Here is a 57,242-nt window from a genome sequence, read left to right as displayed (position 1 = left end):
GTCGTAAGTTTTAAGAGCGCAGGCGAGGATGGGGAGTTCCAGCTGCTCCGCTTCAAACCCTCGGGGCAGGCCCTTGTCGTCCTTGGCGCGAGTCTCACCTTTGCGAAGAGGACTCGGATGATCTCGGTCATAATCCACGCTGACGACATAGCCGGCTGATGTGGTGTTTCCCAGGAACGTTAGAAGAGTTTCAAATACCTTTGACTCGATTAGTGCTTCGTCCTTGAAAGAAACGAAATTCTCAAATCGAATTGTCCCCGGGAACGCATCGTCTCTCGTAACGGTCATCTTGCCAACCGATGTCCTCAAGGGATACGGATCATAAAAGCTCGTAGAATCGAATCGTGGCAGCAGCGGAACCAGTATGCTCTCAGTTTTTTTCTTTGCCATAATCGTTCAGCCCTTTCTCCCAGGGATTTCCATGAGATAAGAGTCCCACCGTTGGAGCTCTTGCGCGGGGCCGTTTGGTGCCATCTGGTGACACCTCGGCCCGCAATGCCACGTCTTGCAGATGTCCAGCATCCGCTCTATTGGTTGTGTGATAATAGAACACGCGTTCGTTCGTAAATAGGAATAAGGAGGCGGCGTGGGGGAGAAGTCAATCAGGCTCGTGACGGCCCTGGTCGAGTGTCGGCCGGATGGGGAGTACGTGCCTTGGGGTATCAAATGGTACGACGGCAGGATCTTCCCCTTCGCGGAGGTCGGCTGGCACGAGACGCGATCGTGGGTGTTGGGGAAGGGGCGCGTGTGCGAGAGCTGGCGCGTGAAGATGGGGGATGGAACCCTGCGCGACATCTGCCACCACGGCAACAGCTGGTACGTGGTCCATGACATGGATGACGACAGGCCGGATGACGGGTGGTCTCCATAGCCGAGCCATCGTATCGGCAATAGTCGAATTACGACATAACGTAACTACGCAACAACGTATGAACGCTGCTTCATAACTGTGCAATAACGTAATTACGTATAAACGCAACTTTTCAATATTGAAGGGGGAGGCACCACACCTCCCCAATTTTCTTTTCAATGCAAGTGAAAACGCATTGATTAAACGTGCAGGCAGCCGTTACGCCTCGCATTTTATGACTGTCCCCGAAACGAACGGGTATAATCATCGTATTACATCGTGTTACGTTGATTGGAGCAACCATGGCCATGAGCGCGACCGCCATCAGGTTCGACGAGGGAGAGAAGGACTGGATTCAGTCCTATGCGAGCGTCCTCGGCATGTCCTTTTCTGAATTCGTGAGGAGTGCCGCCCTAGAGAAGGTCGAGGAGGCAGCCGATATCAAGGCATACAACGAGGCGTTGGTGGAAGATGACGGTACCCGTTACTCGATGGACGACGTCATGCGCATGGCCATGGAGGCCGAATGAGCTTCAGTGTCGAGTGGTCCAAGGCCGCGGCCAAGCAACTTCTCAAGATTCCGAAAAAGCAGCGGCTCATCATCCTGTCCTGGGTCCAAGAACATCTTGATGGATGCGAAGACCCACGTCTCGCACCGAACGGGAAACAGCTTCAGGGTACCGACTCCGGTTGGCGCTGGCGAGTCGGGGTCTACCGTATCCTGGGGAGGATCGAAGATGGGAAGGCCGTAATCGAGGTGGTGAGAGTCGGCCACCGCCAGGGCGTCTACAAAAACATGCCGCGGATATAACCTTCGCAGAGTCAACCCGACCGTTCGCAGCGGCACCATCACCGGTTACCACAGGCGGCGCTTTTGTCGAACCCCGCTGAATACTGGCAACACCCGAACTGCGTAATTGCGTAACTACGGCATAGTGCAATTACGTAATAGCACGGTTGCGTAATACCGTAACTTCTCAAAAGTGTAAGTATGCATAACGTAATTGTGCAGTTGTCGACTACATGCCCTGAGTGGCACCGTCGTTATAGTCCGCATTGTATGAACGATGGATGATCTCACATGAGAGCCCGAACATACGGTGGTTTTATCTGCCTAAAGAGGGTAAAATGGCTGTTGAAGACGACGCATCCCGTGTAAGCAACATGGAGCGCGGGCGGCCTAGTTTTCAGTTTTGGTTAAATGCCCGGGCTCCACCCCGGGCATTCTTATTTGCGCTTGCTGCGCAAATGCCGTCCACCGTCCGCACCGCGCGTACGCCTACGGACCTTAACTCGAACATCATACGAATCGAATAACGCAATGACGAACGTGCCGACCGTCGCAAGGGCGGCCAGCGCATCAAGGATCTTTAGCATAGGGAAGCCTCCAATCGAATTGTCGGCCGCCCGCGCACGGAATGCGCCATCCCGTCAATTCTAGACGAGCCAGCGACTGCAGAACTCAATTGTCAGATAAGCACAGTTCCAAAACGTATGGACGATGAATGAACTTCGATAGCTTCGATAGCAGACGCGAATTGATTTTTTGAAATATGGACAGACTCCTTGTCAGGAGGGTAGAATGATGCCGACGGCAGCCCAAGTTGTGAGAGCTGGGCAGAGCCGTTGCTTAATGATGTTGGGTCATCGTCTTAGCGACGGTGGCCTTTCTTTTTGGGCTTCGAGCCCTGCTTGAGTGCCTTGGAAAGGCCGACAAGGGCCGTGTGGAGCGAGACCATAGCGGTCAGGAGCTTCACGAGCTCGGTGAAATCGGTCATGGGCATCACCTCCCATCGAATGGAGGGCTCTGCCCGGCACGAGGGCTGCCGACAGCGAGGACAATTCTAGCAGAGCGACTGACCCTCCCCGGTTCTCTATGTTTCTTACAAGATTGGCGATTCAAGATGGGCAGAATCAACCGGGTGCCGTCTTTTATTGTTCATTTTCAACCAGACGCCCCCGAGGGCTAAGGCCCTTCCTTCACACGGCGCATGTTGTCAATATAGGTATTGTTGTACACTCCTGCGGCAAGCGATGTGCTAGAAAGTAAAGCACGTTATACGAGTGATTGGGAGGTGCGTCATGGCAACTGCTACCGCGACATTGAGCCTGCCCGAGGACTTAGCAATCAGGTACGACCGTTTGGCGAAATCAACGGGACGCACGAAGACTTTCTACATGACAGAAGCACTCGCTGCCGAGATTGACAGGCTTGAGTACGAGTACGGACTATTGAAGAAGGTCGAGGATTACCGGGCTGGCAGGCTTGAGACAGTGACGCTCGACGAGCTGGAGGAAAGCCTTGGCCTGGCAGATTGAGATCGACAAGGACGTCCAGCGCTCGATGAGGAAGCTGGACAAGCAGATCGCCAGGAGGATCGTGGCGAAACTTCATGAGATTTCACAGCTCGAAGACCCGAGAAGCATGGAAAGGGATTGACCGAGAACAAGTCAGGTCTCTGGCGCTATAGGGTCGGTAACTATCGGATAGTCGCCGATATCGAGGACGATGTTCTCGTCATCCTTGTTGTCGATGTTGACCACCGAAGCAAGGTCTACAGGACTCGCAGGTAGGCTGGTCGACACCGTTAACGAAACGGGGAGGGTTTTTGACCCTCCCCGTTATTTTACGCTTATCACCAAGGGTGGCTGTCGTAGGGCCTTCCGTCGGGCGGTCGTACTCCCGCGGCTCCGTTTTCTGCGGCTTTTTAGCGCGGTCCGGTTCATAGCGCACGTCCCGTTTCGAGCAGTAATACTAGGTCGAATCGCTATGGCTATAGGCGACGGGTTTCCACCGCGCGTCTACGATCGGGACGAACCCTAGGACACACCACCGATAGGCCGCGTGGTCGATGTAGCTGTCCTGCAGCTGGCGAATCTTGAGGTCAAGTGCGGCGATTTGCTCGTCGGATTGGGTGACCATCTCGGCGCGGGTATCGACCTGATCCGTGGCAGCCATGTCCACACGGCACAGGGCCGCCGCGGTCGCGGCGACGGTGGTCATAGCAACGCGACAGCGCTTGGCCTTTTCAATACGTCCGCACTGACGCTCGAACTCCGCGACCTCACGTTTCAGCTGTTCGAGGGCGGCACCATCCTGCTGCATCTCCGCGCGAAGGACCCGCAGGCGCTTTTTCCTGGCTTTGATTTCCTCATTGAGCCTAACGCGGTCGGCGTGGGCCATGGTGACAGCTTGTCCTAGCGCGTTGCCATTCCTCAAGCTGATACAATCAACAGGACGACAAGGGAGCGCACCCGAAAGCCCTAGCGCGTTGCCATCTATCAAGCTGTTACAATACATTCACCTCGATTGCGTTAAGATCGAACGCCCTAGCGCGTTGCCATCTATCAAGCTGTTACAATACTAACGTTAGTTTGCAACTAGATTCACCGGCCCTAGCGCGTTGCCATCTATCAAGCTGTTACAATGGCTATCGCTCGGTTCGCCGCACAACCAAAGCCCTAGCGCGTTGCCATCTATCAAGCTGTTACAATGCTGTCATTAGGAATACCAGCGGCATTAGAGCCCTAGCGCGTTGCCATCTATCAAGCTGTTACAATTAATATCGCCGTAATGGAAAGGTAGTGTAAGCCCTAGCGCGTTGCCATCTATCAAGCTGTTACAATCCCTGCGATTCGATTGACGCTCCCAAAAGGGCCCTAGCGCGTTGCCATCTATCAAGCTGTTACAATTCCTCAAGCCGTCCCGCCGCTTGCCGAACCGCCCTAGCGCGTTGCCATCTATCAAGCTGTTACAATCGGAATAAAAACATCTTCGCCAGGCAGAAGGCCCTAGCGCGTTGCCATCTATCAAGCTGTTACAATCTGAAATACCCCGTTAATGATACCTTGAATGCCCTAGCGCGTTGCCATCTATCAAGCTGTTACAATGGTCTAACTCGAGTGTATCGACAATGTAGGGCCCTAGCGCGTTGCCATCTATCAAGCTGTTACAATCCAAAGGCTCGTCGTTGACGACATGTTTCTGCCCTAGCGCGTTGCCATCTATCAAGCTGTTACAATAATCGTTTGCGTTGGTGTTCGAGTCATGCGGCCCTAGCGCGTTGCCATCTATCAAGCTGTTACAATTTTTGGGGGCAGAATCCTCGTACAGGTAAGGCCCTAGCGCGTTGCCATCTATCAAGCTGTTACAATATCTACTCACGAAAAAAGCCCCCTAACTGGGGGCTTTCTGTTTTCAAATTGTAAAAAAGTCGAAAATTAATCAATTTATCGTCGTTCCAGCGCTCTTTTCTGAAAAAAGGAGGGAAAAGGAGATCACCCGCAGAGTGCGAAAAGCACCCTGCGGGATATACTCCGCGAGTGACCCGTCTTTAACGGGCCCTCTTGCCCAAACGTTACTCGTTGCCATCTATCAAGCTGTAACAGATACATAAGGTAACGTTGGTGATCTTTATCATAGCCGATAGACTTAATGGGAGAACGGACGGCCCTCCTGTCATAGTTTCAACAGATAGGACCGCTTATGAAGCAAACGGTCACGATACGGAATCCCAGGCACTTGAGCCTGAGTGACAACAGGTTGATTATCCGCGAGAAGGATCCCAAATCGTGCAGTGATACAATGTTAGCCCAGATCCCGCTATCCGATATCTGGGTGGTGATTATCGACAGCCCGCAGATAACGATGACGTCCGCCCTGGTTTCCGAGATGAACGACGCAGGGATAGGCGTGATGTACTGCGGGAGGGACCATATGCCAAACGGCTTATGCCTGCCCCTCGGTGCCCACTCGCGCCATGCGGAGATCGTCGAGCACCAGCTTGCCATTCCGAAACCGCTGCGCAACCAGTTGTGGAAGAAAATTGTCGTCTCAAAGATCCTGAACCAGGCCAGGGCCCTCGAGCTTGCAGGCGGTGATGCCGCCGTCGTGGCAAAGGTCAGGGGCTATGCCGCCGAGGTGCATAGCAACGACAGGACGTACCGGGAGGCGCCCGCGGCTGCCGACTACTTCGCCGCGATGCTTCCGTATGGAACGAGAAGGAAAGGGCCCATGGCCGCCCCACTCGATTACGGCTACGCCGTTGTGAGGGCGGGTATAGCCCAGTGTGCGGTCTCACACGGCTGGCTCGTCTCGCGCGGCATTCACCATCACAGCGCCGATAACGCCTTCAACTTGGTCGATGACATGATAGAGCCCTTCCGCGCGGCTGTGGACCTCCTGGTGGTCACTGAAAATATCCTTGGCCCGCTGACGCCGGCCGACAAGGCAAAGCTGACGGCAGTGACATCGGTGCTCATGCGCATAGACGGGGCGGAATGCCCGATTCAGGTGGCGGTGGAAGTCTTCAGCGAGTCCCTGCGCCGCGCTTTCGAGTTGAGGGATGCCGACATGCTGCTGACGCCCGAGCTCATCGGGCTCGAGATGGAGTCAGTGGACAGAATGAGGGCGAGGGGAAGGATATGAGAATCATGCGCCTGCTCGTTATGTTCGATCTGCCGACAAAGACGAAGCGAGACAAGGACCGCTATATCAGGTTCAAGAGGTTTCTCGAAGACGACGGCTACATGCGCGAGCAGAACAGCATCTACACAAGGAGCCTGCTGTCGAGGTCGTCCGCGGCGGCCCACAGGGACCGCCTGCGCGATCATATCCCGCCCGCCGGCAGCGTTGTGGCCATAGAGCTGACGGAGAAACAGTACGTTGGTCGCGAGATTCTGGTCGAGACACGCCCGCAGGGGCGAACCAGGATGGATTGCACAGGCCAACTCTTCCTGGAATTCTAGCAAAGAAAAGAGGGGAGGCCGAAAGACTCCCCTCGCAACTGCTATTCCATCTGCGCGTCCACGGCCCGCTGTGCCAAGAACGACAGCCAGCAGAGACCAAGGCAGTCCTCCTGCATGATCCTGACGCCCTCGCCCCACTTCGACGGAGGCGGGAATGCCTCGGCAGAAAGAGGACCGGTTGCCTGGAGCTGTTTACCGCCGCGTTGAGAGAATAACCTGATGGCATTGACAGAGATATCAAAGCAATGGAACCTCGCGGCCTTCCCGTCGCACACGAGCACATCGCCGCGCCGGATCGTCATCCGCGGCGCGGCCTCGGGCACCGCGACCGTATCCCACAGATCAATCGCCTTCTCCTTGGAAAACGCCCTCATGGTTCGCCTCTCAGCATCACGGTGTGGGATATCGATGCAGTAGACTGGGTCGAATGACCACCTGCCGCGCTTGCCGGCCGAGGCGTCGAACACAGCCTCCAGGGCGCACATGGACCCATAGGCCCGGCAACCGCCCTGTCCGTCCTTCCACATCGTGGTGGCCTTGTTGACCTTCCTTTCGACAATCCTGCCGTCCTTGTCCCTCTTGACGGTGATGTAGAGGTCCTTGCCGGCTTCGTCGCGACCCAGATAAGGATAGACCGTGTCCTTGAGCACGCTGCCTGTGACGGTGTTCGGAAGTGTGAGCGTCGGCACGATACACGGGATCCAGGCATCTACCTGCTCCTTGAACTCCGGATAGGGAAGCGAGTCGCTGAAAAGCCGCTGACGCACGTCGGCGCGGGCATGGCCCTCGTTGACCAGCGCCACGTTCCTCACGATGCCGGGGGTGCAGCAGGCGATGACCGCGGCATCGACCGCATGGTGTCTATCGTCTTCGCGGTTCTTCTTGCCGTCTGGCCCGGTGATACCGATGTTCCAGACACTGCGCATGAGGGCGGTCGCGCCACCGGCTACGCAGAACACATGCTCATGCCCGTCCTTAGTAAAGGGCAGACACTCCCTTAGCCACTTGGCGAGCGCTACGGACATGTAGCGCGTGTCGTTGAGGTTGCGGTCAATGAAATTATCGGCGCGCTCGGCAAGGTTCTCGCAGGTAAGGTTGGCGAGTTTCTTTCGGGCGTACCGCCTGGTCTCGCACATTTTCGCCCAGCGCTCCATCCTGCCGCAGAACTCGCCCCAATCAGGCGCCGAGGCTTCACCAGAGGTCATCCACTCGTAGGGAGAGCGGTTCGACTTGTCCCTATTCGACTTGGTGAGGCAGAGTACCTTGTTTGCCTGCGAGTCGTCGCAGGTGCGCGAGACCGGCAGGATATGGTCGATCTCGGCGTATCCGTGTTCCTCGAGCATGCGCCTAAAGTCGATGCCGGCGCCCGTATACGGGTCCTTGCCGCCCTGCTCGCGGTAGAGCTTGACCAAGGCGAGGTCCCGGCCGCGCACATGGTGGTCGTCGGGAAGCCCAAGGAACTCGATGATATCCCTCTTGGCCTGTTCGTTGAGCTCGAGCCTCGCCCTGTTGCTCTCCGCAACGATCTCGCGCTCGTGCTTTGAGCGCTTGAGGTCACGGGCGACCTCGACGCGGATGACATCCGGCAGCCCATAGTGTCTTATGACGGAGTTGACCATGCGCCGCACCTGCGCCGTCGCGCGGAGCACAACGGGGTTCCTGCACGTCGGGTCGTAATCGGAGAAGGCACACAGCAGCCCGTCGGCCGACCCACCGCGCTCCTCGGCGAGCATGGCACGCGCCTGCGCGAGGCCGGAATCCTCCTCGGCCTGTCTGAGTGATGTGACGCGGGGATCCTCGAACGTGCCGCGTAGCATCTGGAGGGCTTCCGGGCTCGCGTTCGCATAGCCCGAGAACAGGCGCGCCGAATAGGGTAGGTCGATGATAGCCTCGACCTCGTCGTCGGTGAGGGCCAGCGGGGCGAGCCGCCCGGCAAGCGATGCCGCCGACGATGCGAAGGTAAGCGCCGAGCAGACCGCGTCGGCGTCGTCGATATGGTCATGCAGCCGCTCGAGCAGATCGCGATGATTCTCATAGAGCCCCGAGCAAAGCACGGCCCAGGCCGGCAGGGCGATGCAGTCGCGCTTCTCCTCCTCGGCGGGACGCCCCTTGAACGAATCGCACTCAGCGAGCCCCAGCCTGCGGCGCAGCCCCGACCATTTCAACGGCTTCACCGATCTCTTCACGTCGAAGAGCTCCCTCACGATCTCGATGCGGATGTCGCCCGGGATGGTGGACGAGGTGCCGTCGGCATGCAGGATGACCGTGTTGCAAAGCGTCTGGTGTGCACGTACCATCTCGAACGAGATTGTGGAAGTGGCCCCGCGTCTGTACGGCGCGCCGAGGTAGGTGCAGAAACCCACCTTGAGGTAGGTCGACCTGTCACGCTTACTCGTATCGGTGAGCCACGTCAGCTCGGCGATATAGCGCTCCTCAAGCGCTTTGCTGGCGATTTCGCTGCCTAGCTCGCGCTGGCGTGTGAAGATCGTGCGAACCTCGTCGACAGTCATGCCGATGTCTGCCGTATAGCTATAGTCGCCGGCCCTGTTGCGCGAGCGCGGCTGTCCGGCAAGGTATTGCCCGAAGGTCTTGCAGCCACCATCGGCGAGCGCCGCGTGATTCGCGGCAAGTGCCTTCTTGACCTTGCCGGCATCGTCCTCTTTATCGGACTTGCCGTGGTCGATATACCCGCGATGGCTCGCGAATGAGTACAGCACGCGGGCGAGCTCACGGGAGTTCAGCAGATAACCGAGAGCCTTGGATCTCAGCCTGACGACCGTACGCTCGTCGCGGCGTGCGCTAAACCACTCGCCGTCAGTATCGGCGGGAATGAGGTCAAAATCAGCTAACGCAGCCCTGATGGCCTTCTTACGCCGCCCCTCGCGCATGATGTTCCTACGGACCGAGCGGGCTCCACGCCTTACCGACGCCAGACTCTCGGGCGCCGCGGTCGCCTTCTTCTTGTCGACGACGGGCGACTTGAAGAGGTGGCTGGCCATCAGGACGATCTCATGGTTGCGGACATCGACCAGACACAGCCCAGTACTGGCCACGCCGATATCGAGACCCGCCCAGATCACCCTGTCCTTCGATCTGAACTCCTCGAGCGTCATGAGCGCCGTGGCGAAGGTTGCGGGGTCGAACCCGAGCTCTCCGATATCTGCTCCCTTGGCTTTATCCATACCGGATTCCAATCTAATCATGCGAGATTTCTTCCCACCCGCGCATATCTAAAACTCTTATACCGATTACCCCAAGCATGCGCCCGTAGAAACTGACAGTGCTACAGCGGCGTCCCAAGATGCGAAATCCCCCTGGGCACGAAAGTGAAGTCCACACGGTGGCCCGCAGGGCACCCGACATAATCGTAGCTGACCGTGGGGACATCCACCGCAGCGGCACCCGCCTTGGACTGGCTGCCTTTTTCGAAGCCAATGGGGCAGGCAAGCACGATGGACTTGCGAACAAAACTCGAAATCCCCTTGCAGGAACCGTTCAAGTTCGCTCCGTTCAATCTGGTATTCCAACTTCCACTTACACCAATATGCTAATCCTGTCCTAGCAGAGCCAATCGATTTGACCTTTTCTTCCAGGGGCTGGCATGAGATAAGAATCTCACTGCCGTAACTATCGCGCGAGACCATTTGGTGCCAGCAGGTGACATGCCTGTCCATAGCAACAGCCGAACCGCCTGATAACGGAACTTTCGAATAACGTAACTACGCGACTGCACAAAATCGGAACTACCCGATAACGTAACTGCGACATAAAGTAACTACGTAATAACGTGACAACGTAATTTTCGATTACATGTTTTACCAAGCTCATGAATTATGGAAAGCCCCTGCTCTGGACAGGGGCTTTCAGTCTGGCGAAACGTTTAATGGTGTGATGAACGCTCTCTCATTTCGAGCGATTTTGTAAGGCTTTTCGTACCGGCGACGCCATGACCCAAAAGGCCATCAAGGCCCGACCTCAGCGCCGCGACATCTGAGGGCGAGGCTCCGTCACGCAAGATCTTCGAGTCCAGTAGCGGCCTCAAGAAGCGCTCTGGCGTCTTCTCCGAGAGAATCGCGGCTGCCTCGTCGGAGATTCGGTTCGGATCGCGGGCAACGGGAATCGTCGGCATCTCCTTGGATGAGACAGGGCGCGATCCGTTATTCCTGAGCCAATATCTGAACTCGATATCGATATCTTCAGGAACCTCGACCCTAATCTCCCTGGCCTCATGGTCAACCAAGAGCGCGCCAAAAAGCGAGTCGCGCTCGTCGTTCTCAACCATCCCCTCGAGCTCGAGGATGCCCATGAGAATCGGGAGCTCCATCAGGCTTTCGTGTCCGGCACTGAAGCTCCCGATTTCCTTGGCGCCATCATAATGGCCGGGAAATTCGACTACATAACCGTTGGGCGAAAGCTCAGGCCATCCGAGTGCAAGGGCGGCCTCCACCTCATGCGAGACGTGGGCCACGGGTGAGATGCCACCGCGTGAGAAGGGCTGGATGAAAACGCCCTCGCGGCCTTTCGGATCCCTCTTGAGTTTGAAACAGGCGTCATGGGGCCGACAAGGATAGTCACTGTACTGAGGCGTGTACTGCACACTAAATAAGGTGACATAAGGCTCTCCGTAGTCATCGACAAGGTACATTTCAGCTCCTCCTAATACTCGTTCGCTTTAGCGCATCCTTTTCGTTTACCGCAATGCCGCGATCGGCCTTCTGCGCGCGCTCCGCATCGAAGGTCCTGACGAGCGCGGGCGCGTACTCCTCAGCAAGCGATGCGGCCTGCAGCTTGAACATGCGGGAGATGACACCCGCATCCTGCTTTGCCTGCTTGCCTGCGAGCGCGATGGCGGCCTCGCAGATTTCATTGGTCGTCGGCCCCCTTCCACCGAACTCCGCGAGCTCATTTCTCACGGTATCCAGCGAACCGCCGTCATTTCGGGCATAGGCGGCGATATAGGCCTGCTTGAGCGCCTCGACCAGCCTCTCGTCGACCGCAATCCCCGTCTCGGTGCCACCGCCATCCCGATAGTAGGCCGTCGTGGCCCCCTCAATCGATTCGGCGAGACTTTTCCCTACGTCCATCCCGTCTCCAATCTCATTCAACCTCAATAGGTCCAATAGCATCCAAACGATCAAAGCCTCTGGAAGCCGATTTTGCCTGTCGTTTAAAATCCATGGCCGTTCGCGCGGGGATGTTCGTCCCCGTCCTGCCCCTCAACACTGACGGGAGATTCCGTGATGGCATGGCCGCCCTCGTCCTGGCCATCATCTCCGCTTGACTCTTCCCGACCCTTTTCCAGCTCCTTCTGCTCCAGCTCGGCAAGCTCGGCCTGCAGCTTCTTGAGATTCTCCTCACCGTCCCATGGCTCGGAAACGATTCTCCTAGCATCCTCAAGCTGCTTTTCGGCGCGTTCCATGAGGACTCTTGCCCGATCTAGACCGCCCGCATCCTTCTCGATAATGCCGTCCATCTGCTGCAGCACGGTATGCGAGCCGGAAGTAGCCGATGGCAGCATATGCTTCGACCAGTGCGCGTCGACTGCGCCCTTGACCCTCAGACCAATGAAAGGGTCATAACGTAAGGTGCCGCCGCGCTCGAGCAGAGTCTGCTCCTTCTTCACGACAATCTCCAAACCGCGGAACTCTCCGATGGCCCTTATGGGACCGATGGGGCAATCGGCGGCGGCCGTCTGAACCATCTCGATCGCACTAGCACGATTTTGCGCCGAGACGCCGCCAACCGATACCCTTACGATATCGGTGCCCTTCTCGAGCTCCCTTTGCCTGTTTGCGCGCTCGAGGACATCGTGATCGCGTTCGAGCAGCTCGAATTGCCAACGACAGAGCTTGGCCGAAGGCGCAAAACGAGATTCGATCTGGCTGCGCATGCCCGCCACCATCTCGGCATGAGACTGCTTGAGCATGGACTGCGACATGATCTCGCTTCTCAGCTCCTGGATCCTCTTGATATCGGGATTGCCGGACGCCACGGCGGCAAGGTCGGAGTAGGAGATTCTAGTCTCATCGATGTCGTCCATGCTGCGTACGGACGGCTTATTCGAGAAGACCTGTCCGATAAAACGCTGCTTGTGCTCGACGGTGGAATAGAGGAAGGAATCGAACGTTCCCTGGGCGACGTACTTGTAGTCCTTCACGCTCTCGAATAGGTTTCCCTGGCGTTTGATTCGTCCCAGACGCTGCTCGAAATCGGAAGGTCTCCACGGGCAATCGAGGTTGTGGATGGCCGCGAGCCTCGTCTGGACGTTTGTGCCCGTACCCAACTTCTCGGTCGAGCCCATGAGGACGCGAACCTCGCCCGTACGCACCTTCTCGAAGAGCGTTTCCTTCTTCTCCGGGTCGTTGCCGACGTCGCTGACGCACGCAACCTGCTCGGAGGGGATTCCCGCCTCGATGAGACGTCGCCTCATATCATCCTGGATATTCCATTTTCCCGAGGCTGGGGTCGAACGGTCGCAGAAGACGAGCTGAGCGCCGCGCATGTCGGCCGTCTCCTCCCAAATTCTAAATACCTCACGTGCGCACGCCTCGCATTTGCCGCCCTCCATCGGCTCAAGCTCAGGGTGCATCAGCTTCGGGTCGAGGGCGACCTTCATGCCGTCGCCGGTGATCGCAAGCAGGTTATCGTTGTCATCGGCAGTTCCGGCGCGGACGCGCTCGCCGCGGATGCCGAGTTTTTTGACCTCTTCGACCTGCTCGGGCGTAGCGGGCACGGTGATATGGATCTCCTCGCATTCGGGAACCTTGAGGTTCACGGTCTCCTGCGTGACGATATCCGCAAAGGTTCGATAGGCACTCATGAGCTCGGGGAGGTTATGGAACTTCGTGAAGCGCTGCTTCAGCTGGAAGCCGTTGCCCTCAGGCTTAATCTCCATCGAGTCCTCTATCGTGCCGAACGTAAACGCCCAGGACGGGAACGATGACAGGCCCTGTCGCTCAAGGAGCTTAGGCGCGAGATAGCGCTGCATGTTGTACAGCTCGCCCATCGTATTGGTGACGGGCGTGCCCGTGGCGAACACGATGTTGCGTCCACGGCCGATCTCGCGAAGGTAGGTGCACTTATCGAGCAGGCTCTCGCTACGGTTGGACTTCGATGAGGTCATTCCTGAGACGACCAGGCCATACGTGGGGAGATTCTTATAGATGTGCGCCTCGTCCACAAACAGATAGTCGAAGCCAATCTCCTCGAATGAGAGCCCCTCGGTCTTCGGGGACGAATGGAGCTTCGCGAGCTTCTTATCGATTTCGTTGACTTCTTCCTGGAGCTTTTTAACCGAGAAAGTTCCGCCGTTTGCCTGCGCATCCATTTTGGCTTGCAGGAATTCTTCCTTACGGCGCTTGAGATAAACCTCCTTTCGCTCCTGCGAAAGGTCGAGCATATCAAAGCGCGAACCCGATACGATCACGGCGTCCCAGTCGCCGTTTGCCGCTCGGCCGAAGAACTCCCTCGCCGCGTCTGCGGAATCCGACTCCGTTTTACGCATGTAGAGCACCCTCGCCCCAGGATAGAGATAGGCGAAATCCGATGCCCACTGCTCGGTTAAGTGCTTCGGCACGACGACAAGCGGCTTGGTGGCCCGGCCGAGACGCCTGGCCTCCATGCACATGGCGATACCCGTATAGGTTTTCCCGGCGCCGACAACATGAGCCACAAGCGTGCCCTCATCTGCCTGCCCAGCACGAGCGACGGCGGCACGCTGATGCGGCCTCATCTCCACGTCGGGATTCATGCCGGGAAATGTGAGGTATGAGCCGTCATACGTTCTTGGAGCAAGACGGTTGTACCTATCGTTGTAGATTTTGCACAGAACATTTGCCCGATCCGGGTCTGTCCACACCCATTTCTCGAAAGCCGACGAAATCAAGCGCCTCCTGTCCCATGCGGCCTTAGTCCCCTGGGGGTCGGGAACCTTCTTGCCCGTGGACAGGTCGGTCTTGTTCAGCTTCGTCTCGCTGCCGTTGAGGACGGCCGAGATGACCTTGAGCGGCGAATAGCTGTTGCACCCGTATCTGGCCAGCACCTCGAGCGAAAGCTCGGTCGCGTTTCCCGTCAGGCGCCATTTTCCGGTACGAGGCTCATGAGAAACCTCGAATTTCCTCTGCTTTGCCGCAGTCATCTCACCATCAGTTAACTCGAGCTCCTCCTCGATGAAGCTCATGACGAAGGAGGGGGGAATCCAGGGAGAACCTAGGGTCGCCGCGATCTCTCCGGGACCCAGCTCACGTGGAAGCACGGCTTTCAGTTTCTCTTCGCAGGTGTGCAGCGCGGCGAGCCTCTCGACATCCGACTCGGTTAGGCCGAAAGCTGACATATGTCGCTCGCGTCTAGCCCTGTACTCGGCAAGGTCATCTGAGTTGACGAGCTCCTCATGGGGAACGGCCTGCTCGACGTCGCCCATCCAGTCGACATGGGTAGTCCTCACCACGGCCTCGTCACCAGCCTGGCAATAGCCGAGCGAGATAAGGAATTCGGCCGGCACGGGGTCTGCCTTCATCGCAGCCGCCAAAACACTCGATAGGGGCTCCTGCTCCGACTTCCGGGCATCAGAGATCCCATACGCGCGCGCCAGGTTTTTGATCGGATCGGGAGTCTGATATGTGTTGTCGGCATCGGCGCAGTGAAGTGCGACGCCAAGAACATCGGAGCCCACGCGGGGATCCCTGGAAAGTCGCCAGAGGACCTCCTCCGTGTTCATACCATCGGTCGCGAAATCTCGTTTACTTGCCAGATATCCGAGCGATCTCTCGACAAGCGTTGCAACGAGGGGGTTCGTTATTGCCGCGTGGCCGTTCCTGCGCACGGTGGAGATGCGAACCCCCTCATCGAGCTCTCCCAGGGCGGCAATTAACGCCTCTCCGGTCCACGTGCTGAACGACCTGTCGCGCCAGCTGTCGGGGAGGCTGCCGACATGCGCCGAGGCGATAACGGCACGGTCGGCCGTCAGGGGATGGACGCAGGTGTCCCACAGGCCGCTTTTCATGAGGACGGTAACGGCTCTCACCACCTCCGCATTTGCCTCGGGAGTGCGGACGGGAGGGATCGAAACAGATTCGAACCAGGAGCTTTCCCCGGCATCAAAACGCTCGTTCTCTATCTTCTTTTGCATCGTATGGATTGCATCGAGCTTCTCGCCGATATCGCCGGAAAGATATGCCTCGGCGCTCTCGATCCTCGAAGTGACCGGATCGCGGACGATGAGGTCTCCGAGCTTTTCCTCGGCATCTTCGACGCTGCAGCCGAGTAGTCGCCCGATGAGTGCCAGATCGACGCCGCCCGTACGGTCATATGAGACGGCCAGGGCATCAGCCGGGGTCTCCGAACGGTCGGGGAGGGGCGCCTGGGGGCGCACCGTGCGCTTCGAGAGGATGTCGGCCTTGCGGACGAAGTTCTTCTTGGTGTCCAGAACCTCGAGACTGAAGAGGTTGATGCCGAGCGAGCAGTCGTGATAGCCCTTCATGGTAAGGACCCTGCGGTTCTTCTGATCATTCAGGCGACCGTATCGCTCAGCGAAGCGGTCATAGCGGTCGTTGAGCGCCTTTATTCCAGATTCGATTGCGGCATCAGTCGATTTGGGGTCACGCTCGAGCGAGATAAGTGCTCGCGCGGCATCCCTGATCTCGAGCATTGCGCGTGCACGATCCTCTGCCCCCCGGCCTGTGGGCCGGAAAAGCTCGACCGTGTCGCCGTTGCCGTACCAGATCGATCCGCCGTCGCCCAGTGTGAACTCATAGAGCGCCGGATTGGTGGGGATTTGGACGACCTCGGGCGCGGCAGACCTGTTGGGCATCCCCTCGAAAGTATGTGCAATTGCGCTGATGGCTTGATTCGCTAGGGCCTCCCTGGCGCCATCGGCGATTCCGGCGGCGTCCAGCCCGCTGATCAGCGCATAACCAGGACCGTATGCGGTCATCTCCGAGCCCTGCTCGCCGATGGCCATGGACGGATTGGAGGCCAGTAGCGCGTTCACGCGGAGGCCGTCCGCGTTGGTCGCCGTGTGGACCCAGTCCGGCGTGCTGTCGTGATCGATCTCACGTGGCTTATCGAGCTTCCTCAGGATGACAAGATCGCACAGCGCGCTTGTCCCCGCCTGGCTCTCGAAAGTCTCCCTGGGGAGTCGTGCCATGCCGACAAGGTCGCACTCGGCCGCAAGGTTCACGCGGGTTGCCTCGCGAGCCTTGTCCATGGTGTAGCGACTCGTCAGCACAGCAACGATACCACCGGGACGCACGGCGGCCACGGCTCTCTTGATCATATAGTCGTGTAGCGGCACACCGTCGATTTTAATCGCGTCGGAGTAGGGGACGTTGCCTATGGCGGCATCAAACGACCCTTCAGGGATCTCGCATTTTTCGATATCCGCGGCGACGATCGTATGGTCCGGGCAAAGCACACGAGCAAGTCCCGCGCTCACGGGGTCGATCTCCACGCCGGTCACATGGACGTCCATGCCCTCGGGCACGCAGCGCATGAAGTTGCCCGTGCCGCAGCCCGGCTCCAGAATCTCGGCTCTGCCCCCATCGCAGATACCTGCACCCTTTAGCGTCTCCCAGATGAGCTCCACGACAGGACGGGGGGTGTAGAAGGCGGTGAGGACCGTCGCGCGCTGCTCGGCGAACTCATCTTCGCTCAGCAGCTCTTTCAGTTCCCGTGATACCTCGGCCCAGCCGCCGGTCGGGTTTTCGGCAAATGCGTTCGCCGCGCCGCCCCAACGGGAGTAGGCCGAGATGGCGCGCACCTCCCCTGGGGTGGCGTCTCGCCCCTCATCCATGGTCGCCTTGAGGGCGCGCAGGGCGGCGACGTTCAGCCGCGCGCGCTCCAGCGGCGAATGGCCGGCCTGGACGTCAGGGTTTAGGTATTCGGTGTTGTGGCGGTTGACTAGAGCGTGAGCACCGTCTCGTTGAGGGCGATCTCCTCGGCCATCTTCTGGGCGCTGTTGGCCCTGCGAATGTAGTCGTCGTACCGGCACTCGGCCATCGTGAGTTGCGCGAACTCCGGTGTCGCCCCGCAGCTCTCCATGCAGCTGTCCTGCAGCTCCGCTAGCCTCGTCAGGTAGTTGCGCTCCACTGCCTTGAGATACTCCTCCGTCTCGCCGGCCGCGTCCATCCTGGCCAGCTCCTCCGGAGCGCTCTGCTCCATGAAGGAATACCGGAGTCCCCTCACGCCCCTGTACGGGTTCTTCAGCACCGACATGCGCTTCCTCCTCGGAATCATCTTTGCGGGCGGCCTTGTCGCCTCCCGCTTGGCTTACATAAGATTCCTGTTGCGCGCCAAAGTCAAGTGCCAACCTTTGCTGTGCATCCACGTCATCTATTTGGTTTTCGGCTGGCGCCTCGTAAATTGAGGGGTCGTCCATCGCGAAGAGTGAGATTTGTCCCTCGACCGCGACAAAGCGCCTCGACGTTCTCCTGGCCATGGCGCTACGCCCCCTTTCGGGTGTTATTGGAGGCTCCGCGCGCGCCGGCATCGAAGGATGCGAGCATACTCTTCAGGCGCTTTGTCGTCATGGTTGCCGATTGACCGCGCTCGACCGGGCTGTTCTGCGAAGCTCGTGTTCTCGGCTTGTGTTCGAACCCCGCCCGCCTGAGGGCGCGGTCGATTCTGTTCGTGGCGCCCCTCACCTGGGCGCAGACGCGCTCGATGCGGACGAGGAGCAGTTCGGTATCCTCCATCGGCACGCGAATCTCCAAGCCGTCATCGATCCCGTAGCGGCGAAGCGTCACATGGGAGGCCATCGGGTCCATGCCCTCAAGGTCGATGTCTTCGGCGGCCTTTGTGACCGCGTCGAGTGCGACCGTATCCCCCTCGACCACCCTGATTGGAGCGGCACCGGGACACGAGGTGAGGCCCGTGTAGGCTGAGGCGGGGTAGACGGTCTCCGGCACGAGCTCGCAGTCTAGAGTCAGCTCTTCACCGTCTCGTTTTGCAAAGGGAACGAGGATCTCGAACCCTACCGGATGCTCTTTGATTTTGCCACCCAAACTATCGGCGCGCTGCCTGCTGAGGACAGCGGAGGTATCGGCCTCGGGATGGTCGAGCTTGAATGCCGCGAGGGCGAGAATACTCCTCGGGCCCAATTCGGGATGCTCGGCCATGGAGTCGAGAATCGTGTCCCAGCCTCGCGGATGACCCATCACAGCCGCGAGTATCTCGACAGGCGCTTCGATTAGCCTCTGCTGCATTATTTCCTCCCCGTCTCAGTCAACTCCCATCGATGATGGGGGAGTGCACCCATGCCATCCGGTGCGGGAACAAGTGTTCATCATGGCAAGGATGCTGAGGTACAGCCAAATCACTGCTGGCAACGGTGCACCGCTGCTCCGCAAGGGGCATCTAGTCCCCGGCCCTCATAGAAGGACGCATCTTGAAGCTCGTGGAAGCATATGACAGGTACGCCGTTATAGACACATGATTTAGCCGATTTGCTATTCCACCTTCCGACGCATGGGTCATGGGCGAGGTCAAATAGGGGAGACCATTTCTGAATCGCAAGGTCGAGGACATCCTCCTCGTTATACTCGCCGTTATGGAGGAAGGCGAAGTGAGGCGCACCAAGTTTTGCGCCTCCGCAGATTTCGACAACTGAAACCTGGCTGAAAGATTCTGAGCTTTCGCCGTCACCAAGCAATATCCAAGACGATGGGACGACAGCGAAATCATTGTCGGCAAGATCAATCCGCCGCATGTCGCGAGGCTCATTCTCCGCCACGTCCATGTAGTAAAGGGAAAAGTGTTCGTGAAGGCGCAGGAACTGATCATAGTCACGCTCAAGTTTCGCTACGGACAATTCCTCTGACCCATCAAATGAGAGGTGTCTCATTTCCTGCGCAGTAAGTTGAAGCTCTTTTTGGCAGGCTTTATCCATGGCCTCTGCAACTCGAGGCGTAAGACCGGTAAACATAGCAGTCAGATAATCGATCGCCTCACCGGTACTCCGAATTGATTCGGGGTTCTTGCTGCGTAGCTCCTTGATTCTATCCGGCGTGGCCACCTCAACGGTCGTACCGAATTTAATCTTATTCATCTTTGAGCCCTGTAACGGTAGTCTTGCCATGGTCTGTCCATTCACAATCGGTATTTACGTTGAACTCGCGCCCAACGATAGAAAGGTCGCCCGCGCCTTTAGTCCGACGCCTTATCTGCGCCCGCGATCTTCGGCGCCGAGGCGATCTCCGCGAGCCTCGTGAGCCCCGAGGCTATCTCGACCGCGTCCGCGCCCAACAGCCAGTCTGCAGGCACGCCGAACGTCCTCGAGAGGGCCTTGAGCGAGACCGCCGAAGGCAGCCTGACGCCCGTCAACCAAAGGGCGATAGAGCGCGGCGATTGGCCGATCGTTGCCGCAAGCTCATCCTGGCCGACACCCGTCACTCTCATGAGGGCGGCCAGGCGCCGGCGAAAGAGCAGCAGGGACGGTTCTGTTGTGTAGGGTCCGGGCGCATTCTTCATCTAAATCAGTACGTCCCGACGTTGAAGCCCTCGCCCTTGGTGAAATCGACGGTCACGGGAATCTCCGTCTCGTTTGGGAAGTAGGCGCGGATGACCCAGTAGGGGATATCGGAGCCATCGGGGCCCATTCCCGCATTCACGTCGCTCGACTCGATAAGCGTCTTCTCGGGAACGCCGTATTCTGAGGTCAGGGATGTGAGGTATGCGGCGACAGCGTCCTGGAAACCTGCCTGGGTCGCTTCCTCCGGCAGGTTGTCGGGCACGGACACGATCGAGGGGTCAACCTGGGCCGTCTCGCCCTGTCCATCCGCAACGTCGGTTTCCTGCCCATCATCTGACTCGTCACCTGAGACTTCGGACGCGCTGTCGGTTCCAATTGAGGATTCCTCGCTCGAGGTACCATCCGACCTTCCCATGGGCGGGAATACCGCGAATGCGATATTGATTGCGATGCAGACCGCGATGATGCCGACGCAGGCGAGAATAATCCCCTTTGAGTCGAGCTTCTTTCCCTTATCGTACATGGCACAAGTTCCTTTCCTCTTAGAGCTATTTGAGCTCCACTCCGCCCATCCAGCCCCAGTAGACGCCGGAGCCCTTTCCGTAGAAGGCTATGAATTCGTCAAGCGTTTTGGTCGTGATAGCGCCCTCGTTGCTCATGACCTTGCCGTCACCGACGTAGATGCCGACATGGCCATAGAGAAGGCCGGGCGTTCCGGTGCCGGGGTGGCTCGTGTCGCCCACGATCATGCCGACCTTGAGGTCTGCTGGGTTGTTGCTATGGCACCAGGCCTTGACCATGTCGCAGGCGTTGCCGCCGTAGTAGCCGACGCCGGCGGCCTTGAACACATTAGTCACCCAGGCGGCGCACCAGTTCTTGCCTGGCGAGGGTGTCGATTTGCATGCGCTCACGACGGCCAGCTGGGTGCCCGTGGCGCCCGACAGTTCCTGGCCGGAGCCGCCGAGGGAGCCCGATGTGATGGCGTTGTAGAAATACTCCGCGTTTGGGTACCTTGAGTCCCAGCCGTGCGGCTTGCCTCCCACCATCGCACACCGCTCCCATCCCATCGCATAGTGCATAGTTGCCGACTCAAGATCGTCGGTCTCCATGAATGTCTGGTAGGTGTACTTGCCGTTCGCGCTGGTGAACGATCCCCACTCATCGTGGTCCGACCAGAACTCGAGCTGAACGTCGAGTTCGTACCAGTTCCTTCCCGTCTCCTTGGCGAACTGGGCAAGGCGAAGGCGACGCCCCCCGTCCCATTGGCCGATGCCAACCGCCTTGTTGTAGATGGGACCCCTCGCGATGATCTCGTCATTGGTGCAAGGACTGATACCCTCTTCCCAATAGGCACGACCGCCCTTCGCCTGGTCGGCCATCGGGTATATCTTCTTGGCTGCGGTGCCCGCGGACTCATGGCAATAGTTGCCCATGATGGCCGCAGCGTGGATGTCGTCGCAGCCGTGGTCCTTGAGGTACAGATATATCTTGAGCTCGTCGGCGCCCAGGCTCGCCGTACTGCTAGCGCCGGCGGCCTGGTTGCCGAACAGAACGATGCCAAGCGACGAGGCTAGGACCACGCCCATGAACAGCAGGCAGCCGAGCGAAAGCAGGGAGGTGAACAGGGCGACCCTGTTCCTCCATGCCCTCATGGAGAGGAACTTCTGCCTTCCCTTGCGCCCCTTGAATATTTTTCGGGAGATGCTGCCGCCGACGGCACGGCTCGCCTTCTTCCCGAGCGAGGCCTGTTTGAGTGCCGCCTTGCGTTTCCTGCGCAGAGAGCGCTTGCGATAGTCCTTGAGCTTTTTGACGGCGGCCGGGTCCTTCTTGAAGGAACCGGGACGGCGCTTCATGAGGATATCGAGCTCGACCGCGTTGGCGCGATCAAGCGCCTTTGAGGCGCTGCCGGCAAACGGGGCGACAGGGACCGTCGTCACCTTTTTCGCGAGTTCCGAAGACGCCACGAGCTGTGCCGAGGGCGTTGCGCCCGACACAGTGGCCCCGCGTCGGGAAGACGAGGCCATAGCGGAGGGGGAGAAACCCGATCCCTCCGCCATATCTGTGTCGGGCGCATCGGCTTCGGATGCACCTGCCATCGTGGATCGCGCGGCGGCTGCAAAGGCGCCGCCGTAGGAGGCTGCGCCCGCGGCGGCAGATGCCGCACGCGAGCGCGTCGTTTTCTGTGCGCCGAGACGAGAAAGGTCGGATGAGTTCGCGCGCGAGCCATTCTTGCGCGAAGAGGATCCTGCCGATGCCGTGGCATACCGCGACTCCGATTCGAGCATGGCGGCGACGGTGCCCGCACGCCTGCTAGCGGCAGTACGGGCATCCGCATGGGCAAGGTTGGAGCTGTATCTCGTCGAGCGCATTATCTAGCCTACGAAACCGGAGCCGTTTGCGTATTCGCTAAGGCCCTCGGGGCTGATTTCATCGGGGTTTGCGAACACGCCGCCGACATCCTCGCCGCTGTCGTTTTGATAGTTCAGCAGGGTGTCCATGGCGCCTTTGACCGATGCGCTGTTGAAGCGCTGTTCAGCGGGCTGTTGGGGAGCAGCCGTCGCCTGCAGCGCGGCCTGATGGCGGCGCTGAGCCGCGCGCTGGTTTGGATACATGCCGCCGGTCTGCATGAAGTCTGCAGCGGAAGTCTGCTGGGGTGTTGCGGAGTGCACCGGCTGTTGAGGGACTTGCGCCTGAGTGCGCGGACGGGCCGGCGAGTCCACCGGCTGCTGACGGGCGCCATCGAGACGAGAGGCAGCCTGCTCGGTATCCTCCTCGATGGACTGAGCCTGCTCGGGGAAAGCGGCACGCTGGGGCTCCGCTACGGCATCAAGGCCGTTGGCGCGCTCCGACATGGCAACGAGCGCCTGCAGCGTGTATCCGACTTCGGAACCGGAAAGGGCGACCGTGCCGTTCGAGAAGGCGATGTCGCCGGAGGGGTCGGCGCCGAGCTTGATGCCGGCAGCGGAAAGCGCCAGCGCGAAATCGTCGAAGTGGGTATCGCTCTCACGGGTGAAGACCTGATCGATCGCGTTCAGGACAAGTTTCTTGAGCTCGGCTTCAGCCTGTGCGCGCAGCTCCTCCTCGGTCGGGAGTCGACGGGTGTTGAAGCGCGAGAAGCTCACGCCATCCTGGAAGTCACGAATATCCATATCTTCCATCCTTTCATTTTTGGCGGCAACCGCGTCTCGGTTGTCGCCGCCGTTGAAACCAAATTGCTCGTTCGCAGGTCGATCGGAGGATCGGACTTGCGGCGGGGGAGCCATGTGCGCGGGCGAGGGCACACTGCGACCGATCTCCTCACGTCTCGAACGCGAAGACGATGACGGGGCGTCCTCCGGCTCGTCGAGCGTATCGACGTCGGGCCTCACCGGCACCGGCCTCGCCACCCGGCGCTTGATATCGGCGGGGCGGGTCGTGCAGATGTCGTAGAGCGTCGGGCAGATCTTCTGGTCGATCGGGAAGTCGAAATGGACCACGCGGTTCTTGAACACGTAGAGGCCCTCGCCGGGATGCGCGGTCGCCAGAACCTTCGTCTGGCTCTCGGAGAGGTTGAAAAGCTCCTGGAAGTCGGGCAGAAGGTCGCTCGTCTGCTGCAGGACCGTCACGAAGGGCGAGTTCTGGAACATGTAGCGCGTCTCCTCGCTGTTGAGGACGCGCGAGAGGTTCTGCGTGATGGCGTTGATGTAGAAGTCCCATTTGCCGCCACGGGTGAAGAAGCGGTCGATCTGGCTGCGCGCATAGGGGCTGTCGAGCAGGAGCTGGAACTCGTCGATAACGAGCCAGGTTCGCCTTCCGGCGCGGCGGTTTGCCGAGACGCGGACCCAGATATGGTCGAGGATGATGAGAAGCGCCAGCGGCTTGAGCTCGCTGGACAGCTCATGCAGGTCGAAGCATACGAGGTTCGACTGGAGGTCCACATTCGTCGGATGGTTGAACAGCGACAGCGTGCCCGTGACGTAGCGGCGAATGAGCTTCGCGAGGTCTCGGGCGTCGAGCATGTCGGAGCCCTGCTCGGACATCAGGAAGTCATAGATATCCTGAAGTGTCGGCAGGTTCTCGGGGCGCGGGTCGTCCAAGTATCGGTTATACGCGTAGGCCGCGGCGGCATCGAGCACGTTTGCCTGGGCGTCATTGACACTGCTCGCCATCATGCGCACAAGCGACTGGATGAAGGACACTTTCGCAGGAACAGGGGAGGACTTCGTCTCCGGGTCATCCGAGCCGTAGGCAAGGGAGATGTCGAGGGGATTGATGTAGTCGCCGGAGTTTTCCGCGATACGGATCACCTGACCGCCGAGATACTCGGTGGGGGTGACGTACTCGCCCTCGGGGTCGATTGTGATCACGTCGTCGTCCGGATGCTTCAGGTGCACGGGGATGATGCGGGTGATCTTCGAATTGAACGACTTGCCGGAACGGGGTTGTGCCAGTGTGAAGCTGTTCGTGTGCTCATGGGAGACCGGATCGTAGACGATAAATGAGCGGGTCTCGGCATTGAGGCCCATGATGTTGCCGCCCGGGTCATTCATCTCCGCCGCAACGAACATCATCATGTGCGCCAGGGGATCTGTCGTGAGGGTGCGCTCATACGGGATATAGGGGGTACCGATAGGCAGGGCGGTCGAGAACGATTCCTCGCGAAGCGCGCGCCAGGAATCGGGATAGGGCTTCCTGTGCGTGGAAAACACCTTCTCGACCTCGCGGCATGCCTCCTCGAGCTCCGTCTCCGTGCGACCCTGGACGGCAACGACCGTCGTGACTCCGAACGCATGCATTTCCGCGCTTTCGAGGTCGTCTCGGAAGGCCTCGGCGTCCTCCTGGGCCTCACGCATGGCAGGCGGCATGTTACTCTGGTCGACGAAGTAGCCGACCTCGGGACGGCTCGTGTTGAACTGATAGGTGTTGTTTTCCTCGGTGATCTCATGCAGGTGGTTCTCTGCAGCGGAGATCGCGGCAGAGAATTCCCAGGGCCGGATGTGCCAGGCGACGGTGAGGTCGTAGGGCAGGCCCGTCAAATCTGAGATAAAGGAGTCTTTCATCGTCTTTCCGTACCCGTCGAGGGTGACGTCATAGGTCTTCACCCAACGGCGCCCGACGATCATCCTCGGATCGCCGCGATAGCCGTCTGCCGTGAGGACGGAGGAGGGGGCCACGAGCTCGCGGGTCGTGAGGCCGACGGTTCCGGAAAGACGCTCGAAGTTCGCCGTGCCCGGGTTATCGTCCTGACGCGTCATGGCTTGGATGATATCGAGACGCTGCTGGCCGTCGAGGATATGCGCGTCGGATCCGAGGTCGCGCATGAAGCGCAGGAAGGAATCGGCCTCTTGTGAAAGGCGCGGGACGGCGCGCTCCATCGTGTCGGCAGACACCGCGATCGTCACGATGCGGTCACGGCGAACGGATCTGGAGGATTTCGCCAGCATGGAGTGAGTCCAAGCGTTGTACTCGCGGCGCAAGACATTGCCGCGATCGTCACCGGGCACCTCGCGGAATAGCAGGTCGGAGGCGAACTCCTCCGGGCTAACACGCTTGTTCATGATGAAGATGCCGAGGCGCACCGTATGGTCGAGGGAGTCGAGATACGCCGCCCATGCCTCGCGAACGCGATATTGATCCTCGGGTCGTGCGCCCTGATAGTTGACGTCGTCGACCCGCAGGGCGATGGAGTAGGTCGCCGAATCGATACGCATGACGCCGTCGACCGTTAGCAGCTCGTAGGGCACGAGTTTCGTGGTCGTCCACTTGGGTTGGACGAGCTTTACGTCGGTCGACAGGGCGGTGTTGACGCCGAGATCGGCCTGGTCCTCATCCGTTTCCCAGGAAGAGCCAAGGGGGATGGATGGCACGTCGGGACCATATTTCGCAAGATGCTTGTCGCGTTTCTTATTCAGCTTTTTCAGGCGCTTGTCCATTTGGCGCACGCCCTTCGGCCAACCGGCCTCGACGGCGTTCGCGCGGCGCTGTTCCGCCTCCGCGATCTCACGGTCGAGATCCTCAATCGTCATCCTACTCATCTCGGGTTTCTCCTATCGTTATCAATAGAGACCTCAGCCATCGCCTGGGCGATTCCCGCCGGCACGGTCTCCTGTTCTACCTTTCTTGCCTTCTTCGCGGCTTTTTTGCGGCGCTTCTCCTTGCGCAATTCGGCCCGAGTCTTTTTTGGCACCGCGACCTCAAAAGTCGGCACCGCGAGCATGAGCTGATCCGGCTCGGCCCGGTCCTTCAGCATGAGGGGCAGCCATTTTTCCGATTTGAGGCCATGGTGCGAATGGAGGCCGATTACGCCGATCGCGACGCAAACCGGTATCGCCAGATAAGTGACGGCCTCGAGATTCCAGTCCCATGCGTAAACGCCGTAAATGCCGACAGATACGACCGAAGCGGCAGCCAACGCCGCCACAGCGGAGCGCTTGGAAAAATGACCGAAGATGTTTCTCGCGACATAGTTGTTGATATCGTCGCGCACGAATGTCTCTGCCATTTCATCACCTTCCCTAGGCAAGGCCAAACAGGCTGTTGGCGACCAACTTGGACTTGTTGACGATTTCCGTGATGCACAGGACGGCGCACATCGACGGGATCAGGGCGGCGACGGCATCCCCAAACCCGCTCAGGCTGCTCGTGTCAGACGTGATCGGCGCTATGAGCTCGGAGGCCACTGTCATGATCAAGGGGATCATGCCGATGGCGATGACAATCATGACTGCCTGGAAGCACACCGCGGCGAAGCGCTTGAGGTACCCGACCCCCATTGCCCTGGACCTGTCGTCTGCGAAAAATGCAAGGCAGAGTGGGCTCGCCGCCGCCCTGAGATATATCTCGCCGACGCGTACAAAGATGGTAGTGAGTACGCAAAATAGGCAGGCAACGCAGGCGACAAGGGCCACGATCGCAAGGAGCAGCAGGATAAAGGACGTGCTCGCTTGGGCATACGTCAGAGAGTCGAACGAGGCGATCACTTGCTCTTTTATGCCGAGGGACTTTGACGCCTCTATGCCGACAGACGCGAGCGCGATGTTCACGACCCTTACCAGATTCTGGGCGAGGATATATATGCAGGCGCATATATCCATCGCGTGCACGATGAGGGTGTAGCTCACCGCGAACATCATCACAACGAAGGCGAGGCTTGCCATGATGTCGATACCGGCCATCTTGCGGCGGACATCGAGCTGGTGCATAAGGGCGACGCCGAAAGTCAGGCCAAGAAACGCAAAGGCGTAAGGCTGGAAGGCGTTTTTGGACAACGTCGATGCCATGGTGTAGAACTGGGCAAAAGGCCCATTGGTGAAATCGGAAGTGAAAGCCGTATCCGCCGTTGAGGACACCAACGAAATACACCATTCGGCGAGACTGGTAGCATTCTCGGCAAGTCCGCGGCAGAAGGACCATGCCAAATTTTCGGCAGAATACTTAAAGAATTCAAAATTTAGAGCGAATTTGGGCGGATGATCCTTGATTAACTGGTTTTCCAAGTCCTCCGGGTCCTTTGCTGCCGAGTCTTTGTCGGTATGAGGTCCGCCACCGGTTCCAGTGGATTCCTGTCCAGTTGCCGCGGCTTTTGCTATCTCCCAGCCATCAGGGGCCCAACTTGGCGCCAAGCTCTTCAGAAACTCACTATCGCTCAAACTTCCGCTCAGCTTTTTTGTTTTGGCGGTTTTTGAACTTACAGTTTTACCGTTCTTATCGACATAGATCGGGCCATAAAGATTTGCGCTTCCGTTTCCGATTTTCACCTCATATCTGATTTCATGAGCGGTGATGTTGCCATGTTTAAAGTCTATAAACTTGTCTTTTTCAATATCTGACCAACGGATGACGACATAGCGCTTAGAGTCTGTTGCCTGGGAACCTGAAACATCAAGCGAGTCTCTTACAGACCACTGACCCTTTTGCGCAGCATATGCGATGCCAGACAGCGCGCAGCCCAGCACCAGCAGGGCAACGCTGACAACCGCGAAGCGAAAAATGCACTCCGACCACTTTATGCATCGCCTGTCGAGCTCGTATTCCCCGTATGGTTCCGTCGGCCTTGGCGACCGGTCATCCCCGATGGGGGAGCCGGCGGCGAAGGCGAGCAACCTCTCCCGAATACTCATTATTGAATGATGCCGTTAAAAAGCTGGGAGATGATGTGGGACACGCCGCATCCGGCAATGAATACGCCGGCGAGCACCTGCCACCATTCGGTACCGTGGCCGGGACGTCCCTTGGTCTTTTCCTCAAGCAGGTTGTATACACCCCACAGGGCAAACAGAGAACCACCGGCAATCATGAGATTCTCGAAGGATGTGACGATTTGTGTAAGCTGTTCCATTTAAATGTCCTTCCCTAGGATTTGCGATATCTATTCATGCGCCCTAATAGGCGTCGATGACGATGGTCTTGGGGTTTGCTCGGTCGATGAGCACGACGTCCTCAGGTGTGGACGCGTCAGGTTCCTTCGCATGCTTCCTGGAGCGCGCCCACTCAAGCATGTCGGTCTTGCCGGCGGCGAGATACTCCTTGCGCCGGGGGTGGATCTCCGGGTCGGCCTTGAGGTCGCGGAACCACATTCCCTGCTTGTAGTGGGTCACGCACTCGTCAGGGGACAGGCCATCCTCCTCGTTGAAGCTGTAGAGCTCCTCGGGGCTCATAAGCGGGACCTTGACGTATCTCGTACTCTCATTGATGGATTTGCCGCTTGCGGAATTCGAGACGGAGTAATCGGTGAACTTCTTCGTGGTGTTGCCCATCTCACGAGATATCTGCTCGCAGTCGGAAAAGAGGGAGGAACCCATGTACATGAAAATGGCCGAGTTTGCACGGATGGATTCCGACTGCTTACCGTACCGGGCCTCGAGCTGCTTGCCGTCCTGTACGATGGCGCAGAGGTTGATCCAAAACTTACGGCTCTCGGCGAACAGCTTCTCGAGGTCAGGGATCTTACCTATCTGGGCGAGCTCGTCGAGATAGCAATAGAGGGGGATCTCAAGATGGCCGATGCCGTTCGTGGATCCGATATCCTTCGAGATATCGAACAGCTGGTTCAGGGCCATCGCGGCGACAAAGTCATAGGGGCCGCCACCGGACTTGATGCAGAAGAATATTGCGCGCTTGCGCTTGTCGATAGACTGCAGGTCGAGCTCGTCGCGACCCAGCATCTTCCTGATCGCGGGGTTGTTGAGTCTCTGCAGGCGGGCCGCGCACGAGGACACGACTGCCGCCATCTGCTCGGGGGCGCCGGCGTTGGCCTTGAAGGTGCGGTAGTTGGTGAGGACGGAGTTCTCGGGGAGGGACTCGTCGTCGAGCGCGTCCTCGCCGTAGGTATCGATGATGTACTGCGCGAACCCATCAAAGCCGTCGCGCTCGCGGGTACCCTCGAAGACGAGGTCGAGCTTGTTGATGCCCTCGGCGCCGTCGGCCTTGGCCATCGCCAAGTAGTCGATGATGCCCGGAAGGGTGCAGTCCGCGGTGTTGCCGTTGGCCTTGAACCAAAAGACGAACATGCCGCAGACGCAGGTGTAGAAATTCTTCTCCATGTCGATGAAGAACTGCTGGTCGCCGCGCGTGTCCTCACCTTTGGTGTTCGCAATGAACATATTGACCAGCGAGTTGATGGACGTGACGTCACGGCAGTTGATGAGCGGGTTGTAGGGGGTAGAGGCCAGGATGTGCTCCTCGTCGCGCAGGTCGATGACCTGCACCTCATAGCCGTTTTTCTCCAAAAAGGCGGCAGATGCGCGGAAAAGCTCGCCAGACGGATCGGTGAAGACCATGTTGCCGTTCATCTGCATGATCTGGTTGGTCACGAATCGGTATGACTTGCCAGCACCCGATCCGGCCATGATGAACATGTTGCGGTTAGGCACCTGGCTCTCACGCCTGATCGGGTCCTTCTTGTCATTGACGATTGAGGTACCAGCAACCTTGCTGTTGAGCGACAGGATGATATTGTCGTCCTCGACCGTCTCGCACCAGTCGGGGACGGGCCAGTCGTCAGTCGCCTTGTTATGCGAGTACAGCAGGCGCTCTTGGGCGGTGGAGAAGCGCTGGGATCCGTATTGCTTGGCGGGAGATATGTCCTCGCCGGGCGCCTCCTTCTTGAGGAAGACGGCCAGCGCGAACGCGAGGGACGTTGCGGCAGAAATCAGCAAAGGGAGCCCACCGAAGTAGATGCCTAAGGGTCGCCGGGATGCCGACCATGCGATGAAGGCCACGACGTCATCGGGTGCGTCCATGCCGTTGATTCCGAGCATGACCTTCTGGACCGTAAGGTTTACGATCCAGAAGGCGGCCGCCCCCAGCACGACGGCTCCGATTGCCCTCGTTATGTCCAGCTTGGGCAACTTCATGAATTACCTCTTGACCCGCTTGTTGAGAGTTCGGGAGTGCGTAGCCGGACGGTTCTGATTTCCGATCTGGTGACGGTTCGCCTTGCGGTCGGCGGCGTCGCGCATATTGGCGGCGCGAATGACCTCGTGCGAGCCCATCTGCTTGGTGCGTCCTGGGCGCTGCTGCAGCTTAACCGATCCCTCGAAGGCCTCACGGTCCTTCAGGGTCTCGATCTGGGAATGGCATCGAACGAGCGCGTCGGAGCGCCCCTCGATAACCGCCCCCTTGACGTCTCCCTCGCAGACCTGGTTTCCGATTTTCGCCAGACGGCCGTCGGAATCGGTGATCCTGAAGGCACCGGCCGTTGTCATGGCGGCGGTGTAGGCAGTGCCGTCCCAACCGGTGAATTTACGCTTGTACATGCCATCGGACTGGTCGAGCTTCCAAGACTCCCCGAGGTATTCGATGCTTTCCGGCGCGGGCGGCAGGCCAACCGGAGGGAGGCCAACGGCGGGAAGCCCGATTGCGGGAAGCGCTGGATACTCTTTTAATTGCTCAGACGAGCGCTCATTACGCGGATTGACCGACTGGGGGCCGTTGCCCTTCTCGACCGGTCCCCTCATGGCGCTATCCACGTCGGCATTCGAGATAAGCTTTCTCTGGATAGCCGTCTCGATGCAGGCGGCAAGGGCCTCCTGGTCCTTCATCTTGTATTCGATTGCGAAATAGCCGGTCGCCGGGTCTTCGAAAACCGCGAACCCGATGCGGTGTCTGCGGCAGATGTCGGAAAGGAGCGACAGGTCGCTGCGGTCGAGCGCGCCCTCCTTGCCGAGGTTGACGAGCTTGATGACGTCGTTGCGGTCGCGCCTCAACGTATGCTCGGTCACAAGGCCGTAGCGTCCGAGGCCATTTACATGGCTGAACGCATGGTTCGCGCCGCGCTGGGCCGTTCTGCCGGCAGTGCCGGCAACCTTGCCGGTGCCGCGCGCCAGCGCCCTCATCGTAAGAATGAGAACCTCACGCGCCGGCGGCATAACAGCCTGCCCGAGCATGAGCAAGACACGCATGGCTTCTTCGTTCTCTCCGGGCATTGCTGGTACCTCCTTCCGGCGATGTGCATTGGGGCCGCACGCTCGGGCGGCCCCAAATACAGTTTTCGCCATATAGGCCACCCGTGCAGACCGGTTTGGTGCCACAGGGTGACAATTTCCTAGATATGCCTGTAAGCTCCGGGGCGTTTGACATTTGCCCCCGGATGTCTATGGCCTTCGATGATCGATTCGGCGTGTCGATATAAATACCTGGTAGCCAAGGCATCGGCGAGAGCGGTATGGGGCGCCCCCTCGAAGCTATAGCCCACGGCATCTGCCGCAGAGGTCAGCCTCCATCGGGTATGAGTCTCCGAAAACGGGCCGTATGCGCGCCCGAAGGCCTCCATCGCATCGACTACCTTCGTCGTCTGCGGTATAACGACGCCCTCGTTCTCGAGAAAACCAAGGTCAAAGTGGACATTCCATCCGACAATCTTCTCAGTACGGTCGAATAGGAACTGAACGGCCTCTAGATATCTTTCAAAGGGCTTATAGCCCGCCACGGAGGCAGGGGAGATATGGTTCACGCGCTCGGCGTCGGGCCATTCCGTCTTATGCTGCGGCATGACACGTAGATGAACCGTCGAGGGTGAGTCTTGGCCTTCGATATCGAGAACCATGGCGAGCGTCAGGATCTCATCGCCGCCGGCTGGATCGAGCCCAGTGGTCTCCGTGTCGATTGTCATGCACTCGATATGGGAGTCGAACGGGATAAGGCTAATGCTCATCGTAGTGCGCCTCCCTTATGACTGCCCATAGTGAAAGTAGGCGGTGCGGTCGGGGGCCGTGGTGTGAAGCGCTCCCTCGGTGCCGCCGCCTAGCTTCTTGCTGATCTGCGCGATGAGGTTTTTCGTTCCCGGCATCACGTGGGCACGTTCGGTCTTGAGTTCGCTCTCTTCGACAAATCCGTCATTGAGAGAGTCCTCCCACTCATCCTGCTCTCCCTCGGTGTAGTAGACAGGGGCATCGGGATCGTTATCGATGGCCTGAGAAGCAAGTGTATCGATGTAGCCGGCTTCACCCCTCACGGCAGCACTGATAACCTCGTCGGTAAGCGGGCCGCCGTTCGCAATGTATTCGTAGAGGCTCTGGTCGAGGGGGTCGGGAATCACGCGCTCAAACTGCTCGTCTGTGACATAGCCATCGTCGCCGATCCTGTACTGGCCGTAGGGGCCAGCCGGCCAGTTCATGGCGATGTGTGTGAGCTCAGTGTCTGCCATGACATAGAATTTCATGACGGCGAGCTTCTGGTCATGCGAGATGTAATCCTGGACGGCAATGGCAGCCTTAGGATTGATATGGGCACGATCGGACGGCGAGAGCTCAATCCCGTGCTCGACCTCATATGCGGCCTGGGCGGTTGAAGACGTGAATAGTGCCTGCGCAAGCAGCCAGGACTTCTGGTCGGCATTCGTATTGGGAGCAATACCGTCAAATGCAACCTCGGCCACGGCCGCAAGAAGACTCGGCTCGGCCATAATCGCGCCAAGCGTGGCGACGGCCGGCCACTTAAGGTGGCTCTCACATCGCTGCGGGTCCATGATCTGCTCGCACACGTTATTGTAGATGTGGTCGAGATTGAGCAGGCCTAGCCCTGCCGCCGCTCCCGACCTGTCCAGCTTGTCCATACGGCTCTCCCTTCGGTCATAGTTCCGTTGGTTTTATCGTCCGCCCTGAGACATGGCGATGAGAGCCGTTGAACAAGTGTTCCTAGATTTTGGTTAATGCTTCAGCGATTGAACGTGGGGGAGGACTACATCACGCTCCATCGTCACAACGCCACCGGACGATGCCGTGCTTTTAGTCGTAAGCCGGAGCGAGTCGATTATCTTCTTGGTGCTTGGGCTGCAATCGACCCTGTGGGGGGCAACACTGAGCTCATCGTACTGATCGAGGATCGCGTCCACCTTCTGCGACTCCTCGAAGGTCTGCCCGCGATAGAGCGTATAGTCGTGCCCGCCGACGTTGACGAGGCCATCGGGCATGAGGGCGATGTCTTTTGCTTCAATCGCCGGCACCACGGCGAACTTAACGCCGGCGGCAACAGCGATGTCCTTATATTCGGCGGGAACGACCATCTCTCGGAACTCCGGCAGATCCCTCATCGATAGGAAGGCGTTCGAGCTGACCTCGACGGCCTCATACCCTCCACGTCCGGTGCCATCGATAACGCTACCGAACACCTCCGAGTCCATCAGGATCCCGGGCAAGGGGTCAATGTCGGATCGTTTCATGTAGACCGTGCGGTCGCCCTGTGCCGGGCCGTCAAGGTTCACGGTGACGTCCGACCAAAGAGCCCCGAACGAGTCGGAGCCCTCGGTCACATCGAAGGCTTGGATGCAGAGCGTATCATTCTCTTCGTAGATCTGCTTAACGAGCTCCACGGTCTTCGGCTCCCCGTCGACCGAATAGTTGACCTTGATGCCACCCTTGGAGGTCGCATCCACATAGAGGCTACTGTCCTCGATGCGCTTTTCGACATTCTCCCTATAGGCGACCAGCGAACCGGGGTGCGCCAGAATCTGGGACAGGCCTTCTTCCAGCTGGTCGATATCGACAACGACGGGCTGCTCAACCTTAGGGAACAGGCCCCTCTCAAAAGCCTTTAATGCGTACTTGCTGCGGTCCTCCCTCACCGTCATAACGAGCGCGGCATCGCTGGGAAATTGATAAGTGCCGTCAACTCTAACAATACTTACGGTATCTCGCCTAGTCGCCGCAGCAACGCACTGAAGGATATGGGAAGAGGCCTGGTCGATATTTCCCAAAACGATGGCGCCGCCGCTTACAGTCGAAATGATACCGGGCAGGATCGGGCGCCCCCCGCCAATGATGCCCGCAGTGCTCGCCGTCCCGACATCGGACACGACGGCGACGTTCCCCTTAGCGCCGGCGCGGGCGAGATCTCTCATGAGTGTCGCCTCGTCACTCTCGCCGACGCGGAAGAACGCCCGGACCGCCTCGCCCGCGCGTTCCGGGCTATCCGTCTCGATGAGGATGGGTCTATGGGTCGCAAGCGCCTCAGCCACAGCGGAGACGGCAGCGGGCGGATAAACTGGGCTCAGTTGTTCGGGTTCGGCCGGCATGGTCCTTCCGATGAGCTTCTCGGGATTACTTAGGGCGTCAGTTGAAATCGAGTCCAGAGATTGAAGGCTCGAATGATAAGGCCTGATTCCGCGCGGAGTTGCAGCTGAGACGATTCCTTGGAGACTCAGCTCTTGGCAAAGGTTCTCGACGGCGATAGTACCCCGGCATGAGGTGACGTTGCCACCGAAATCGAGCGAACCGAAAAACAGCCTGTCCTCGATATATGTAGGATCAAGTTGCCCCGAGGCGCTTAGGATTCCGAGTGCGATGGGTAGCGCGAGGGAGCCTGCATCTCGGATTCGACCAGAGAAGGCCCTGCTATAGCCAGGCGAGGGCATAACATCGATAGAGCCACTGTTTCGAGGCAAGGTGTATCCCTGCGCCCTGAGGGCGCACCTGACGATACCTCGCAGCTCTACGGCGGCATTATCCTGAATGCCCAGAATGGTCAAGCCGGGAATTCCCGGCTTGAGTTCAACCGCGATGTCGATGGGCACCGCCGAGGCGGCTTCCACAATAGCGCCATGGACAACTGTACGATTGGTCATAACCCGCTCCAATCCTCAAGGGTATTGAGACAAGTCTGATGGCGGGAAGTGCCAATATGGCCTTGCTGAACAACTGTTCCAGGCCTTCATTGACTTGGCGGCCAACAACCGTATCGAAATGGATCATCTCGCAAGCTAAACTGAGATCATCTAGTTCCAGTGCGGCAAATGCTATCCATGAATTGCCGAGAGCGTTTTAGGTCCAACTGTTTGAATCTTTATTACACCGGAAAGTAAAAGCCCCAAAACGGTCTCAAGGCACAGAGAAGGCGCTCGCGGCCTCTGGCTTGCCGCCGACTCAGGACGACGCTCCCTAGAGCATCCATAATGTATATACAGGCGAAATGCCTTTTATGCATTGGGTTGTGGTGGATAGTGGTGGATAGCCAGAAGAAACCAGTGGATTCGAGAAGGAAAAACCAAAACGAAAGCGGTTTCCCTGATCGACTAGATTTCAGAGAAACCGCTGGTAGATAGTGGTGGGCCCTCCGGGATTCGAACCCAGAACCCAGGGATTATGAGTCCCCTGCGCTAACCGTTGCGCCAAGAGCCCTTATGAACGGTGAATGCAATTCTAACAAAGGCAACTTAGACCTAATTTCTTCGCTTCACGACGTGAAATACTACCATGCACGAGCAAGTCGCACAACGCAAGATCAAATCCGATGCTAATCAACAGCTAATCTAGGCGCGTCGCAGAAAAGACGCGATCTAAAAAAGTTAAGGCCTTTAATTCAGGGCTCCAACACACTTTTGCGTGAAATCAACCTGATGCCATTTCAAAACCATGCCGGTTTACTACGACGAATCGGCGACCCCCGAGCACCGTGTGTTCTCCGTTTGCAAAACCGCAGGTAGGTAGCCCGCCGGTTGCACGAAAAGGCGTGTGTGGTTGGACATTCCTGATTTATCGTAGTAAACCGGCATGGTTCTGAGGCGCTGGGGAGGGGCGCTTCGCAATCGGATCCGATAATGGGACTGGCGGCGCACGGAAAACCCTGTTGAACGGGGCGCGTCGTGTTCCACGCGCCAAGTCGGCCGGCGTACGGGCCGTGCGGGGGCCAGGCGCCCCGCGGGCTGGCGCGGTCCCGTGCGCGCCGACACTCGCGAAATTTTTTCCAAAATTGTCCTTGCATCGGCTGGGGAGTTCCCGTATAGTACTTCTTCGCACGGGGGCGTAGCTCAGCTGGGAGAGCGCTTGACTGGCAGTCAAGAGGTCAGGGGTTCGATCCCCCTCGTCTCCACCCGAGCATTGAATGAGGCTCCAACGCAAGTTGGGGCCTTTTTTCATATTGGCACACAAGGTCAAAGGCGGCACCATGATCCTCCTGGTCGACAAGATCGAAAAAAGCTTCGGCGCACGCGTCCTCTTTAGCGGCGCGTCCTTCCAGATCAACCCCGGCGAGCGCTTCGCGCTCGTGGGCCCCAACGGCGCCGGCAAAACCACCATGCTCAAGATCATCATGGGCATCGACAGTCCCGACTCCGGCCAGGTCCAGTACGCCAAGGACTGCCAGGTAGGCTACCTAGAGCAGGAAACCAACCTGGAGCAAAAGGACACCACCATCCTCGCCGAGGTCATGGCCGCCGCCAAGGAAATCCGCCGCATGGGCGAGCGTGCCAACGAGCTGCAGGCCCAGATCACCGAGCTCTCCGAGCAGGGCAAGGACGTCGACGCCCTCCTCAACGAGTACGGCCAGGTCCAGGACCGCTTTGAGCATCTGGGCGGCTACGAGCTCGAAAGCAACGCCCGCAAGATCCTGTCCGGCTTGGGCTTTAAAGTCACCGACTTTGAGCGCCCGTGCTCCGAGTTCTCGGGCGGCTGGCAGATGCGCATCGCGCTGGCCAAGCTCTTCCTGCGTCACCCCGACCTGCTCCTTCTGGACGAGCCCACCAACCACCTGGACCTCGAGAGCGTCCAGTGGCTGCGCGGCTTTATCGCCAACTACGACGGCGCCGTCCTCATCGTCAGCCACGACCGCGCCTTCATGGACGCTTGCGTCGACCACGTCGCCGCACTCGAAAATCGTCGCGTGACCACTTACACCGGCAACTACAGCAGCTACCTCAAGCAGCGCGAGGACAACCTTGAGCAGATGCGCGCCAAGCGCGCCGCCCAGGAGCGCGACATCGCCCACATGCAGGTCTTCGTCGACAAGTTCCGCTACAAGCCCACCAAGGCAGCCCAGGCCCAGGAGCGCATCCGCAAGATCGAGCAGATCAAAAAGGAGCTTGTCATCCTACCCGAGGGCCACAAGCACATCGACTTTAAGTTCCCTGACCCACCGCGCTCCGGCGATATGGTCGTGGGCCTGGAGGGCGTCTCCAAGTCCTACGGCAACAAACACATCTACAGCGATATCGACCTCAAGCTCTACCGCGGCGAGCACGTGGCGCTCGTCGGCCCCAACGGCGCCGGCAAGTCCACGCTCATGAAGATCATCGCCGGACTGGAGCCGCCCACCACCGGCACCCGGGACCTGGGCACCAACGTAGGCGTAGCCTACTACGCCCAGCACGCACTCGAGGGCATGACCGAGTCCAATACCGTCCTGCAAGAGATTGACACCGTCACGCCCAAGTGGACCGTGCCGCAGCAGCGCAGCCTGCTGGGCGCCTTCCTGTTTAGCGACAACGATTCCATCGAGAAGCAGGTTCGCGTCCTCTCCGGCGGCGAAAAAGCGCGTCTGGCCCTGGCCAAGATGCTCGTGGCGCCCGAGGCGCTCCTATGCCTGGACGAGCCCACCAACCACCTAGACATCGACTCGGTGGACATGCTCGAGAACGCCCTGCAAAACTTCCCCGGCACCATCGTGCTGATCAGCCACGACGAGCACCTGGTACGCGCCGTGGCCAACCGCGTGATCGACATCCGCGATGGCAAGGTCACGGTCTACGACGGCGACTACGACTACTACCTCTACAAGCGTGAGGACCTCGCGGCCCGCGCCGCCGCCGAGGCGTCCACGGAGAGCGCGCCGGCAACGACCAAGTCCACCAAGGCCAGCGCTGGCCAGGCCGACACCCCCGTCGCCGCCCCCAAGCCTGCCGAGGGCAAAAAGACCAAGGAGCAAAAGCGCGCCGAGGCCCAAGCCCGCGCTGCGCTCAACAAAAAGCTTAAGGGCGTGCGCAACCAGCTCAAGAAGATCGAGACGGAGCTCGACAAAAAGCGCGCCCGCTATGACGAGCTTATGGAATTGATGGCAAGCGAAGAGCTTTATGCCGATCAAGACAAGTTCAACGCCGCGCTGGGGGAATATAACGGCCTTAAGCAAGAGCTGCCCAAGCTCGAGGACGAATGGCTGGAGCTTTCCACCCAGATCGAAGAGGAGACCGCGCGTGAACTCTCGTAAGGCCGCTGCCGTGGCGATGAGCATCATCGCCATCGCCTGTCGCATCTGCGGCATTTTTATGAGCGCGATGACCGTGCTGCTGTGTTTTAGCGGCCTCACCGCCAAGCTGCAGATCGTGGGCTTTGTCGTCGAGCTTTCGCGCGCCCTGCCGAGCGCCATCGCCGGCTACGGCGTCATCACGTCGCCCTTTGGCGGTGTGTTCCGCTTGGATTACGCCATCGTCGCAGTGATCCTGTTTGTGATCGACTACCTGCTCACGCGCGCCTCGCGTCGCGTCCGCTAGAGGAGCGCCATGTCCAGCAGCTACATCATGAACCTGCTCGCCAGCGCCGTCGCCGTCATCGTGGGCATCGTGATCCACGAGAGCGCACACGCCGCCGCGGCCTGGGCGCTCGGCGACAAGACGGCCCGTTCGCGCGGCCGCGTGTCGCTCAACCCGCTTAACCATATCGACCCGTTTGGCACCATCATCCTGCCGCTGCTCATGCTCGCGGCCGGCGCTCCCGTGTTCGCCTTCGCCAAGCCCGTGCCGGTCTACCTCAACAACCTCAAGCACCCCAAGCGTGACGAGGTCCTGGTGAGTGCGGCCGGCCCCGCATCGAACATCGCACTCGCGTGCCTCGCGGCCGCCCTCATGCACGCAACGTACGGCAACCTCTACACCAGCATGTCCTTTGCCGTAGCATCACAGATCATGAACTTCGGCGCCACCTTTATCGTGGTCAACCTGTCACTCGCGTTCTTCAACCTCATCCCGATCCCGCCACTCGACGGTTCGTCGATCATCGTGCCCTTCCTCAAAGGCAAGGCGCTCAACAACTACTACCACCTGCAGCAATACGCCATGCCCATCCTCATCATGGTTCTGTATCTGCTGCCCATGTGGACCGGCATCGACGTGATCGGCCGCTATTTCGACGTTACCGTGTATCCGCTCGCTGAGCAGCTGCTCAACTTCGCAATCGCCGGCATCTAAGGTAAACTTACAGGTCGACCGTGCAAAACGGTCGTAACATGCACCCAAACCGCGCCGCGAAGGCGCCGTCAAAGGAGGTCGAAGATGTCGTATCGCGTGTCGACGCAGGTCTACAGCGGACCGTTCGACCTGCTGCTGCAGCTGGTAACCCGCCAAAAAGTAGATATCGGCGCCATCTCCATCAGCGAGGTGGCCGAGCAGTACCTTGCCGAGGCCGAGCGCATCGAAGCGCTGGACCTGGACGTGGCGAGCGATTTTTTGCTGGTCGCAGCAACCCTTTTGGACATCAAGGCCGCCTCGTTGGTGCCGCAAGAGGCCCCGCGCAAAGCCGATGACGATGACGAGATCGACGATGACCTCGAAGAACTTAGCGCGCTCGACGGGGACGCCCTACGCGAGGTCCTGATCCAGCGCCTGATCGCCTACAAGCAGTTTAAAGGCGCGGCTGCGGCCCTCGGTGCCCGCATGCAGGCCGAAAGCCGCATGCACCCGCGTGTGGCCGGCCCCGACCCCGAGTTCCTGGGGCTCATGCCCGACTACCTGGCCGGCATCACCCTGCGCGGTCTGGCCGTCATCTGTGCCGACCTTGACGGCAAGCGACAGACCTTCTTGCTGGAAGCCGAGCACGTGGCGCCGCATCGTGTGCCGCTCGACCTGACCGTGGCCTCGGTCGATCGCTTTACCATGGCACACCAAACCTGCACCTTCCGTGAGCTGCTGGACGGCGACGCCACCACCGAGCAGCTCGTCGTCACCTTCCTGGCCATGCTCGAGCTCGCCAAGCGCGGCTCGCTCACGCTGAGCCAGGACGAGCTCTTTGGAACCATCTGCATCAACCGAGTCGAGGGCGCCGAGGCATACGTGCCCGGCGAGGGCCCCGAGCTCACCGAATAGGAGCGGCAACCATGTCAACCCTTTCCACGCTAGAGGCAAACAGCCTCAAAGGCGCTCTCGAGGCGCTGCTGCTGGTGTCGAGCGACCCCGTAAGCGCACCCGCGTTGGCAGGTGCGCTGGATATCGCCCCCGGCGAGTGCGCTTCGCTGTTGGCCGAGCTCAAGGTTGAGTACGAGGAGGCCAACCGCGGCTTTCAGCTGCGCGAGGTCGCCGGCGGCTGGCGCCTGTTTACCCACCCCGCCTATCACGACGTGGTCGAAGCCTATGTGCTGAGCTGGGACACGCAAAAACTGTCGCAGGCAGCGCTCGAGACCCTAGCCGTCATCGCCTACCACCAGCCCGTCACACGCGAGGTGGTCAAAGGCATCCGCGGCGTCAACTCCGACGGCGTCATCGCGTCGCTCGTGGACAAGGGCCTGGTTCGCGAGCTCGGCCGCGACCCCGAGCGCGGTCAGGCCATCATCTATGGCACGACCAATGCCTTCTTGGAAAAGTTCGGCCTGCGCTCCACTCGCGACTTGCCCGATCTGGAACAGTTTGCCCCCGACGAGCAGTCGCGCCAGTTTATCCGCGAGCGCCTGAGCGGCCGCAGCATTCAGTCCACGCTCGAAGAGCAGGCTGAGGACCTGGACGAAGAGCGCGAACTGCTCGATACCGATGTTGAAGATGTTGAGGCAGTCGAGAACTTGGAGACCCTGGTCGTCGACGAGACCTCGGAGGATTTGCATGACGAGGACTAACGAAGTAGGGGAGACGCGCGCCATGGGCAACGCAATACCCGCAACCGACACCCAGCCTGTCTATCCGCACACCATGCGCCTGCAGCGCTTTTTGGCGCGTGCGGGCGTGGCGAGCCGCCGCGGCTCGGAGGACCTGATGACCGCCGGCCGCGTGACCGTCAACGGCCAGGTCGCGACCGAACTAGGTACCAAGGTCGACGTCGACCGCGACCATATCGAGGTCGACGGCATGCCCGTCAAGCTCAACCAGGGCGCCGTGTACCTGATGCTCTACAAGCCGACCGGCTACCTCACCACCATGAGCGATCCGCAGGAGCGCCCTTGCGTGGCCGACCTGGTCCCCCGCGACCGCTTTCCGGGACTTTTCCCGGTGGGCCGCCTGGACCGCGACACCACGGGCCTTTTGCTCTTTACCACCGACGGCGACCTGTCGCAGGACCTGCTGCACCCCAGCAAGCACGTCTACAAGACCTACCAGGCACTCGTTGACGGCCAGCTGTCCGACCGCGATCTAGACCCACTCCGCCGTGGCATCGAGCTCGACGACGGCCTGTGCCAGCCGGCGATCTGCCGCGTCATCAACGCGCGCGAGGCCGAGGCCGTAGCTCCCCAAGGCATCAAGCCCGGCACCACCGCCGTGGAGGTCATCATCCGCGAGGGGCGCAAGAACCAGGTCAAGCGCATGCTGAGCAAGATTCACCATCCGGTGATCCGCCTGCACCGCTGCAACTTTGCCGGCCTTGAGCTCGAGGGCGTGGCCAAGGGCTCGTGGCGCGAGCTCACCGACCGCGAGGTGCAGATCCTCAAGGCCGGTGGCATCCCGCCCAAGCAGGCGATCGACAAGCGAAACGGCGGCAAGCCCCAAGACACGCCCGCCAGTCGCACGCGTCACCACGGTAGCCACGGCTCCGCACCCAAGCGCAACACCTACCGCGAGCGCTACACGGGCTAGACAACCCGCCGTGCCCCCAGCGCCCGCGAACCATACCAGCACGTCAACCATCGAAAGGAAGCATTGCATGATCGTCGCCATCGACGGCCCCGCCGGTTCCGGCAAGTCCACTATCGCCAAGGAGATCGCCCGCCAGCTTGGCTTTAACAAGCTCGACACGGGTGCCATGTATCGCGCCGTCACCTTCGCCGCGCTCGACCGCGGCATCGATCTAGACGACGAGGCGGCCATCGACGCCCTCGCCGAGCAGATCGAGATTCGCTTTACCAACGGCACCGGCGAGGACACGCGCCTGACCATTGACGGCCAGGACGCTTCGGCCGCCATCCGCACCCCGCAGGTCGACGCCAACGTGTCCAAAGTCTCGGCCTACCCGGGCGTGCGCGCCGCCATGCTCATCCATCAGCGCCGCGCCGCCGAGGACCGCGATATCGTGGCCGAGGGTCGCGACATCGGAACCGTCGTGTTCCCTAACGCGCAGGTCAAGGTCTTCCTGACCGCCGACCCGCGCGAGCGCGCCCGCCGCCGCGTGCTGCAGCGTCACCAAAACGATGCTCAGCCGCTCACGCCCGCGCAACTCGAGACCGAAGTCGACGATACCCTCGACGCCCTCAAGCAGCGCGACAAGCTTGATAGCAGCCGCGAGGTCGCCCCGCTCGTGCCCGCCGAGGACGCCGTGCACGTCGACTCCACCGCCCATACCATCGACGAGGTCGTCCGCATTATCGAGGGCCTTATCAACCAAAGGAGGTAGCCCATGCGCCTGTTTAAGCAGACGCCCGAGGATTACTACAACGCCCCCTACGCCGAGTTCCCGGCGCTCATTCGCGGCACCGTCGCCGTGGTCATGGGCATCCTGTGGGTCTTCTCCAAGCTCATGTGGCGCTGGAAGGTCGAGGACGCTGACTTGCTGTTTGAGCGCCAGGAAGGCCGCGGCAGCGTGGTCATCTGCAACCACACCTCGATGGCCGAGCTCTTGGCCGTGGAGACGGCGCTGTTCTTTGGCGGCCGCCGCATTCGCCCCATCTTTAAGTCCGAGTTCGCCAAGAGCAAGATTGTGCGCTGGGCCTTTAGCCGCGTTGGCGGCATCCCCGTGGAGCGCGGTACTGCCGATATGAAGTGCCTACGCGCCGCCCAGCATGCGCTGCAGCGCGGCGAGGACGTCCTGATCTTTCCCGAGGGCACGCGCATCCGCTCGCGCGACATCAAACCCGAGGTCCACGGTGGCTTTGCGCTCATCGCCCAGATGGGCAAGGCGCCCGTCAACCCGCTCGCCATCTGCGGCTGGTCCGACATCACGCCTGCGGGCAAAAAACTCATGCGTCCCAAGAAGTGCTGGATCCGCGCCGGCAAGGCCGTCTCGCTTTCGGACGCGCCGGCCGGGCTTAGGCGCACGGAGCGCCTGGCCTGGTTTGAGTCCGAGGCCATGAACCGCGTCTACGCCATGCGAGACGAGCTGTGCGCCGAGCATCCGGGCAGGTTCTAGCCATGAGCGAGAACGTGACGAACACCGCCGCGACCGCGTCCGATCAGGACGGCGCGCCCACCATCGAGATCGCCGCCCACGCCGGCACCTGCTACGGCGTACAGCGCGCGCTCGATATGGCCCTGGCGGCCGCCCCGCAGGCGGGGGAGACCGCTACGGTCCATACCCTAGGCCCGCTCATCCATAACCCCATCGTGGTACGCGAGCTCGCCGAGGCAGGCGTCGGTCTGGCCGACACCTTGAACGACGCCACATCGGGCACCGTGATCATCCGCGCCCACGGCGTAGTTCCGCAGGTGATCGATGCCGCACGCGAGCGCGGCCTCAACGTGGTCGACGCCACCTGCCCCTACGTGAAAAAAGTCCACGTGGCGGCCGAGCGCCTGGTGCGCGAGGGCTACCGCGTGATCGTCGTGGGCGAGCCGGGCCACCCCGAAGTCGAGGGCATCCTGGGCCACGCCGGCGATGACGCGCAGGTCGTGAGCTGCGCTGCCGATGCGGACGCGCTGTCACTCAAGGGTAAAGTGGGCTTGGTCGTGCAGACCACCCAGACCGCGCAGAACCTCGCCGAGGTCGTGTCCGCTATCACCCCGCGCGTGCAGGAGCTGCGTGTGATCAACACCATCTGCGCCGCCACGAGTGAGCGTCAACAGGCAGCAGCCACACTTGCCAACCGTTGCGACTGCATGGTCGTCGTGGGCGGCAAGAACTCGGGCAACACCCGCCGCCTGGCGCAGATTTGCGCAGACGCCTGCGAGAGCACGTATCACATCGAGGAAGCTTCCGAGCTCCAGGCCGCGTGGTTTACCGACGCTCACCACATCGGCATCACCGCCGGAGCCTCCACCCCACAAGAACACATCGAACGCGCCGTCACGCGCATCAAGGAGCTTTGCCGCTAACCATGGACCAGACCGTACCCGCATACGCCTCCGAGGTGGCCGATTACGGGCGCAGCCGCGACCCCGAGCCGGGTGAGGGCGCGCTCGTTAAGAACGTGCGTCCCGAGTCGCCCGCATGGGATGTGGGTATCGAGCCGGGCATGCGCGTGCTCGCGGTCAACGGTGAGCAGCTTACCGACATGATTGTGTGGCTCTGGGAGGCCGACGATGATACCGTCGACCTCGAGGTTTTCGACCCGCGCGACGGCACCGTCACCCCTGTCGAGCTCGACCGCTTTCCCGGCGAGGATTGGGGTTTGGAGTTCGATGGCCCCATCTTCGACGGCATGCGTACCTGCGTCAACGCCTGCGTGTTCTGCTTTATGACCATGCTCCCCAAGGGCGGCCGCTCCACGCTCTATATTCGCGACGACGACTATCGCCTAAGCTTTTTGCAAGGCAACTTTGTCACGCTTACGAACCTCACCGACGAGGACGTGCAAAACGTCATCCAGCGCAACATGAGTCCCATGAACGTGTCGGTCCACGCTGTGAGCCCCGACGTCCGCCGTCGTATGATGGGCCGTAACGCTCAGCGAGGCATGGACGTACTCGAGACCATCATGGCCGCCGGCATCGAGATTCACGCGCAGATCGTGTTGTGCCCCGGCATGAACGACGGCGAGGAGCTGGAAAAGACCCTGCACTTTTGCGAGGAGCACGAGCAAATCACCAGCCTGGGCATTGTGCCGCTCGGTTTTACCAAGCATCAGAACCGTTTTAGCTGGTCCTACAGCGACAAGCCCGAGCTAGCGCGCGAGACCATTGCCATGATCCGTCCCTACCAGGACCGCGCCTATGAGCGCTTTGGCCGCCACACCTTCCAGATGAGCGACGAGTTCTATCTGGACGCCGGCATCGATCCTCCCGAGGCAGACTTTTACGACGGTTACCCGCAGTACTACGACGGCATCGGCATGATCCGCTCGTATCTGGACGAGACCGACGACGTGCTTGCCGCCGATGCCGAGCGACTGGCCCGCGTCCGCGAGGCCATCGCCGCCCGCAGCCAGCATCTGCTGTGCCTCTCGGGCGCCAGCGCACGCGACACGGTGGCCCGCTTTGTGGAGTCGCCCCAGGGACTCGCCGGCACCGTCACGGCTATCAAAAACCGCTACTTTGGCGGCAACGTGGACGTGACCGGCCTCATCGTCGCCTGCGACATCTTGGAGCAGCTACCCCAAGACCTGTCGGGGGTTATGCTCTTTGTGCCTAAGCTCATGTTCAACGCTGACGGCATGACGCTTGACGAGTATCATCGTGACGATTTACTCGCAAGCCTTACCAGTCGCGGCGCCGAGGTTCATGTGGTGTCGACCATGCCGCATGAGCTGCTCGATACCCTGGAGCATATCCTTGGCATTGTGCCCGCAGACTCTACTAATTCCGCTGACCCTATCCATTAAAGGAGAGCAGATGAAACCTATCGTCGCCGTCGTCGGACGCCCCAACGTGGGCAAGTCCACGCTCGTTAACCGCCTGGCCCAGACCTCGGACGCCATCGTCCACGAGTCCCGCGGCGTCACGCGCGACCGCTCGTATCACACGGCCGATTGGAACGGCCGCGAGTTCACCATCGTCGACACGGGCGGCATCGAGCCGCTCAAGAGCGATGACGTCTTTGCAACGTCCATCCGCGACCAGGCGCTCGCCGCCGCCGAGGAAGCCGCCGTCATCCTGTTTGTGGTCGACGGCCGCACCGGTGTCACCGAGGAGGACGAGTCGGTCGCCCGCATGCTCAAGCGCTGCGACAAGCCGGTCTTTCTGCTGGTGAACAAGCTCGACAACCCCGATCGCGAGAACGACAGTATCTGGGAGTTCTATTCGCTCGGCATCGGCGAGCCCACGCCGCTCTCGGCCCTGCACGGCCACGGCACGGGCGACCTGCTCGACGATATCGTGGCCCTGCTTCCGGAGGAAGAGGACGAAGTCGCCGACGAGTTCCCCGATGCGCTGAACGTGGCCATCATCGGCCGCCCCAACGCCGGTAAGTCCTCGCTGTTCAACCGCATCCTAGGTGCCGACCGCTCCATCGTGTCCAACATTGCCGGCACGACGCGCGACGCCATCGACACGGTCGTCGAGCGCAACGGCAAGCACTACCGCATGGTCGATACCGCGGGCATCCGTAAGAAAAGCACCGTGTACGAAAACATCGAGTACTACTCCATGGTCCGCGGCCTGCGCGCCATCGACCGCGCCGACGTGGCGTTGCTCGTCGTCGACGCCTCCGTGGGCGTCACCGAGCAGGACCAGAAGGTCATGGGCTTGGCCATCGAGCGTGGCTGCGCCATCGTGGTGCTGCTCAACAAGTGGGACCTGCTCGACGACGACCGCAAGCGCGAGGCCTGCATGGAGACCGTCGACCGCCGTCTGGGCGTCATGGCTCCCTGGGCCCAGTACCTGCGCATTTCTGCCCTGACCGGCCGCAGCATCGAGAAGATTTGGGCAATGGTCGACGCAGCCGAAAAGACGCGCTCGCAAAAGATCAGCACCTCGCGCCTCAACACGTTCCTCACCGACCTGCGCGAGTTCGGCCATACCGTGGTGGACGGCAAGCGCCGCCTGCGCATGCACTATGTGACCCAGACGGGCGTCAACCCGCCGACGTTCACGTTTTTCGTCAACCACAGCGACCTGGTCAACGACACCTACCAGCGCTATGTAGAGAACCGCATGCGCTCGACCTTCGACTTCGCCGGCACACCCATCCGACTCTTCTTTAGGAAGAAGGAACAGAAGGATGCATAATCCGATTCTGCTGACCGCCATCTGCGCCGTGGTCTCGTTCTTTATCGGGGCGATTCCGTTTGGCCTGATCTTGGGCCGTGTGTTCAACCACACGGACATTCGCAAGGCGGGCTCCGGCAACATCGGCACCACCAACGCGCTGCGCGTGGCCGGCCCCAAGGTGGCCGCACTCACGCTGCTGCTCGACTGCCTTAAGGGCGCCATCTGCGTCCTTATCGCCCGTCCGCTCATCGCCGACTTGGGCTATGGTTTTCCGCCGAACATCATGGCGCCTGGAGCCCCCGGCGACTGGATGCTCGGCGTCATTTGCCTGGCAGCTGTATGGGGCCATATCTTCTCGCCCTACCTCAACTTCCATGGCGGCAAGGGTATCGCCGTTGGTCTGGGCGTGATCCTTGCCTGGTACTGGCCCATTGGCCTGTCGCTGCTGGGCATGTTTATCGTGGCCGTCGCCATCACCAAGTACGTGTCGGTGGGCTCGCTTGCCGCCGCCATCGGTCTTCCCATCGCTGCCTGCGCGGTCTTTCCGTACAGCAGCCTGGGTCTCAAGTTTTGCATGGCGATGATCGGCATCACCGTGGTGTGGGCCCATCGCTCGAATATCCAAAAGCTCATGGCCGGTAAGGAGTCCAAGCTCTCGTTTACCAAGCGCGTCACCGAGCCCGACGATAAGTAGGAGAGAGTCATGAATGTTGCGCTGATTGGCTCCGGCTCCTGGGGAACCGCCGTCGCCGGCCTTGCCGCCGCGCGCGCCGAGCGCGTGACCATGTGGGCCCACAGCGAGCAGACGGCCGCCGGCATTAACAGCGAGCACCGCAACCCGCGCTATCTGGTGGGATACGAGCTGCCGGACAACGTGGTGGCAACGACCGAGCTCGCCCAGGCGCTCGACGGTGCCGACGCCATCATCTTTGCCGTGCCCTCCACACACCTGCGCAGCGTATGTCATCAGGCAGCGCCTTTCATCGCCGCCAACACCCCGGTGCTCTGCCTTACCAAGGGCATTGAGCCCGAGTCTGGCCTGCTCATGAGCGAGGTCATTGCCAGCGAGATCGGCAACGAGCGGCGTGTGGCGGCCCTCTCGGGCCCCAACCATGCCGAGGAGATTTGCCGCGGCGGGCTCTCTGCCGCCGTCATCGCCAGCGAGGACCAGCAGGTGGGGGAGACCTTTAAGGAGCTGCTGCTGTCCACGGCCTTCCGCATCTACCTGTCGCAGGATATGACCGGTGTCGAGGTTTGCGGCGCTATGAAAAACGTCATCGCCATCGTGTGCGGCATTTCCGCCGGTTCTGGTGCGGGCGACAACACGCTCGCCCTCATCATGACGCGCGGCCTGGCCGAGATCAGCCGTCTGGTGCACGCCCGCGGCGGCCAGGCCATGACCTGCATGGGACTTGCCGGCATGGGCGACCTCATTGCCACCTGTACCTCGGAGCATTCGCGCAACCGCACCTTTGGCTACGAGTTTGCCCACGGCGTGTCGCTCGACGAGTACCAGACGCGTACGCATATGGTGGTCGAGGGCGCCGTCGCGGCCCGCAGCGTCAGCGAACTTGCCCGTTCACTGGGCGTAGACATTCCGCTCACCTTTGCCGTGGAGCAAACGCTCTACAACGGTGTTACTTTGGATAGGGCGCTCGAGATTCTCACCGACCGCGTCCCTTCTCAAGAGTTCTACGGACTCACCGACTAGCGCAGAAAGGCTACTACCATGGGTTCCATTAAAATCGCTCCGTCCGTCCTCTCGGCCGACATGGCCAACCTCAAGGGCGAACTCGACAAGATCGCCGGTGCCGACTACGTGCACTTCGACGTCATGGACGGCCACTTTACCGGCAACCTCACCTTTGGCGTTGACATCCTCAAGGCCGTCAAGCGCTCCACCAATGTACCGGTCGACGCGCACCTCATGGTGTCGAACCCCGACGAGACGGTCGATTGGTACGCAGACGCCGGCGCCGATATGATCACCGTACACTACGAGGCCTCCACGCACCTGCACCGCACGCTCACCCATCTGCAGCAGCGCGGCGTTAAGGCCGGCGTGGTGCTCAACCCCGCCACCCCCGTGTGCGTGCTGGAGAGCATCATCGACGTCGTCGATATGGTGCTGCTCATGAGCGTGAACCCGGGCTTTGGCGGTCAGAGCTTTATCCCGGGCACCATCGCTAAGCTCCACGAGCTCAGGGCCATGTGCGAGCGTCACGGCGTTTCGCCCCTCATCGAGGTCGACGGTGGCATTTCTTCCAAGAACATTGTCGAGGTCGTCAAGGCCGGCGCCAACGTGCTCGTGGCCGGTTCTGCCGTATTTAAGTCCGAAGATCCCGCTGCCGAGGTTGCGCTGCTGCAGAAGCTGGGCAACGAGGCCGCACAGGAGGCATAAACCCTTATGACCGCAGGTCAAAACCGCATACCCGTGAATCTTGACTATGCCGCCTCGACGCCCATGCGCGCCGAGGCGCTCCTTGCGCAGCGCGATTATGACGACAGCGAGCTTGCCGGCGTCAACCCCAACTCACTGCACTCGCTTGGCCGCAAAGCCGCCGCACGCCTGGAAGTCGCCCGTCGCGAGATTGCCCGCAGCTTTGGCGCGCGCGTCCGCCCATCCGAGATAATCCTGACCAACGGCGGCACCGAGGCAAACCAGCTGGCGCTGCTCGGTCTTGCCGAGGGCGCCCGTCAGCGCGATCGCAAGCGCGACCGCGTAATCGTGTCGGCGATCGAGCACGATTCGATCCTGGACAACCTTCCGCTGCTGCGTGCCGCCGGATTTACCGTCGAGCTGGTGCAGCCCTGCCGTGCAGGTTATATTGAGCCTGCCGCGCTGAGCGACTTGCTCGGCGACGACGTGGCGCTCGTGAGCATCATGGTTGCCAACAACGAGACCGGCGTGGTGCAGCCCATCCGCGAGCTGGCCGCCGCTGCACATGCTGCCGGCGCCCTGTTCCACACCGATGCCATCCAGGGGTATCTGCATATTCCGCTCGATGTCACCGAGCAGGGCGTCGACGCCATGTCCGTCGCAGCCCACAAGATTGGCGGTCCCGTGGCATCTGGCGCACTCTACCTTAAGAGCCGCACGCCGCTGCGCCCGCGCATCTTTGGCGGCGGACAGGAGGCCGGTCGTCGTGCCGGCACGCAAGACCTGCGAACGCAGCTCGCCTTTGCCGCTGCCGCCTCGTCTCTGACGCCCCATGTGGCTCAGGAGCGCGCGAAGCTGCAAGCCCTTTCCGACAAGCTCTACGCCACGCTTACGGCCCACCAGCGCATTCACGCCACCATGGGCGACTACGCACAGGCCGATCGCCTGCCGGGCATGGTGTCGATCTACGTTGATGGCATGGACTCCGAGGAGCTCATCGTCAAGCTCGATGCCGCCGGCTTTGAGGTTTCGGCCGGCTCGGCGTGCTCGAGCGGCAGCATGGACCCGAGCCATGTGCTCAGCGCCATGGGCATTGGTCGCGAGCAGGCACTAGGTGCACTGCGCATTTCCTTTGACGACCGCGTGAATCCGGACGATCTGGACGAGTTTGCCCAGACGCTGCTCTCGATCGCAGGTGCCGCATGATCGTCGCCGAGCTCGAGCGCGCGCTACTGGCACGCTATCCCAAGACGGACACCGAGCCCTGGGACCACGTAGGACTCTCCGTTGGCGATCCGGCCGCGGAGATCACCGGCGTTGCCTGCGCACTCGATGCGACTGAGGCTAATGTTCGCCGCGCCCAAGAAGCAAGCGCCAACGTGCTGCTGACGCATCATCCCATATACATCAAGGCGCCCGAGGCCTTTTGTCCGGCGGATGCCACACGACCCCAGTGCAGTGCGGCCCTCTACGAGGCTGCCCGCTGCGGGGTGAGCATTATCTCGCTCCACACCAACCTGGACCGCTCGCACGAAGCCCGTGTCTGCCTGAGCAAGCTGCTGGGTGCCGCACCCGTGAGCTCACTGGAGCACGTGGACGACCCCGAGGCCACCGGCCTGGGCGCACTTGCAACGCTCAACGACCCGTGCACGCTGCGCGATCTTGCCACCCGTGCTGCCACGGCCTTTGGCAGCGACCCGCGTGTGTGGGGCAAAGCTGATCGCCCGTGCCGCACCATCGCCATTTTGGGCGGCTCCTTAGGCGACTTTGGAGAGCTCGCCATCGCCGCGGGCGCAGATGTTATCGTGACGGGCGAGGCAGGCTACCACGTGGCACAGGACCTTGCCTTGCGCGGGCTGCCGGTGATCTTGCTCGGCCACGACCGCTCCGAGGAGCCGTTCGTTGATATATTGATGAACTCTGCAGTTGACGCCGGGGTCGACCCCCGTCATGCGATTAAAATACTGAACCCTTGCCAATGGTGGACTGTGACAAAAGGAGAGAACTTATGAGCGCCGGCGCTACGCTACTCAAGCTGCAACAGATCGATTTGGAGCTCGCCCGCAACAAGAGCGAACTTGCCAATATGCCGGAGCTCAAGGAGCTCGCTTCCAAGCGCAAGACCTATGTGAAGCTCAAGTCCGAGATGACCAAGCTCTACGCCCAGCGCAAGGATCTGGACATTGAGCTCGACGATCTCAACACCACCGAGATTCAGACCAACAACGCCATCGAGGCCGCCAAGAAGCGCCACGTGGACGGCTCCGACTACCGCGAGGTTCAGGACCTGGAGAACGAGCTCGCCACCCTGGCCAAGCGCTTGGACAAGATCGAGCACACCCGCAAGGACGTCGTCGTCGCCCATAAGGAAGCGCTTGACCGAGAGGCTCGCGCGCAGGCCATCATCGCCAAGTTCGAGGAGGGCGTGAAGGCCGATACCAAGGCTGCCCGCGCCAAGGCTGCCAATCTGCAGGCTCAGATCGATGCCGCCACCAAGGAGCGCACCGCGCTTGCCGCCACGCTGCCGGCCGACGTGCTCACCGACTACGAGCGTCTGCTCAAGCAGTTCCGCGGCTTGGCCGTCGAGACCATCCAGGGCAACATCCCCACGGTCTGCCACACCGCGCTGCAGGCATCGTCCATGAGCGACCTCAACCACGACGGCAGTGAGATTACGCACTGCCCGTACTGCCACCGCCTGCTCGTGCTCCCTAGCAAGGAAGCTTAACGATGACGGCGGCACCCAACAATTCAATGCAACTTGAGGGAAAAACGATCCTGCTGGGCATTACCGGCGGGATCGCCGCCTATAAGTCGTGCAATATCGTGCGCCTGCTGCAAAAGCGCGGCGCACGTGTCAAAGTCGTTATGAGCGAGCATGCCACGGAGTTCGTGGGGCCGCTTACCTTCCGCGCGCTCACCAACGAGCCGGTCGCGGTTGGGCTATTCGACGATCCTTCCGACCCCATCCACCACATTTCGCTGGCGCAGGAGCCCGATCTGGTGGTCGTGGCGCCCGCGACGGCCAATATTATCGCCAAGATGGCCAACGGCATCGCCGATGACCTCATCTCCACCACGCTGCTGGCAACGCCGCGACCCATCGTGATCGCACCCGCTATGAACAACGGCATGTGGAAGGCGCCGGCGACGCAGGCCAACATGGCCACGGTGCGCGAGCACGGTGTCCATGTGGTGGGACCCGGCAGCGGCTACCTTGCCTGCGGCGACGTGGACACGGGGCGTATGAGCGAGCCCGAGGACATCGTCGAGGCTGTCTGTGAGGTGCTCAACCCCGTGCCGCAAGACCTGACGGGCAAGCGCATCGTCATCACCGCCGGCCCCACGCACGAGCCGATCGACCCGGTGCGATTCATCGGTAACCGGTCGTCGGGCAAGATGGGTATCGCCCTGGCGGGGGAGGCCGCACGTCGCGGTGCTGCGGTCACGCTCGTGTTGGGCCCGACATCACTCAATGTGCCTCGCGGCGTGGAGTGCGTGCGCGTGCAGACCGCCGCAGAGATGCTCCAGGCGGCGCTTGACGCCTTCCAGACGGCCGATGCGGCCATTTGCGCGGCCGCTGTCGCCGACTACACCCCCGCGGCCCCTGCCGACCATAAGCTCAAAAAGGCCAACGAGCGCTTGGATCGCATCGAGCTTGTCGAAACGGTCGATATTTTGGCTGAGCTCTCGCGCCAGAAAGGCGAGCGCCGTGTAATCGGATTTGCAGCCGAGACCGATAACGTCGTGGAGTACGCCGAGCGTAAATTGGCCCGCAAGGGATGCGATGCGATCGTCGCCAACGATGTCTCGCGCGCCGATTCGGGCTTTGGAACCGATACCAACAAGGCTTGGATCGTGAGCACAGCGGGTACGCAAGAACTTCCCGTGCTTACAAAACCCCAGCTCGCAGATACAATTTTGGACTTGCTTCAAAATTTGTAAAAAAGTTCTTGCACAAGGACAAAGTTTCGGGTTAATATACTCCCTGTTGCGAGCGAGAGCAGAGCAACAAACAAAAGCTTCGGGACGTGGCGCAGCTTGGTAGCGCACTTGACTGGGGGTCAAGGGGTCGCTGGTTCGAATCCAGTCGTCCCGACCAGAAGTTTGCAGGTCAGGCACCTAGTGCCTGACCTTTTTTGTTTTAAGCAATTGCTTAATTTTCATTAAGCAACAGGGTGCCAAAAATCTACCTACGCGATAGTCGCCTTTTGCGGTTACTTGCGCGTTTTGCACGCACTTGAGCCGATTTATTACCGCGATATGAATCTACATACGCGTAGCTGGTATACAGCCGAGTACGGGCTGTATTTATCGCGGCGATTTACACAGATATAGCGACTGTAACGAACAAGCGTGTCGCTGTATTTATTCCAGTAGTTCACTTGATCGGTGGACAAGTGGGCTGTTGCAACGAAACGCTAACCAGGATGGGCTCTATACGATGACGCAGAGGAAATGGCGGGGGAGTGCGGCAGACGCTCTGAGAGCCGCTGTGTGATCCCATGTCTCCTTAACTCGATAATTTGTGATTCAAGCCACGAATCGGTCGAGCAATTGCCAAAAGAACGGCCCATGCAGGATTGCACGGGCCTTACATCAGATCAAATTTGAGCTAGAAGCACCAAGCGGAGCAGACGCAACACCATCTCGTCGCGGCCTCGGCGAGCGACATATCGCAGTCGAGGTAGACAACGAGGAAGTCGTCAGATCCCGCACAGGGGGACCGCGATGGTGACCACCGCGCCGCCCGAGGGGCTGTTGGCGAGCGAGACGGAGCCCCCGTGGGCGCTCGCGGCCTCGGAGGCGACGTGGAGGCCGAGCCCGTAGTGGCGGCCTCCGTCGCGCGAGGAGCGGGACGAGTCGTCTGTGAAGAGGCGCTCGCAGCCGCGTTCGAGGGCGGCGGGAGAGAAGCCCGGTCCGTCGTCGGCCACCTCGATGACGAGGTGTCCGCCCGCGACGTCGCAGGAGACCGCCACACGCGAGCGCGCGTGCTCGGCGGCGTTGGCCACGAGGTTCGCGGCGGCTCGCGCCAGGGCGGTTCGGTCGAGCGGGGCCTCGGGCGCGTCCGCGACAGCGGGGCCCGTGGCCGCGTCGAGCGTCACGCCTCGCGCCCGGGCGATCTGGGCGGCCTCGGCGAGGACCTGTTCGCAGAGCTCGGCCGGCCGCATGGGGGCCCTCTCCGCCCCGCCGGACCCGCGCGAGGCCTCGATGAGCAGGCGCACGTAGCCGTCGAGCCTTTCGACACCGCCGGCTATGTCGCGCGCGGCGGCCGAGAGGTCGGCGTCTTCCTCGTCTTCCAGCTCCTCCGCCACGAAGTCGGCGTTGGCGCGCAGCACGGTGAGCGGCGTCTTGAGGTCGTGGGCGAGCGACGCCATCTGCTCGCGCTGCCCCCGCTCCGCGGCCCAGCGGGACTCGAGCGACTCGGCGAGGGAGGCCCGCATGGCGTCCATCGCGGCGAGGACGTCGTTCACCTCACGCACGTTGGTGCTGCCGACCGCGAAGTCGAGCTCCCCCGCGCCGACGCGACCCGCCGCTTCCGCGAGCGGCGCCATCTTGCGCGAGATCACGCGGCTCGCGCGGCGCGCCACAAGCGCGAGCGCGAGCGCGCTTCCCGCCGTGGCGCCGACGAGCATGAGGTTCTGCGGGTTGGGAAGCAGGCTGGCGAGATCGCGCGAGACCCACTGCGGCAGGTACTCGCTGACGAGTGCGCAGGCCCCGCCGCCCTTGAGCGGGAACGCAGCGTAGGTGAGGCCCGAGCCCCCGCCCTCGATCTCCACTGTGCCCGGATCCGCGGCGAGTGCCGTACTGGCCATTTCCGTCGCATCCTCGAGCCGCGTGCCCTCGAGGTCTGTCATCATCACGTTTCCGTCCTTGTTCAGGATGAGGTAGCGGTACGCCGTCGGCACGTCCTGCTGCCCGCAGACGCCGTCGCGTGCCAGGCCCTCCGCGACCTCGCGCGCATTGGCCGGCCCCCAGCTTGACTCGTAGACGAAGCCCGCGCTGATCGCCACGGAGAGCACCATGAACGAGGCGAGCCACGCCGTGGCGACCGCCGCGAACGCGTAGGCGAAGTAGCGCGCGATGACGAAGGTGAGCGGCATGCCCCCGCGACCTCGCGCCCCGGTCCTTAGAGCTGCCACTTGTACCCCATCCCCCAGACGGTCGCGATCGGATCGGCGCCGGCCTCGGAGAGTTTCCTCCGGGCGCGACTGACCTGCATGGATATGGCCGCGTCGTCGGCGTCGCTCTCCCAGCCGAGCACCGCCTCGCGGATCTGCGCGCGGCTCATGACCTGCCCGGGGTGGCGCGCGAGGTACTCGCAGATGGCGTACTCGGTGGGCGTGAGCGGCACGGTCTCGCCGCCCACGGCGAGGTCGCGCGCCCCGAGGTCGATCCGCACCTCCCCGAAGGAGAGGGCGTGCGAGCGCGGCCGGCGCTCACGGCGTAGATGGGCCGCGACCTTGGCGCGCAGTTCCGCGGCCCCGAAGGGCTTGCGGACGTAGTCGTCGGCGCCCAGGCCGTAGGCGGCCACGGCATCCTCCTCGGCCACGCGCGCGGTCAGGAAGACGATGGGCCCGTCGAAGTCCGGGCGGATCTGCCGCACGAGGTCGAAGCCGTCGAGCCCCGGCATCATGACGTCGCAGAGCACGAGGTCGAAGCGCGAGAGGTCCATCCCCGGGACCGCCGTCGGATCCGCCGCCCTGACGACCTCATGGCCGTCGCGGCCGAGGACGCGCGCGAGCGCGTCGAGGATCGCCCGTTCATCATCCACTGCCAGTATCCTCGCCATGTTAGACCTCCTGAAACTCCCGTCGGAATTGTACTAGCGCCGCACTCAGCGGTCCAGAACCCTGCACGCAGCCGCGGGCGCCTCGGCCGCATCGCACGCGTGGTAGCGCACGCCCGAGCCGCCGCGCGCCTCGATCTCGAGCCAGCCCTCGCCGTCCGACTCCCGCCCGAAGAAGATGAGCTGGAGCTCTCGGACATTGCCTCTGTCGTCCGCCGCGTCCACCAGGTAGACGTAGTTTGCCCCCGCCCCAGTGGCGTCGGCGTAGGAGCTCGCGTGGCTGCCGGGCTCGGGCGCGGGCGCCCACATGGCGATCTCAGGGTTGGGCAGCACGCGGTCGGCGATCGAGCGCAGCGCCGACCCCCAGCCGGCGTCGAGCAGGGCATTCCCGCCCAGAACGAGCGCTGCGGAGAGGAGGACGAGCACGGCGGCGAGCGGCCTCCTACGCATCTGCCCTCCCGTCCTCGAAGCGGCAGAACCAGGCAAGAAGGACGGCGTCGGCTGTCAGGGCGAGCACGAGGCCAGCGAGCGCAGTCGTGAGGAGAGGGCCCGCCGCGCGTGCGGCGTCGATGAAGGCCTCCACCCCGAGCGACCCCAGGCGCGCGGGCCAGGCGAGCGGCACCCAGCTCAGAGGCGTCGCCAGGGCACCGGTGAGCTCGCCGGTCATGAGGCCGTGCGCAAGTCCGCCCACTGAGAAGACCGCGAGGAGCATCCCCGCCGCGCCGGCGCCGATGGCGGCGTTGCGGCCGAGACGCAGGGCCACGCCGAGCCCCAGCGCGTAGAGGGGCAGGCTGCCCAGCACGATGCCCGCCCAGGCGCCCGCAAGCGGAGCGGGCCCGAGCGGCAGGCGCCCGGCAACGGCGAGCACGGCCCCGAACACGCCGAGCGCCACGG

Annotated in this window: 52 protein-coding genes, 3 tRNA genes, 2 pseudogenes and 1 CRISPR repeat array (1 of these 58 running past the window's edge); of the genes and pseudogenes, 28 read left to right on the top strand and 29 right to left on the bottom strand. The window is 60.8% G+C overall.

Annotated features, from left to right (window positions below):
• A protein-coding gene (locus DW151_RS04170) for a hypothetical protein (RefSeq protein ID WP_118334605.1) crosses the window boundary here: on the bottom strand, nt 1-390 show its start. It extends 612 nt beyond the left edge of the window; only the first 390 of its 1,002 coding nucleotides appear in the window; its start codon is at nt 388-390; the stop codon falls past the left edge of the window.
• 196 nt (nt 391-586) lie between these two features.
• Between DW151_RS04170 and DW151_RS04165 the strand changes: the two genes are divergently transcribed.
• From DW151_RS04165 to DW151_RS04155, 3 genes are all read left to right on the top strand, one after another.
• Nucleotides 587-871 (top strand): hypothetical protein, encoded by a 285-nt coding sequence (locus DW151_RS04165; RefSeq protein WP_118334603.1) that lies wholly within the window; start codon nt 587-589, stop codon nt 869-871.
• Between the two features lie 281 nt (nt 872-1,152).
• Nucleotides 1,153-1,380, top strand: a complete 228-nt coding sequence (relB, locus tag DW151_RS04160; protein WP_117774181.1) for a type II toxin-antitoxin system RelB family antitoxin — start codon at nt 1,153-1,155, stop codon at nt 1,378-1,380.
• Nucleotides 1,377-1,661: a type II toxin-antitoxin system RelE/ParE family toxin gene (locus DW151_RS04155; RefSeq protein ID WP_118334602.1), complete on the top strand. Its 285-nt coding sequence runs from the start codon at nt 1,377-1,379 to the stop codon at nt 1,659-1,661. The genes relB and DW151_RS04155 overlap by 4 nt, the downstream gene beginning before the upstream one ends.
• Nucleotides 1,662-2,502: 841 nt before the next feature.
• Here the strand turns inward: DW151_RS04155 and DW151_RS10860 are convergent.
• Nucleotides 2,503-2,628, bottom strand: a complete 126-nt coding sequence (locus DW151_RS10860) for a hypothetical protein (RefSeq protein WP_255413772.1) — start codon at nt 2,626-2,628, stop codon at nt 2,503-2,505.
• Between the two features lie 304 nt (nt 2,629-2,932).
• Between DW151_RS10860 and DW151_RS04150 the strand changes: the two genes are divergently transcribed.
• The 3 genes from DW151_RS04150 to DW151_RS10730 are packed head-to-tail and all read left to right on the top strand — an operon-like array spanning nt 2,933 to nt 3,424.
• A complete protein-coding gene (locus tag DW151_RS04150) occupies nt 2,933-3,169 on the top strand; it encodes an antitoxin (protein ID WP_118334600.1) in 237 nt (78 codons plus the stop codon).
• On the top strand, nt 3,153-3,290 hold the full coding sequence (locus tag DW151_RS10735) for a type II toxin-antitoxin system RelE/ParE family toxin (protein WP_233543347.1): 138 nt from the start codon (nt 3,153-3,155) through the stop codon (nt 3,288-3,290). The genes DW151_RS04150 and DW151_RS10735 overlap by 17 nt, the downstream gene beginning before the upstream one ends.
• Nucleotides 3,287-3,424: a type II toxin-antitoxin system RelE/ParE family toxin gene (locus tag DW151_RS10730; RefSeq protein WP_233543346.1), complete on the top strand. Its 138-nt coding sequence runs from the start codon at nt 3,287-3,289 to the stop codon at nt 3,422-3,424. The genes DW151_RS10735 and DW151_RS10730 overlap by 4 nt, the downstream gene beginning before the upstream one ends.
• Nucleotides 3,425-3,605: 181 nt before the next feature.
• Here the strand turns inward: DW151_RS10730 and DW151_RS04140 are convergent, their stop codons facing one another.
• Nucleotides 3,606-4,034: a hypothetical protein gene (locus DW151_RS04140; protein WP_118334599.1), complete on the bottom strand. Its 429-nt coding sequence runs from the start codon at nt 4,032-4,034 to the stop codon at nt 3,606-3,608.
• An 11-nt stretch (nt 4,035-4,045) separates the two neighbouring features.
• A CRISPR array of direct repeats spans nt 4,046-5,005; the repeat unit is 36 nt; unit sequence GCCCTAGCGCGTTGCCATCTATCAAGCTGTTACAAT.
• Between the two features lie 331 nt (nt 5,006-5,336).
• Here DW151_RS04140 and cas1 point away from each other — a divergent pair.
• Nucleotides 5,337-6,278, top strand: a complete 942-nt coding sequence (gene cas1, locus DW151_RS04135; protein WP_118334597.1) for a type II CRISPR-associated endonuclease Cas1 — start codon at nt 5,337-5,339, stop codon at nt 6,276-6,278.
• Nucleotides 6,275-6,598, top strand: coding sequence for a CRISPR-associated endonuclease Cas2 (cas2, locus tag DW151_RS04130; protein ID WP_158571651.1), 324 nt, complete (start codon nt 6,275-6,277; stop codon nt 6,596-6,598). The genes cas1 and cas2 overlap by 4 nt, the downstream gene beginning before the upstream one ends.
• A gap of 41 nt (nt 6,599-6,639) precedes the next feature.
• Here cas2 and cas9 read toward each other — a convergent pair whose 3' ends face one another.
• From cas9 to DW151_RS04030, 22 genes and pseudogenes are all read right to left on the bottom strand, one after another.
• Nucleotides 6,640-9,780 carry a type II CRISPR RNA-guided endonuclease Cas9 gene (gene cas9 / locus DW151_RS04125; protein ID WP_158571650.1) on the bottom strand — a complete coding sequence of 1,047 codons (3,141 nt, stop codon included), beginning with the start codon at nt 9,778-9,780 and terminating at the stop codon, nt 6,640-6,642.
• A gap of 101 nt (nt 9,781-9,881) precedes the next feature.
• Complete coding sequence (locus tag DW151_RS04120) at nt 9,882-10,097, bottom strand: hypothetical protein (RefSeq protein WP_118334593.1); 216 nt, start codon at nt 10,095-10,097, stop codon at nt 9,882-9,884.
• Nucleotides 10,098-10,478: 381 nt separating this feature from the next.
• A complete protein-coding gene (locus DW151_RS04115) occupies nt 10,479-11,243 on the bottom strand; it encodes a hypothetical protein (protein ID WP_118334591.1) in 765 nt (254 codons plus the stop codon).
• A 1-nt stretch (nt 11,244) separates the two neighbouring features.
• The gene (locus tag DW151_RS04110) at nt 11,245-11,682 is read right to left on the bottom strand and encodes a hypothetical protein (RefSeq protein WP_118334590.1); all 438 of its coding nucleotides are present in this window, start codon (nt 11,680-11,682) and stop codon (nt 11,245-11,247) included.
• A gap of 83 nt (nt 11,683-11,765) precedes the next feature.
• On the bottom strand, nt 11,766-17,387 hold the full coding sequence (locus tag DW151_RS04105) for a DEAD/DEAH box helicase family protein (RefSeq protein ID WP_158571649.1): 5,622 nt from the start codon (nt 17,385-17,387) through the stop codon (nt 11,766-11,768).
• A gap of 107 nt (nt 17,388-17,494) precedes the next feature.
• Nucleotides 17,495-17,809 carry a TnpV protein gene (locus tag DW151_RS10565; protein WP_158571648.1) on the bottom strand — a complete coding sequence of 105 codons (315 nt, stop codon included), beginning with the start codon at nt 17,807-17,809 and terminating at the stop codon, nt 17,495-17,497.
• Between the two features lie 227 nt (nt 17,810-18,036).
• The gene (locus tag DW151_RS04100; RefSeq protein ID WP_118334587.1) at nt 18,037-18,798 is read right to left on the bottom strand and encodes a hypothetical protein; all 762 of its coding nucleotides are present in this window, start codon (nt 18,796-18,798) and stop codon (nt 18,037-18,039) included.
• 110 nt (nt 18,799-18,908) lie between these two features.
• Nucleotides 18,909-19,640, bottom strand: a complete 732-nt coding sequence (locus DW151_RS04095; RefSeq protein WP_147351755.1) for a hypothetical protein — start codon at nt 19,638-19,640, stop codon at nt 18,909-18,911.
• A gap of 98 nt (nt 19,641-19,738) precedes the next feature.
• Nucleotides 19,739-20,062 carry a helix-turn-helix domain-containing protein gene (locus DW151_RS04090; RefSeq protein WP_118334584.1) on the bottom strand — a complete coding sequence of 108 codons (324 nt, stop codon included), beginning with the start codon at nt 20,060-20,062 and terminating at the stop codon, nt 19,739-19,741.
• Between the two features lie 5 nt (nt 20,063-20,067).
• Nucleotides 20,068-20,586, bottom strand: a complete 519-nt coding sequence (locus DW151_RS04085; RefSeq protein ID WP_118334582.1) for a hypothetical protein — start codon at nt 20,584-20,586, stop codon at nt 20,068-20,070.
• Between the two features lie 25 nt (nt 20,587-20,611).
• Nucleotides 20,612-22,432: a phage tail tip lysozyme gene (locus DW151_RS10560; RefSeq protein ID WP_158571647.1), complete on the bottom strand. Its 1,821-nt coding sequence runs from the start codon at nt 22,430-22,432 to the stop codon at nt 20,612-20,614.
• 3 nt (nt 22,433-22,435) lie between these two features.
• Complete coding sequence (locus DW151_RS04075) at nt 22,436-26,077, bottom strand: VirB4-like conjugal transfer ATPase, CD1110 family (protein ID WP_147351754.1); 3,642 nt, start codon at nt 26,075-26,077, stop codon at nt 22,436-22,438.
• A complete protein-coding gene (locus tag DW151_RS04070) occupies nt 26,074-26,544 on the bottom strand; it encodes a PrgI family mobile element protein (protein ID WP_118334579.1) in 471 nt (156 codons plus the stop codon). The genes DW151_RS04075 and DW151_RS04070 overlap by 4 nt, the downstream gene beginning before the upstream one ends.
• Nucleotides 26,545-26,557: 13 nt before the next feature.
• Nucleotides 26,558-28,162, bottom strand: a complete 1,605-nt coding sequence (locus DW151_RS04065; protein ID WP_118334578.1) for a hypothetical protein — start codon at nt 28,160-28,162, stop codon at nt 26,558-26,560.
• The gene (locus DW151_RS04060; RefSeq protein WP_118334576.1) at nt 28,162-28,380 is read right to left on the bottom strand and encodes a hypothetical protein; all 219 of its coding nucleotides are present in this window, start codon (nt 28,378-28,380) and stop codon (nt 28,162-28,164) included. The genes DW151_RS04065 and DW151_RS04060 overlap by 1 nt, the downstream gene beginning before the upstream one ends.
• A 43-nt stretch (nt 28,381-28,423) precedes the next feature.
• Nucleotides 28,424-30,397 (bottom strand): VirD4-like conjugal transfer protein, CD1115 family, encoded by a 1,974-nt coding sequence (locus DW151_RS04055; RefSeq protein ID WP_118334575.1) that lies wholly within the window; start codon nt 30,395-30,397, stop codon nt 28,424-28,426.
• A 3-nt stretch (nt 30,398-30,400) separates the two neighbouring features.
• Complete coding sequence (locus tag DW151_RS04050) at nt 30,401-31,468, bottom strand: hypothetical protein (RefSeq protein ID WP_118334573.1); 1,068 nt, start codon at nt 31,466-31,468, stop codon at nt 30,401-30,403.
• 119 nt (nt 31,469-31,587) lie between these two features.
• Nucleotides 31,588-32,196: a 3'-5' exonuclease gene (locus DW151_RS04045; RefSeq protein WP_118334572.1), complete on the bottom strand. Its 609-nt coding sequence runs from the start codon at nt 32,194-32,196 to the stop codon at nt 31,588-31,590.
• 15 nt (nt 32,197-32,211) lie between these two features.
• Complete coding sequence (locus DW151_RS04040; RefSeq protein WP_118334570.1) at nt 32,212-33,096, bottom strand: hypothetical protein; 885 nt, start codon at nt 33,094-33,096, stop codon at nt 32,212-32,214.
• 93 nt (nt 33,097-33,189) lie between these two features.
• On the bottom strand, nt 33,190-34,554 hold the full coding sequence (locus DW151_RS04035) for an ATP-binding protein (RefSeq protein ID WP_233543345.1): 1,365 nt from the start codon (nt 34,552-34,554) through the stop codon (nt 33,190-33,192).
• Nucleotides 34,555-34,674: 120 nt separating this feature from the next.
• A pseudogene (locus DW151_RS10900) lies at nt 34,675-35,103 on the bottom strand (magnesium chelatase domain-containing protein); the annotation flags it as partial.
• 477 nt (nt 35,104-35,580) lie between these two features.
• Nucleotides 35,581-35,656, bottom strand: a tRNA-Ile gene (locus DW151_RS04030).
• 618 nt (nt 35,657-36,274) lie between these two features.
• On the opposite strand from DW151_RS04030, the gene DW151_RS04025 reads away from it, so the two are divergent.
• The 20 genes from DW151_RS04025 to DW151_RS03930 all read left to right on the top strand — a co-directional run bounded on the left by DW151_RS04025 (nt 36,275) and on the right by DW151_RS03930 (nt 53,660).
• A tRNA-Ala gene (locus tag DW151_RS04025) sits at nt 36,275-36,347 on the top strand.
• Between the two features lie 75 nt (nt 36,348-36,422).
• Nucleotides 36,423-38,456 carry an ABC-F family ATP-binding cassette domain-containing protein gene (locus tag DW151_RS04020; RefSeq protein ID WP_118334567.1) on the top strand — a complete coding sequence of 678 codons (2,034 nt, stop codon included), beginning with the start codon at nt 36,423-36,425 and terminating at the stop codon, nt 38,454-38,456.
• Nucleotides 38,443-38,739, top strand: a complete 297-nt coding sequence (locus DW151_RS04015; RefSeq protein ID WP_168170409.1) for a hypothetical protein — start codon at nt 38,443-38,445, stop codon at nt 38,737-38,739. The genes DW151_RS04020 and DW151_RS04015 overlap by 14 nt, the downstream gene beginning before the upstream one ends.
• A gap of 9 nt (nt 38,740-38,748) precedes the next feature.
• Nucleotides 38,749-39,432 (top strand): site-2 protease family protein, encoded by a 684-nt coding sequence (locus DW151_RS04010; protein ID WP_118334566.1) that lies wholly within the window; start codon nt 38,749-38,751, stop codon nt 39,430-39,432.
• Nucleotides 39,433-39,516: 84 nt separating this feature from the next.
• The gene (locus DW151_RS04005; RefSeq protein ID WP_118334564.1) at nt 39,517-40,326 is read left to right on the top strand and encodes a ScpA family protein; all 810 of its coding nucleotides are present in this window, start codon (nt 39,517-39,519) and stop codon (nt 40,324-40,326) included.
• 11 nt (nt 40,327-40,337) lie between these two features.
• Nucleotides 40,338-41,066: an SMC-Scp complex subunit ScpB gene (gene scpB / locus DW151_RS04000; RefSeq protein ID WP_118334563.1), complete on the top strand. Its 729-nt coding sequence runs from the start codon at nt 40,338-40,340 to the stop codon at nt 41,064-41,066.
• Nucleotides 41,053-42,018 carry a pseudouridine synthase gene (locus DW151_RS03995; RefSeq protein ID WP_370448019.1) on the top strand — a complete coding sequence of 322 codons (966 nt, stop codon included), beginning with the start codon at nt 41,053-41,055 and terminating at the stop codon, nt 42,016-42,018. Before scpB ends, DW151_RS03995 begins: the two co-directional genes overlap by 14 nt.
• Nucleotides 42,019-42,085: 67 nt before the next feature.
• Nucleotides 42,086-42,772: a (d)CMP kinase gene (cmk, locus tag DW151_RS03990; RefSeq protein WP_118334560.1), complete on the top strand. Its 687-nt coding sequence runs from the start codon at nt 42,086-42,088 to the stop codon at nt 42,770-42,772.
• A 3-nt stretch (nt 42,773-42,775) separates the two neighbouring features.
• Nucleotides 42,776-43,504, top strand: a complete 729-nt coding sequence (locus tag DW151_RS03985) for a lysophospholipid acyltransferase family protein (protein ID WP_118334558.1) — start codon at nt 42,776-42,778, stop codon at nt 43,502-43,504.
• 2 nt (nt 43,505-43,506) lie between these two features.
• Complete coding sequence (locus DW151_RS03980; protein WP_118334557.1) at nt 43,507-44,406, top strand: 4-hydroxy-3-methylbut-2-enyl diphosphate reductase; 900 nt, start codon at nt 43,507-43,509, stop codon at nt 44,404-44,406.
• 2 nt (nt 44,407-44,408) lie between these two features.
• Entirely contained in the window at nt 44,409-45,851 is a 1,443-nt protein-coding gene (locus DW151_RS03975) for a DUF512 domain-containing protein (protein WP_118334555.1), read from the top strand.
• Between the two features lie 10 nt (nt 45,852-45,861).
• On the top strand, nt 45,862-47,196 hold the full coding sequence (gene der / locus DW151_RS03970; protein WP_117779049.1) for a ribosome biogenesis GTPase Der: 1,335 nt from the start codon (nt 45,862-45,864) through the stop codon (nt 47,194-47,196).
• On the top strand, nt 47,189-47,872 hold the full coding sequence (gene plsY, locus DW151_RS03965; RefSeq protein ID WP_117803193.1) for a glycerol-3-phosphate 1-O-acyltransferase PlsY: 684 nt from the start codon (nt 47,189-47,191) through the stop codon (nt 47,870-47,872). The genes der and plsY overlap by 8 nt, the downstream gene beginning before the upstream one ends.
• Nucleotides 47,873-47,881: 9 nt before the next feature.
• Complete coding sequence (locus tag DW151_RS03960) at nt 47,882-48,889, top strand: NAD(P)H-dependent glycerol-3-phosphate dehydrogenase (protein WP_118334554.1); 1,008 nt, start codon at nt 47,882-47,884, stop codon at nt 48,887-48,889.
• 18 nt (nt 48,890-48,907) lie between these two features.
• Nucleotides 48,908-49,579: a ribulose-phosphate 3-epimerase gene (rpe, locus tag DW151_RS03955; RefSeq protein WP_117583169.1), complete on the top strand. Its 672-nt coding sequence runs from the start codon at nt 48,908-48,910 to the stop codon at nt 49,577-49,579.
• A 6-nt stretch (nt 49,580-49,585) separates the two neighbouring features.
• A complete protein-coding gene (locus DW151_RS03950; protein ID WP_118334552.1) occupies nt 49,586-50,764 on the top strand; it encodes a cysteine desulfurase family protein in 1,179 nt (392 codons plus the stop codon).
• A complete protein-coding gene (locus tag DW151_RS03945; protein WP_118334551.1) occupies nt 50,761-51,570 on the top strand; it encodes a Nif3-like dinuclear metal center hexameric protein in 810 nt (269 codons plus the stop codon). The genes DW151_RS03950 and DW151_RS03945 overlap by 4 nt, the downstream gene beginning before the upstream one ends.
• Entirely contained in the window at nt 51,567-52,286 is a 720-nt protein-coding gene (locus DW151_RS03940; RefSeq protein WP_118334549.1) for a zinc ribbon domain-containing protein, read from the top strand. The genes DW151_RS03945 and DW151_RS03940 overlap by 4 nt, the downstream gene beginning before the upstream one ends.
• 2 nt (nt 52,287-52,288) lie before the next feature.
• On the top strand, nt 52,289-53,503 hold the full coding sequence (gene coaBC / locus DW151_RS03935; RefSeq protein ID WP_233543344.1) for a bifunctional phosphopantothenoylcysteine decarboxylase/phosphopantothenate--cysteine ligase CoaBC: 1,215 nt from the start codon (nt 52,289-52,291) through the stop codon (nt 53,501-53,503).
• A gap of 80 nt (nt 53,504-53,583) precedes the next feature.
• A tRNA-Pro gene (locus DW151_RS03930) sits at nt 53,584-53,660 on the top strand.
• A 604-nt stretch (nt 53,661-54,264) separates the two neighbouring features.
• On the opposite strand, the gene DW151_RS03925 is transcribed toward DW151_RS03930, so the two are convergent.
• The 4 genes and pseudogenes from DW151_RS03925 to DW151_RS10555 all read right to left on the bottom strand — a co-directional run.
• Nucleotides 54,265-55,662, bottom strand: a complete 1,398-nt coding sequence (locus DW151_RS03925; RefSeq protein WP_118334547.1) for a sensor histidine kinase KdpD — start codon at nt 55,660-55,662, stop codon at nt 54,265-54,267.
• A 26-nt stretch (nt 55,663-55,688) separates the two neighbouring features.
• Entirely contained in the window at nt 55,689-56,351 is a 663-nt protein-coding gene (locus DW151_RS03920) for a response regulator transcription factor (protein ID WP_118334545.1), read from the bottom strand.
• A 45-nt stretch (nt 56,352-56,396) separates the two neighbouring features.
• Nucleotides 56,397-56,798 carry a hypothetical protein gene (locus tag DW151_RS03915; protein WP_118334543.1) on the bottom strand — a complete coding sequence of 134 codons (402 nt, stop codon included), beginning with the start codon at nt 56,796-56,798 and terminating at the stop codon, nt 56,397-56,399.
• A pseudogene (locus DW151_RS10555) lies at nt 56,791-57,242 on the bottom strand (lantibiotic ABC transporter permease); the annotation flags it as partial. The pseudogene DW151_RS10555 and the gene DW151_RS03915, both read right to left, overlap by 8 nt.

The organism is Collinsella sp. AM13-34, assembly GCF_003473055.1.
Taxonomy (GTDB): domain Bacteria; phylum Actinomycetota; class Coriobacteriia; order Coriobacteriales; family Coriobacteriaceae; genus Collinsella.
The sequence above is the reverse complement of the archived record's forward strand: the minus strand, read 5'-3'. Positions and strand labels throughout refer to the sequence as shown.

Excerpts from the sequence above, each read along its gene's own strand:
- relB (WP_117774181.1), top strand. The coding sequence starts at position 1,153 with ATGGCCATGAGCGCGACCGCCATCAGGTTCGACGAGGGAGAGAAGGAC.
- DW151_RS04155 (WP_118334602.1), top strand. The coding sequence starts at position 1,377 with ATGAGCTTCAGTGTCGAGTGGTCCAAGGCCGCGGCCAAGCAACTTCTC.
- DW151_RS10860 (WP_255413772.1), bottom strand. The coding sequence starts at position 2,628 with ATGACCGATTTCACCGAGCTCGTGAAGCTCCTGACCGCTATGGTCTCG.
- DW151_RS04150 (WP_118334600.1), top strand. The coding sequence starts at position 2,933 with ATGGCAACTGCTACCGCGACATTGAGCCTGCCCGAGGACTTAGCAATC.
- DW151_RS04140 (WP_118334599.1), bottom strand. The coding sequence starts at position 4,034 with ATGGCCCACGCCGACCGCGTTAGGCTCAATGAGGAAATCAAAGCCAGG.
- cas1 (WP_118334597.1), top strand. The coding sequence starts at position 5,337 with ATGAAGCAAACGGTCACGATACGGAATCCCAGGCACTTGAGCCTGAGT.
- cas2 (WP_158571651.1), top strand. The coding sequence starts at position 6,275 with ATGAGAATCATGCGCCTGCTCGTTATGTTCGATCTGCCGACAAAGACG.
- cas9 (WP_158571650.1), bottom strand. The coding sequence starts at position 9,780 with ATGGATAAAGCCAAGGGAGCAGATATCGGAGAGCTCGGGTTCGACCCC.
- DW151_RS04115 (WP_118334591.1), bottom strand. The coding sequence starts at position 11,243 with ATGTACCTTGTCGATGACTACGGAGAGCCTTATGTCACCTTATTTAGT.
- DW151_RS04110 (WP_118334590.1), bottom strand. The coding sequence starts at position 11,682 with ATGGACGTAGGGAAAAGTCTCGCCGAATCGATTGAGGGGGCCACGACG.
- DW151_RS04105 (WP_158571649.1), bottom strand. The coding sequence starts at position 17,387 with ATGGATGAGGGGCGAGACGCCACCCCAGGGGAGGTGCGCGCCATCTCG.
- DW151_RS10565 (WP_158571648.1), bottom strand. The coding sequence starts at position 17,809 with ATGTCGGTGCTGAAGAACCCGTACAGGGGCGTGAGGGGACTCCGGTAT.
- DW151_RS04100 (WP_118334587.1), bottom strand. The coding sequence starts at position 18,798 with ATGCAGCAGAGGCTAATCGAAGCGCCTGTCGAGATACTCGCGGCTGTG.
- DW151_RS04095 (WP_147351755.1), bottom strand. The coding sequence starts at position 19,640 with ATGAATAAGATTAAATTCGGTACGACCGTTGAGGTGGCCACGCCGGAT.
- DW151_RS04090 (WP_118334584.1), bottom strand. The coding sequence starts at position 20,062 with ATGAAGAATGCGCCCGGACCCTACACAACAGAACCGTCCCTGCTGCTC.
- DW151_RS04085 (WP_118334582.1), bottom strand. The coding sequence starts at position 20,586 with ATGTACGATAAGGGAAAGAAGCTCGACTCAAAGGGGATTATTCTCGCC.
- DW151_RS10560 (WP_158571647.1), bottom strand. The coding sequence starts at position 22,432 with ATGCGCTCGACGAGATACAGCTCCAACCTTGCCCATGCGGATGCCCGT.
- DW151_RS04075 (WP_147351754.1), bottom strand. The coding sequence starts at position 26,077 with ATGAGTAGGATGACGATTGAGGATCTCGACCGTGAGATCGCGGAGGCG.
- DW151_RS04070 (WP_118334579.1), bottom strand. The coding sequence starts at position 26,544 with ATGGCAGAGACATTCGTGCGCGACGATATCAACAACTATGTCGCGAGA.
- DW151_RS04065 (WP_118334578.1), bottom strand. The coding sequence starts at position 28,162 with ATGAGTATTCGGGAGAGGTTGCTCGCCTTCGCCGCCGGCTCCCCCATC.
- DW151_RS04060 (WP_118334576.1), bottom strand. The coding sequence starts at position 28,380 with ATGGAACAGCTTACACAAATCGTCACATCCTTCGAGAATCTCATGATT.
- DW151_RS04055 (WP_118334575.1), bottom strand. The coding sequence starts at position 30,397 with ATGAAGTTGCCCAAGCTGGACATAACGAGGGCAATCGGAGCCGTCGTG.
- DW151_RS04050 (WP_118334573.1), bottom strand. The coding sequence starts at position 31,468 with ATGCCCGGAGAGAACGAAGAAGCCATGCGTGTCTTGCTCATGCTCGGG.
- DW151_RS04045 (WP_118334572.1), bottom strand. The coding sequence starts at position 32,196 with ATGAGCATTAGCCTTATCCCGTTCGACTCCCATATCGAGTGCATGACA.
- DW151_RS04040 (WP_118334570.1), bottom strand. The coding sequence starts at position 33,096 with ATGGACAAGCTGGACAGGTCGGGAGCGGCGGCAGGGCTAGGCCTGCTC.
- DW151_RS04035 (WP_233543345.1), bottom strand. The coding sequence starts at position 34,554 with ATGCCGGCCGAACCCGAACAACTGAGCCCAGTTTATCCGCCCGCTGCC.
- DW151_RS04020 (WP_118334567.1), top strand. The coding sequence starts at position 36,423 with ATGATCCTCCTGGTCGACAAGATCGAAAAAAGCTTCGGCGCACGCGTC.
- DW151_RS04010 (WP_118334566.1), top strand. The coding sequence starts at position 38,749 with ATGTCCAGCAGCTACATCATGAACCTGCTCGCCAGCGCCGTCGCCGTC.
- DW151_RS04005 (WP_118334564.1), top strand. The coding sequence starts at position 39,517 with ATGTCGTATCGCGTGTCGACGCAGGTCTACAGCGGACCGTTCGACCTG.
- scpB (WP_118334563.1), top strand. The coding sequence starts at position 40,338 with ATGTCAACCCTTTCCACGCTAGAGGCAAACAGCCTCAAAGGCGCTCTC.
- DW151_RS03995 (WP_370448019.1), top strand. The coding sequence starts at position 41,053 with ATGACGAGGACTAACGAAGTAGGGGAGACGCGCGCCATGGGCAACGCA.
- cmk (WP_118334560.1), top strand. The coding sequence starts at position 42,086 with ATGATCGTCGCCATCGACGGCCCCGCCGGTTCCGGCAAGTCCACTATC.
- DW151_RS03985 (WP_118334558.1), top strand. The coding sequence starts at position 42,776 with ATGCGCCTGTTTAAGCAGACGCCCGAGGATTACTACAACGCCCCCTAC.
- DW151_RS03980 (WP_118334557.1), top strand. The coding sequence starts at position 43,507 with ATGAGCGAGAACGTGACGAACACCGCCGCGACCGCGTCCGATCAGGAC.
- DW151_RS03975 (WP_118334555.1), top strand. The coding sequence starts at position 44,409 with ATGGACCAGACCGTACCCGCATACGCCTCCGAGGTGGCCGATTACGGG.
- der (WP_117779049.1), top strand. The coding sequence starts at position 45,862 with ATGAAACCTATCGTCGCCGTCGTCGGACGCCCCAACGTGGGCAAGTCC.
- plsY (WP_117803193.1), top strand. The coding sequence starts at position 47,189 with ATGCATAATCCGATTCTGCTGACCGCCATCTGCGCCGTGGTCTCGTTC.
- DW151_RS03960 (WP_118334554.1), top strand. The coding sequence starts at position 47,882 with ATGAATGTTGCGCTGATTGGCTCCGGCTCCTGGGGAACCGCCGTCGCC.
- rpe (WP_117583169.1), top strand. The coding sequence starts at position 48,908 with ATGGGTTCCATTAAAATCGCTCCGTCCGTCCTCTCGGCCGACATGGCC.
- DW151_RS03950 (WP_118334552.1), top strand. The coding sequence starts at position 49,586 with ATGACCGCAGGTCAAAACCGCATACCCGTGAATCTTGACTATGCCGCC.
- DW151_RS03945 (WP_118334551.1), top strand. The coding sequence starts at position 50,761 with ATGATCGTCGCCGAGCTCGAGCGCGCGCTACTGGCACGCTATCCCAAG.
- DW151_RS03940 (WP_118334549.1), top strand. The coding sequence starts at position 51,567 with ATGAGCGCCGGCGCTACGCTACTCAAGCTGCAACAGATCGATTTGGAG.
- coaBC (WP_233543344.1), top strand. The coding sequence starts at position 52,289 with ATGACGGCGGCACCCAACAATTCAATGCAACTTGAGGGAAAAACGATC.
- DW151_RS03925 (WP_118334547.1), bottom strand. The coding sequence starts at position 55,662 with ATGCCGCTCACCTTCGTCATCGCGCGCTACTTCGCCTACGCGTTCGCG.
- DW151_RS03920 (WP_118334545.1), bottom strand. The coding sequence starts at position 56,351 with ATGGCGAGGATACTGGCAGTGGATGATGAACGGGCGATCCTCGACGCG.
- DW151_RS03915 (WP_118334543.1), bottom strand. The coding sequence starts at position 56,798 with ATGCGTAGGAGGCCGCTCGCCGCCGTGCTCGTCCTCCTCTCCGCAGCG.